The following is a 52920-nucleotide window of genomic DNA, read 5'->3' as shown; positions in this document are numbered from 1 at the left end:
GCCCCTGGACGGGAGGCCGCCCTCCGGCGGGCGGGGCACCGGGGCGGATCAGGTCCCGGCGAGCGGGAGGGAGGCGGCGACCACCTGGCCCAGTGCCACCGCCCGCTCCAGCGCCTGGCGCAGCAGGTCCTCGCGGGGCTGGCGGCCGACCATGCCGGCCGGGACGGCGTACATGGTCACCTCGGAGAGCTGGCTCGCGGCCATCCGCCAGGCGTCGGTGACCTGGAGCGGCTGGTGCGCCTGCCACCAGCCGGTGCTGCCGCCGGCCGCGGCGGGCTGGAGGACCGCGTGCAGTTTGCCCATCGCGACCAGGACCGACCAGCCGGGCAGCTGCTCCGGCGTCTCGTCCAGGTCGGTGACGGGCTGGAAGCCGGCGTCCTGGAGCAGGTCGAGGAACTCGTCCTCGCCCGAGGTGCTGCCGGGGCGGCCGACCGGACCGGTCGGCTCGACCACCAGTGAGGCGTGTCCGACCTTGCCGTGCAGGACCAGTCCGCAGGTGATGCCGAGGATGGCGGCCTGGCCGGGCGCGCTCTGCCGGCCCGGGTCCGGCACGGCGGGGGCGGCCGGGGCCGGCGCCGGGACGGGCTGCGCGGGGGCGGGGGCGGTGGGGACGGCGAGGTCCGGGGCGCCGGTGTGCGACTGGCTGATGCTGCGGACGGCGCCGGCCAGCTGCTCCTCGGAGACCGGGACGACCTGGGAGGGGATGCAGCGGGCGTGCGCGAAGGCGAGGACGGCGGTCTCCTCGCCGACGAACAGCACGGTGCTGGTGGGCTCCAGGTGCGTGTCGCCAGGGGTTCGGCAGGAGGTGCATTCGTAGCCGTCGGGGGCGCGGTCGCCGCCCAGCAGGCGGTCGGCCTCGTCGTCGCCGATCTCGGACCGGACCTCGTCGCTGACGTCGAGCATGCGCTGCACAGGGTCTCCTCGGATGGGTGTGGATGGGGTTCGGGGGCGGACACGGGGAGGTCGACATGTCCAACGGGCCCTTGTGTCAGGCGTCACGGGTGCCCGTCGAGGCTGACGGGAATTGCTCCGGATCCGACCGCGAGGCGTGTTCTCTTGGTCGCAATCTGTCGATGTCGGTGCAGGGACTGCCGGAACGTCCTGGTGAGGTGAGTCACGCCGCCCGGATGTTTGATCTAGGAATCGACGGTAAAAGCGGACATTCCGGGCGCGATTGTGCGGGTCTTACCGCCGGTAACCCTTGGCTGAGCTGGGCAGACCGTCGAATTTTTGATCTACCTGCCGACCGACTCGTAGCTTCTTGGGCGGCGCAACGAGCGCCACCCGGGTTCACCCCCGACGCACCGCCCCCCGGCCCGCCGGGAGCGGCAGGTGCCCGCCGACGCGACCGCTCGAACGGGTCGCCGGCGAGCGGCTGGGTGGCCGGGGCGGCAGCGGCACGTCCGACACGTGCACGGCCGTCCGACGGACGCGGCAAGCGAAAGCGGCCCTCTCCAGGGCCTGGTTCCGCATGCCCGCCCGGGGCTGTCGAGAGGAACCCCATGACCTTCCGTCACGAGACCGCCGCTGCCACCACCTCCGCCGCCACCAAGCGCAACCGCGTTCGGATGGCCGTCGTGGCGGGCGCCGCTGTCGCGGCCCTGCCGGTGGCCGGCCTCGTCACGGCCACCTCGGCCTCCGCCGCCTCCGTCTCCACCTGGGACGCCGTCGCCCAGTGCGAGAGCGGCGGCAACTGGGCCATCAACACCGGCAACGGTTTCTACGGCGGTCTGCAGTTCACCTCCAGCACCTGGGCCGCGTTCGGTGGCACCGCCTACGCCTCGCAGGCCAACCTGGCCACCAAGGCGCAGCAGATCGCCGTCGCCGAGAAGGTCCTCGCCTCGCAGGGCCCGGGTGCCTGGCCGGTCTGCTCCGTCAAGGCCGGTCTGACCAAGGGCGGCGCCCCGGCCGCCGTCGACACCTCGGCCGGCTCGACCGCCGCCAAGCCGGCGCAGACCCCGAAGGCCGCCGCCAAGCCGGCCGAGGCCCCGAAGGCCGCTCCCAAGGCCCAGGCCGCGCCGAAGAACGACGCCGCGCCGAAGGCTGCCGCGCCGAAGTCCGACGTCCGCAAGGCTGCGCCGAAGGCCGACCAGGGTGCCAAGTCCTGGAAGGGTTCGAACGCCGCCAAGCCGGCCGCCAAGGGCGACTACACCGTCAAGGCCGGTGACACCCTGAGCTCCATCGCCGCCGCGCAGGGCCTGGACTGGCACGACCTGTACAAGAACAACGCCCAGGTCATCGGTGGCAACGCGGACCTGATCTTCCCGGGTCAGACCCTCAGCATCTGAGGTTCCCCCTGGCGGTTCGGGCCGCTTGAGCGCCTCGAATCCCTTGAGAGCCCTGAACGCTCTGAGCCCCTTGGGCCTCTTGGATCCCTTGGATCCCTTGGATCCCTTGGGCCCCGGAGCATCGCGCGAGGCTGACAGCGGCCGCCCGGGCTCCGCCGCACAGCTGCCGCCCGATCGGGCGGCGACGCGCTCGGCTTCCTCCACGGCCGCTCTTCCGCCGCGCGGATCCCTCCGCCGGGTGGGGGAGCGGCCGTCGGTGTCGGTACGGGCGGGACCGCGACCGGGCCCGCGCGGGCCCGGTGCGGGAGGATGGCGGGGTGATCCAGGGCGAGCTGTTCGATGACCCGCGCGGTGGCCCGGGCGGGGACTCGGGCGGGGACTCGGGCACGCGTCGGCGCTCCGAGCCGGCCCCCGGCGCCGTCCTGCTCCCCGGCTGGCTGGACCTCGACGCCCAGCGCCGCCTGGTCGCCGCCTGCCGGGACTGGGCCCGCCCGCCCGCCGGTCTGCACACCGTGCGGATGCCCACCGGCGGGACGATGTCCGTGCGGATGGTGAGCCTCGGCCTGCACTGGTACCCGTACGGCTACCGGCGGGTCGCCGAGGACGGCGCACCGGTCAAGCCGTTCCCGTCGGTGCTCGGGGAGCTGGCGCGCAGGGCCGTCGTCGAGGCGTACGGGCCGGCGCTGGGGGAGATCGAGGGCGCCGCGTCGTACGAGCCGGACATCGCGATCGTCAACCACTACGCGCACGGCGCGAAGATGGGCCTCCACCAGGACCGCGACGAGCGCGCGGACGCGCCGGTGGTCTCGCTCTCGCTCGGCGACGGCTGCGTGTTCCGGCTCGGGAACACCGAGACCAGGACCCGGCCGTGGACCGACCTGGAGCTGTGCAGCGGCGACCTACTGGTCTTCGGTGGTCCGGCCCGGTTCGCGTACCACGGGGTGGTGCGGACGCTGCCGGGGACGGCCGATCCGGCGCTGGGGCTGACCGGGCGGCTCAACATCACGGTCCGGCAATCGGGGCTGGTGGTGTAGCCGTGGGTCCCCGCCGACGGGTTCGGTCGGACGGCGGTTTCGGGCGGGCGACGGGTTCGGGCGGGCGACGGTTTCGGTTACTCGTTCGAGTGAACTGGGGGCTCCGACCCGCTGCGCGGGAATGACCCGGGTCGCCAGAGGATTCGAGTGAGCTGGAGAATTCGTTCGGAGTCCCGAGAGGAAGCGTGAGCATGGGTACCCCCGTCGACGACCTTGTCGATCTGCTCGACCTTGAGCAGATCGAACTCAACATCTTCCGGGGGCGCAGCCCCGAGGAGGCGCTGCAACGGACGTTCGGCGGCCAGGTCGCCGGGCAGGCGCTGGTCGCGGCGGGGCGCACGGTGGACGACGAGCGCCCGGTCCATTCGTTGCACGCCTACTTCCTGCGCCCCGGACTGCCCGGCGTGCCGATCGTCTACCAGGTCGACCGGATCCGCGACGGCCGCTCCTTCACCACCCGCCGGGTGCTCGGCATCCAGGGCGGCCGGTCGATCTTCGCGCTCACCGCCGACTTCCACAGACCGGAGGAGGGCGGCATCGAGCACCAGTTCCCGATGCCGTCGGTGGCCGGCCCCGAGGAACTGCCCAGCGCCCTGGACGAGGTCGGCTCCCGGCTCGGCGAGCTGCCCCCGTTCATCAGCCGCCGCCAGCCCTTCGACATCCGTTACGTGGACCGACTGCGCTGGACGGAGGCGGAACTGGAGGGTGTCGAGGCACGCAGCGGCGTCTGGCTCCGCACCAACGGCCCGCTGCCGGACGACCCGCTGATCCACGTCTGCGCCCTCACCTACGCCAGTGACATGACGCTGCTGGACGCCGTCCGCGCCCCGGTCGAACCGCTGTGGGGCGAGCGGAACTTCGACATGGCCTCGCTCGACCACGCGATGTGGTTCCACCAGCCGTTCCGGACGGACGACTGGCTGCTGTACCAGCAGGAGTCCCCGATCGCGCACGGCGCGCGAGGCCTGGCGCGCGGGCAGATCTTCGACCGGAACGGGCAGCTGGTGGTGTCCGTGGTGCAGGAGGGGCTGTTCCGTCCGCTGAAGCGCCGTGACGGGTAGGTGATCGGTATGGTCCGTGCCATGCTCGGAGCCCTGTCCGGTGTCGCGCCTGGTGTCGTGCCCGGCGCCGTGCCGCGCGCTGCGCCCGGTGTTGCGGTGCCGTGTCGTGTCGTGTTCGGTGCCTTGCCCCGTGTTGTGCCGCGTGTCGGCGCGTTGCCGCCGTGTTGCGGTTTCGGCGGTCTCGGACCGACGGGAATGATCCGTCCGCGCGGACGGTGTTGTGGATGACCGAGACGGGCGGCCCGAACCGCGGGCCGTCCGCGGACCGATCGGGAGGGTGGACCGATGACGGCGACGGCCGCGGAGGACTGGAAGCACTGGAGTGACGGCCGGGCGGCGTCGGTGAGCGCGTTGCACGGCCCGCTGTCACTCACCGGCACGCACTGGCTGGAGCCGGAGCCCGCCGGGGTCCCCGGCCTGCCCGGGCTCTGGTGGGCCGACACCGAGGGCGTCCGGGTCCGGGCGGCGGCGGCCGACGGCATCACGGTCGACGGCGCGGCCGCCCCCGTGGACGGCGAGGTGCTGCTCCGCCCGGACAGCGACCCGGACGCCGACACCGCCAGGCTGGGCGACGCGCTGCTCGTCCCGATCGAGCGCGAGGGCGAACTGGCCCTGCGGGTCCTCGACCCGGCCGCGCCGCGCCGGACGGCCTTCGTGGGCATCTCGGCCTACCCGTACGCGCCCGAGTGGGCCGTGCCCGCCGTCTTCACCCCGTTCGCGGACGGCGACGCACGGTCGGTCGTGGTCCCGAACGCCGACGGCAAGGAACGTCCGCTGGCCGTCACCGGGCAGATCGCCTTCACGGTGGCGGGTGAGCACCGCACGCTGACCGTCAGCCGGGCGGGCAGGCGGCTCACCGGTGTGATCGCGGACGCGACCAGCGGCATCGACACCTACCGCTTCCGCTTCATCACCCTGCCGGCGCCGGACGCCGAGGGCCGCACCGTCCTCGACCTCAACCGGGCCTACCTGCCGCCGTGCGCCTTCTCGGACCACTTCATCTGCCCGTTCCCGCCGCCGGGCAACCGGCTGGACTTCGCGGTGGAGGCGGGGGAGAAGCAGGTGCTGAGCCGGTAGCGGACGGGGGCCCGGGGTCCCTCCGGCGCCGGGGTGCGCCAGAGGGGCGCCCGGGGTGTGTCCGGGGTGTGTCTGGGCCGTGCCGGGGCCGTGGCCGGGTGGGCCCCGGTGCCGGGGCGGCCGGGAGAGGGGCGGAGCATGGGGGACCATGCCGGACAATCAGCATCCCACTCCGTCCTCCTCGCCCTCCTCCGCCGAACCCGAACCCGACTCCGATCCCGAACCCGGTTCCGGGCCGGGGCCGACGGCGGCCGCCGCGTCACCCTGGTACCGGCGGGCGTTCGCCGACCTCAGCCCGCTGCGCGACAGTCCCGACTACCGCCGGGTCTGGGCCGGGCAGGCCGTCTCCTCCATAGGCCAGCAGATGACGGCCGTCGCCGTCTCCGTCCAGGTCTACGACCTGACCGGGTCCGCCTTCGCGACCGGCCTGGTCGGCATCTTCTCCCTCGTCCCGCTGGTCGCCTTCGGCCTCTACGGCGGAGCGATCGCCGACACCGTCGACCGGCGGCGGCTGGGCCTGATCGGCTCGGGCGGTCTGGCGGTCGTCTCCGCCGTCCTCGCCGCGCAGGCACTGGCAGGTCTCGGCCTGGTCGCCGTCCTGTACGTCGCCGTCGCCGTCCAGGCGGGCTTCTTCGCACTCAGCTCGCCCGCCCGCTCCGCGATGATCCCCCGCCTGGTGCCCAGCCACCAGCTCCCGGCGGCGAACGCCCTGAACACCGTCAGCATGAACCTCGGCCTCACCGTCGGCCCGATGCTCGGCGGCGTCCTCATCGGCGCGTACGGCGCCCAGGCCGCCTACCTGGTCGACACCGTCGCCTTCACCGCCACCCTGTACGCGATGTGGCGACTGCCCGCCATGCGGCCGCTCGGCGAGCGCAAGGGCCGCGCCTCCGTCCTCGACGGCCTCCGCTTCCTGCGCGAGCAGCCCAACCTGCGCACCAGCTTCCTCGCCGACCTGGCCGCGATGGTCTTCGGCATGCCGCGCGCCCTCTTCCCCGCCATCGCGGTCACCTTCTACGGCGGCGACGCCGGCACCGTCGGCCTGCTGGTCTCCGCCCCGGCCGTCGGCGCCCTGGTCGGCGCGCTCTTCTCCGGCTGGGTCGGCCGGGTGCACCGCCAGGGCGTCGCCATCCTCGTCTCGGTCGCCGCCTGGGGCCTGGCCATCGCGGCCTTCGGCGCCCTCCACAACCTCTGGCTCGGCCTCCTGCTGCTCGCGGTCGCGGGCTGCGCCGACACCGTCAGCATGATCTTCCGCAACACGATGATGCAGGTCGCGGCCCCCGACGAGATGCGCGGCCGCCTCCAGGGCATCTTCATCGTGGTCGTGGCCGGCGGCCCCCGCCTCGGCGACTTCGAGTCCGGCACCGTCGCCGCCCTCACCAACCCCACCACCTCCGTGATCACCGGCGGCCTCGCCTGCGTCGCCGCCGTCCTCCTCCTCGCCGCCCGCCGCCCCGCCTTCCTCGCCTACGACGCCCGCCACCCGACCCCCTGACCCACCCACCCCCGAACCTGGCAGCGAGCACCCCCCGACGTGCTGTATTGTTTTCCACGTCGCCGGGACAACCGGAGACAAGGTCGAGAAGCCCACAGCAGAGCCCCCCAGGCCCTTGCTACGGGATCCGAGACCACGGGACGTGGCGCAGCTTGGTAGCGCACTTGACTGGGGGTCAAGGGGTCGCAGGTTCAAATCCTGTCGTCCCGACTGTGAAGTCGCTTGTGAGAGCGGGTACTTGGGAAACCAAGGGCCCGCTCTTGCTGGTTTTCGGGGCTCGTTTTTTGGTCCCGGGTGGTCCCAAAATGGTCCCCGGGTATGGCCGCAGGTCCGCCGCCATTCGTTGCTCCAGTGGCTGGTGTGCGGATTGTTCTTCGATCTCAAGGTGAAGTGCGAGACCTCCTTGCCGTTTTGCTGGAGCGAGGCGTGGTGGCGCACTTGACCCTTGGTCAAGTGCGCCGGGTGCGGGTCAAGTGGGTCAAACTGGTTTATATCTGGGCATTTCTAAGGCCTTTCTGACGCTTACTGCTTGCCGTGGCGTGACTCGGGCGGCATCGGAGCGGCTCGTCAGCGGCCATTTCGAGGCGATGGCAGTTACGGCGTGTTACCAGCGGCGGGTGATCTGGCCGTCGCGTTGGAGCTTCTCGAGGTGATGGGTGAGGGCTTGGCCGGCTTCCAGGATCCGGAGCACGTCGGGTGGAAGTAGCGCTGGGTGGTGGTGATGAGCCGGTGGCCTGCGATTTCCTTGAGGATGTGCGGAAGGATGCCGGCGTCGGCCATCCAGGTCAGGCCGGTGTGGCGCAGGTCGTGGCGGCGCAGGTGTTCGTAGTCGAGGTCCCGGGTGACGTCGTCCCAGCGGGTGGCGTCACGCAGGACTGCGGTGCTGATGCGACCGCCGCGCGGGCCGGTGAAGAGGCGGCCGTCCGGGTCGCCTCGCGTCGCTTGGAGCCGCCTGATGATGAGCGGGCGCAAAGGTTCGATGATCGGGATGAGGCGGGCGACCCTACCCTTGGTGTGTTTGTCGACCAGCCCGCCGGGGGCGGGGGTGGTCTGTCGGCGGCAGGTCAGGAGCCACTTGTCGGTATCGACGTCGCGGGCCCGGACTCCGGAGACCTCGCCGATCCGAGTGGCAGTGCAGGCGCTGTGGACGACGACATCACCCCATCCGCGATTGTGGTTGTATGAGGCTGCGACCAGGGCATCGGCGAGTTCGGTGAGGGTGTCCCAGTCGCGCAGGGCGAGGGAGCGGGGGTCCCGCAGTTCGTCTTCGACCTGCTGGTATTCGCGCTGCCAGCCGGTGATGTGGGCGGGGTTGCGTTCGAGGATGCCGTCCACGATGGCCTGCTCGAAGATGAGGGGGAGCATGGCGAGGGTGTTCTTGATGGTGGAGCGGCTGCAGCCGTCGGCGATCCAGCCGAATACGGCCGCAGTGATGAGAGCGGTGGTGATCAGGCGGAGGGGGAGCCGCCCGAGCTCGGGCTCGATCCGCAGGTGCCAGCCGGCGAGGTAGGGGGCGTGTGGGTGGTTTCTGGCCGGGCGGGTGCCCGCCTTTCTCGCATACTGGCCTGCGCGATCCCCCGCTCGACCGCCCTGTGTCTGCTCATGCGCCAGGCGGTACCGCCGTGGCGTGTCCCGCGTGTGCTCGGCGTCGATGACTTCGCCCTCAAACGCCGACACCGCTACGCGACCGTGCTCATCGACGCCGAGACCGGCGAGCGGATCGACGTCCTGCCCGATCGAACCACCCAGACCCTGGTCGCGTGGCTGCGCGAGCATCCCGGGGCCGAGTACGTCTGCCGCGACGGCTCCGGCTCCTACGGCGAGGCGATCCGCCAGGCCCTGCCCGAAGCAGTGCAGGTCAGCGACGGGTGGCACTTGTGGAGCAACCTGTGCGGCAAAGTCCTGGCCGAGGTCCGCTCCCACGCCGCCTGCTGGGCGACCGCGGTGAACCCCGCCCGGCCCGGGGGCGTTCGCGAGCAGACCACCCGCGAGCGCTGGCAGTAGGTCCACGGCCTGCTCGGCCAGGGTGTCGGGTTGCTCGAATGCGCCCGGCGCCTCGACGTCGCGCTGAACACCGTCAAGCGGTACGCCCGCATGAAGGAACCCACCGCAGAGCGCCGCGCGCCCCGCTACAAGCCCACACTGGTCGATCCCTACCGCCATCACCTGCGCCGACGCCGAGTCGAGGACCCCGCGGTGCCCGTCACCCACCTCCTGCGCGAGATCAAGGAGCTCGGCTACATCGGCAGCGCCAACCTCCTGGTCCGCTGCATCACCCAGGGCCGCGCCGAGGGCGACAAGCCCGTCACCACCCCGCAGCGCTTCGCCCGCCTCATCCTCACCCGCCCAGAGAGCCTGCGCGACAGGGACAGCACCCTGCTGGGGGAACTCACCAAGGCATGCCCCGAGATGAACGAACTCGCCTGCCTGGCCGCAGAGTTCGCGCAACTACTGGCGCCGGCCGAGGGCAACGACACCAAGCTCACCGACTGGATCACGTCAGTTCGCTCCGTCGACCTACCCCACCTGCGAGCCTTCAGCAACGGCCTCGAACTCGACCGCGCCGCTGTCAACGCCGGACTCACCCTCTCGCACCACAACGGCCGCACCGAGGGCGCCAACACGCGAACCAAGCGGATCATGCGCCAGATGCGCGGCCGAGCCGGGTTCCCCCTACTCCGCCACCGCATCCTCCTCCAGTGATCATCACATAGCGCTACCGTCGATTACGAGACAGCGCCGTTCTTTTTGCAGACCCGGCCCGGACCATCGGGTCGGTGTGGCTCGACAGCGGCAGTCCGGGCGACCGCGCTGATCAGGGCGACCTGTCGGGCCCGGCCGTCAGCACCTCCGACGAGGTGAGGGGAAGCACGTACTCCTTCGCCAACTGCGCGAGGTGGAGCGGGAGGGGGTACGCCAGTGGCGGGTAGTCGTCGTGGTAGCGGAGTTGATGGGTCAGGGTGGCCAGGTCGAGCGGACGGTCGGCGGAGCTCTCGGAGGAGTGGCGGCCGAGCACGGTGATCTCCAGGAGCTTGGGGTTCCAGGCCGTCGTCCCGGGCGAGGTGCGGCCACCCGGGGCCGGGAGGAGCTTCATCAGGTTCTTGGGCCTCGCAGCGGTGGGCGGGGTGCCGGTGATGCTGGTGAACACGCGGCCGTGGGGATCCGGGGCGGGAGCCCAGACTCCCTCGGAGAAGCCGATCCTGCCGGACCCGTCGTGGGCGTACCACTCCGGCACCTCGCCCCGTCCGTTCCCGTCCCGCACCAGGACCATCCGGAGGTGCTCGCCGTAGAGCGCGATGCGCTGGGCCGGTCCGGTGCCGAAGGCGAGCAGGTCACGACTCAGTGCGCCGTTGCGCAGTGCCGGCCAGCACTGGCGGAGGTTTCCCGAGTTGGCCAGCAGTAGGGTGGGCCGGTCGCGCAGTTGGAAGAGGAGCGTACGGATCTGGCGTTCGAGTTCCGCCCGGGGGGCCGGGGCTGTCTCCAAGAGGGAGAGGAGCATCTTGGGGTAGGACACCCACTCGGCCCGGCCCGCGTCCCAGCCGGAGAACGTGCCCGGGTCCCCGTCGGCGCGGAACCGGACCGCGACCAGCCGGCGGTCCGGGGTCCGGGTGGGCCCGTTCTTGGTGCAGCGGACCAGCCAGAGAGCGGCGTACTGCAGGTCCGCCGGAACGGCGTCGCCCACCCGGTGAGGTGGCGGGCTGATGGCACCCAACTGTCGGAAGGCGTCCAACCAGGCCGATTTCGCCCGGTGGTCCAAGTCGGCGCTGCCGGGCTCCGGCAGGTTGATGAACTGGGTGAGCCTGCCCCGGCGTCCGTGTGCCACCCGCAGGGCGTGCTTGGGATCGGAATCGGGCACCGAGGCGAAGTGTTCCTTGCCCGCGATCTCGGCGATCACCAGACCGATCCCCTCGGACGTCCGGTGGTCCGCCGCCACCAAGGCGCAGCGCTGCTCGATGCCCTCCGCGAGACGGACCGCCGGTCGGCGCTTGCGGTCGGTGGCGATCCGCAGGGCGCTCGCCGACTCCCCCGCCGGCCGGGCCCGGACCACGATCCGGATACCGTCGGCCACCCAGCTCGTGCCACCGTCCTCGTCCGTCACGCGCCCCGGGGCGAGGCCGATGACCTTCGGAAGGGCGGTCAGGAGCGCGTCCCTCGTTTCCGGGGCCTGCCAGAGGATCTCCACGTCCAGTGGCCGCCCTCCGAGCGCTCGGCCGAGGAGGGCACGTCGGGCCAGCGCTTGTTGTGCCTCCCTGCTGCCCGGCGCGCTCTTCCTGGTCTGCCGGGGAAGCAGGGCAGGGGTGTTCCGCCGGGTAACCCGGCTCAGGTCTGCGCACCGGCGGAGGACCGGGCTCAGGGTCTGCCCGATCCACGTGTCCAGACCGGCCCGTTCCCTGGGCATCAGGCCCGCGCCGACCTCGTGCGGCCCGAGCACGGGGTGGTAGACGATTCCGGCCACGACGTCCTGACTCCCGTTCAGCCACTTCTCGGGCGCTGTGAAGAGCTCCTCCGCTTCGGGGAACCGGCGGGTGATGTCCAGCTCGGCGAGCAGCGGGGCGGGGCTGCGCCGCTTCCAGCCGATCTCCTTCGAACTCCATTCGTATCCGAGGGAGTTCACCATGAGTCGATAGCCGCGGTCCGGCCCTTCGGGCCACGGCAGCGGGGCGTCCAACAGTACGGTCGCCCCGCCCAGCTTCCATCGGGGGATCTCGATCCGGGTGGCCCAGCGACGCACCCCGGTGGCCACGTGCACGCGGAACTGCCGGGCGAAAGGCACGGTGTGGACGGTGACGGTCAGGTGCGCCGAGTAGTACCAGGTCCGGTTGCGGCGCTGGTACTGCAGGGGCGGCCACGAGACCAGGTCCACCCCGCTCGTGCCGGAACTGACGACCCGGAACCGGAGGACGCCGCCGTCCGTTCGAAATGGGGTGCCCGCCAAGCGGAAGGCCACGGCTTCTGGGAGCAGGTGGTAGAGCCGGCCGAGCGGCTCGGCGGTCCCCCCTGCGGACTCGACCGTCTCTGTGAGGTCGACCCGCTCGGCCTCCCAGTCGGGCAGGACCGGCGCCCCGGTCCCTTCCTCCGCTTTCAACTGCTGTTCGAGGTCGATCTCGTCGTCCTCACCGTCCGACAGGCCGGCCGCCCAGGTGCCGATCAGTGGTGCGAGGACCTGCTTCGGGACGGGTTCGCGTGCGTAGAGCCACGGCAGTCGGCCGTCGGATCCGGCGTTGCGGCCGGTGGCCAGCACCCCCGGAGCCCACGCCCGCAGCAGCGAATGGAGCCGGCCGAGGGCGAGGTAGGGCTGGTTACCGCCGCGCGGCTGTTCCTGGCGTAGCACCAGATCTTGCCGCAGGTCCTCCCCGAGCCGCAGGACGCGCAGGTCCTGCTCCCAGGGTCCGTATCCGGGGTCCGGTTCGTAGGCGAGGGTGCGGATGGATTGGTAGATGACGGTTCTCCTCTGTCGTGGGCTGTCGGAAGGAACGGAGGCGAGGGGGAGATGCCGCTAGCGCCACCTCAGGCGGCCAGCAGCGGCTGAGTCAGACAGCGGCCGAGCATGTGCCACAGCGGCCGGTAGAGCGCGCGCACGATGAACTCCTCGTCGGGAGGTGTCGCACCGTCGAGGAAGTACGGGTCGAGCACCTCCTGGATGCTGTGCAGCAGGCTGGACCTGACGGTGTCCTCGGTGGCCGGGGATGACGCGCGGTTCGGGGCGAAGGCCGCGTCGACGAAGACCACTCGGGCCGGGACTCCGCCGCGTACCAGTCGGCCGATGACCTGCCACATCAGCACGAGGATGTCCCAGGTGACCGGTACCCGGTCCTCGTTGAGATGGCTCCAGGCCATGGACCGTTGCAGCACCCGGTACCAGTACGACCTCGCCTCGCGGCGGACCGCCTCGACGCCGTCCTCCAGGCTGTCGCCACTACGGACCCACGCCTCGAACCGGTGGTCCTGCTGGGCCCGGACGATCCAGTCGTTGACCGCGTGGACCGCGAGGGAGAGGTCGTCCGGATGCGGGTTGGGACGGGCGAGGAAGTAGACCGAACCGATGGCGGCCTCGTCCTGGCAGTTGAGGATGTTATGCCCCCGCTCGACCGAGAGCAGGGGCGCCACCAGGATGTCCGCCTCCAGGTGACGGAGCCTCTCCACGTCACCGCGGCGCAGAGTCCGGGCTCGGTGCGCCGATGGGTTCTCGTCGCCCTCGTCGATCTCCTCGTCGTCCGAGACCAGGCAGAGCACCTTGTCCTTCCAACGGCCATTGAGATTGTGCAGGGTGTCCGCGACCAGACGTGCTTCCCGGTAACTGCCCACCAGCAGCAGGATCTGGTCCCGGCCCGGCGGAAGCGACATCAGCTCCGTCTCCAGCGGCCCGCCGGCCTCGACGTCGTCCGCGGCGGCCCCGAGCCAGGTCGCGATGCGGCGCAGCCTCTCGGGCCGTTCCTCCGGAGGGCTCCCCGACACACGCAGCTTCAGCGGACCGTCGTCGATGAACTCGAAGCGCATCTCGCTCTCCTCCGCGATGCGCTCCATCACCTCCGGCCGCGGCTGGATCACGACGCCGACGGGCACCTGGACGTGGTACCGACTGGACCTCCCCGCCCAACTACTGCCCGACATCAGCAGTACCTGGGCCCCGGGCCGTCCGTCGACCTCGGTCAATCCCGGGATGGCGCGGAGCAGTTCACGCCCCACACCACTGCACCGGAAGAACGTCAGCTCACCGCTGCGGACTCCTTCGCCGTCCTTGCCCTGCACCAGGAACTGGAAGCCGAGCACATTGCCCATCGGCGCCTCGGGCACCATAGGGGCGTAGTCGTTGGGCCGTCGATACATCTCGCTGAATCCGAGACCGAGCGCGGCCTCGACCCGCGGCCACATGGCGTTGATCAGAGCCAGCCTCGGTTCCAGCGCGCACAACAGCACGGTGAGCTCGAAACGGTCCGCCAGTTCTTCGCGCCACTCGCCCGGGGTCGGTGGCGGAGGGGTCTCCCGCCCGACCCGGCGGCCGCCGCGTTGCCGCTGCTGCCGGGCCGCCTCCTTCGACCGCCAGACGGCCAACGCCTCCCGGTGCTCCGCCTCCTTCTCGGCCATGAAGGTCCGGTCCAGCCCGAACACGGAGTCGACGTTGGCCAGCAGGCGGGCCCGGGTCTGCTCGGGATTGCCGGTGTGCAGAAGCTCGTTGAGCAGCACGGTGAGGTGCGAGAAGTCAGCCTCGCTCCGCCTCGCACGGTCCCCGAAGGGGTTTTCGCGGAACGCCTCCAGCAGGTGCTGCCGCCCCTCCAGCGGCGCTCGGTGCGGATGGTCCGGCGCCGCGTCTTGCGGCAGGGCGAAGCGTTCGTTGAGCAGGTCCGACTGGAGCGTCCAGGCACTGAAGTAGCCCCGCCCCACCCAACGGCGCAGCCGGTAATGGCCTACCAGCATTGCGTGCAGCCGGTCGGTCGCCGCCACTGCGGTGTTGAGCGCGGCAACGAAGACCGCCACGTCGCGCTCGGAGAGTTGGGTGCGACCGCTCACCGCGAGTTCACGGATCTTGTGACGGCTCAGCCAGTCGATCAGTCCTCGTTCCTCGTCCGCGGCCAGGAGGACCGCGGGGGCGAAGATCTGGTCGAGGTGCATCTGAACCCGGTCGGCCTCGTCGATGATCATCAGGTCGCCGCGGCGGCAAGCCAGTTCGAAGTAGCGGATGCGCTCGCCGTTCTGCGGGTACGGCGGGGCGGAGTCGATCAGACTCGGCAGGGTGGCGACCCAGATGGCCGCACCTACCAGAGCCCGGGAGCCATGGTGCCGGGGACAGGCGGACCAGTACGGGCATGTCTCGTTCTGCTTCTGCCACTCGGGAGGATGCGAACGGCCCTTGTAGCGCCGCGGGTCCGCGGGCGAACGCAGCCGGTTGCAGGGCGACTCGCCGTAGGTGAGCGGCTCGCTGGCCCCGTCGCGGAGCATGAGGTTCAGCACGCAGGACGTTCCCAGGTAGGCGAAGGCCGGATCGTCGTGCGCCAGTAGCCGGTGCTCACCCCGGCCAGCCAGTCGGCGGTGAAGGCGCTGGGCGTGCCGCTCGCGGCCGGAGGCCCCGAGCACGGGCGCCGCCGCTCCGGCGGTGTACCGGTTGTAGAGCTCGACCAGCTTCAGGACCTCGGCCACGTCGGGGACCACGACGGTGGTGCGCCTGCCCTTGTTCGCGAGGTGGACCGCGATGACGTCCCGGAGCGTGCTCTTGCCGGACCCGACGATGCCGAGCAGGTGCTGGATGCCGTCCACGGCGAACTCGTCCGACCGCCGGAAGGTCCCGCACTCGGCCGTGGACATCTCGAAGGCCCGCAACCGCCCGACCCATCCGGCGCCGATCACCCCGCCGCGGCCCCGGTCCACCGCGTCCATCGCGGCCGCGGTGTGGGTCAGGTCCTCCATCGAGAAGGACAGCGGTGCACCGCCACCAGCTGGAAGCAGGTCCACGTCATGGGCCACCACCGGGTCCTGGACGACCTCCGGCAGGTCGACCACTGCCAGCGACCTGCCGACCGGGAAGGCGTGCGGCCCCGGTCCGGCGACCGGCGGCCGCCGACCCGCCAACGGCGGTGCCACTGCGAGCAGCCGGTCGTACGCCTGCCACCGCTCCGGCCCCACCGAGACCTCGCGCCTGACCGCCGGGGAGTCGCCGGGCGTCACCTCGTAGCCGCGCAGCACCGTGTCCAGCCGCCGGTAGCGCTCCAACGCATCTCGCCACACCCTGCGCCGTGCCAGGGTCCAGAGCGAGTACCTGGCGACCCTGAGGGTCCGGTCCGCTCCGGCCGGCAGCGGCACCCGGTACGCACGGGCGAATCCGTACCCGCTGAACAGAACCCACGCCTGGTCCGCCGGAGCGTCCGGGGTCAATCGGTGCTGCAGGTACAGGCCGAGCTCGATCTGGCAGATGAACTCTGCGGTAGGCGTGGGTAGTTGTTCCCTAGCGTAGTGTTGGAGGTCCTGGACCGTGCTATGCAGAACCGGTGTCAGAGTGCGCACCGCGTCCTCCCATCGTCCGTGTTTCGTTGAGGACCCGCCCGTCGCGGATCCGGTGGATCAGCCCGCTCGGCCCGGTGAGTACGACCCGCTCCCCGCCGGACAGTGCCCGGGCGAAGGCCGCCTGGTAGCCCGCCGACCCGGCGAACTCCTCCGGCACGGCCACCACGACCGGTTCCGTGACGCTCCAGAACCGTTCGGCCAGCAGCGCGGGTTGGACCCGGACCTGAACGTGCAGCCGGCGAACAGGCAGCCCGTCACCCCGCAGCCGGTAGCCACCGAGGGCGCCCGGCAGGGCCTGGTGTCCGATGGCCGCCCCGTCCAGGGCTGCCAGGACCTTCTGCTCCAGGCGGAACGGCAGCGCCAGGAAAACCCTCAACGGCTTCCGCAACAGCAGCACACCAGCCGTATTCCGGACCAGTTCCATCGAGACCCCGTCCGGACAGGTCTCCCCCTCACACCAGGTGGCGGGCCCGGATACCGCCGAGAGAGAGTCGGGTGTCCTACGATCACTCAGCAGTGCGGGCAGGCCACAGGTGCCGCAGCGCAGCAAGGTGCCACCGACGATCAGCGAATCGGGTGGCGGTTGGTAGAGGTGACTGACTTGGGACCAAACCTCCCTGCTCCAGCCGCCCTTGTGCCGATCGTGCTGGTGCACCACCGGATTGAGGGCCAGGAATTGCCGGCACCGCTGGAACCGCTCCGACGGCCCGCACCGGTCGGCCAACTCGGCCAGGAGCGTCCCGGCAGCCTCCTCCGCTCCGGCCGAGGACAGCTCCAGGCAGGTGCGGGTGGGCATCAGTCCGACCGGATGGACCAGGGTCGACTCCGGGAGGACCGAGGCTGGGGGAACGTTGAAGAGGCGGTCCCCGGCGGACACCGAGCGGCACCACTCCAGCAGTTCGGGCAGGCTCATCGGAGGCGCCACGCCCAGGCCGGCGCAGTGCAGCACCATCCGGTCCAGCATCCGCTGGGCGGCGGCCGGGTACGGCAGCTGGTACGACCGCAGTCCCGTCTCCTCCGCCAACAGGGCGACGACTGTGGCGAGTTCGCGGAACAGTACGGGGCCTCCGGACGTCATCGACCCTCCTGTCGGTCCGGGCCGCTTGCGCACCAACGCGCCGTTTCGCACCGGGAACAGGCTGGCCCCGGACGGGCCGGGTAGTCTTCGTCCCAAAGCCACGGATCGACCAGCCGGTGGACCATCTCACCCGCGGCGGCCCGCGTCTCCGGTGCGAAGGGGTCGATGGCCTCCAAGTCCGCCCCGCCCGGCCGCAGGACCTCGAGTTCGATCCGAGCCCGGCCGGACCCGCCGCCCAGATCGCCCCGTGCCAGCAGCAGGACGGCCAGGGCCAGTTGTGGGTACTCCTCCAGCAGCGGGCGCCCGGACGGCCGGTCCCGTGTCGTCGTCTTGGTCTCGCGCCACACCCAGGCGTCGCCGTCCTGGTAGAGCAGGTCGGGCTTGGCCACCACCACCACCTCGGCGGCCGTGTCGTGGCGGACCACCCTGGGTTCGTTCCGGACGTCGACGGCGTTCCGGACCAGCCGGAGCGGGCAGACGGCGGCATGGCCACGCAGGAGGCGCGCCCCCATTTCACGCTCGCTCTCAGGCAGTTCGAATCCCTCGGGTACCCAGTGCTCGGGGACCTTCACGGTGCAGGGGCGCAGCGGCCCGCCGCCGTGGCGCTCGGCGAGGTACGCGTGCACGGCACGGCCGCGATCGACCGCAGCGGAGTGCTCCACCTCGTCGGCCGTCGGCAGGTGTAGTCGGCGCATCTGGTCGCGGGCCGGGCACACCTGGTGGTTCCGCCCGTTGGTGACCGACCACCATCGCCTGGTGCGCCCCGGTCGGTCGACTCCCAGCAGGCCCGGGGCCTGCCGCAGCACCGGGCAGACCGCGGTGTATGAACAGCTGGCGCAGACCGGACCGGGGCGGTACTCCTGGCCGTCCAGCAGTTCAACCAGTGCGGCGCGGCCGTGCGTCCGGTAGAGGGTCAGCGCTTCGTCCCGGCTGCCCTCGAACAGCAACCGGGCCTTCCCGTCCAGCAGGGCGAACTCGACGATCCGCACTCGTTCCGGCGCGGGCCCGGGCGCACCCTCGGCGAGCACTAGGGCCGCGGCGGCGACGAACCGATCAGGCGGCTGCTCCAGCCCCAACTTGTTCACCGGAAGCCGAAGTTCTCGCAGGCGGCCGTCCGGAGACTGCAGGCACCGTCCCCAGACCGTCAGCTGGTACTCCTCCGCGCCGCGGAGATCCGGTCCGGTCACCGCGTGGGTGTACCGCCAGGGCGCCTCCGCCTCCGACAGCGGACGGTCGGGGTGGCTCGGAAAGGCGGCGGCGTAGCTCGCCAGTGCGTGTTCAGTCCACTGCCTCAGCCCCTGGTGGACCGGCCTGGCCGGCCGGGACTCGCCACCCCGCTCAGCTTGGCTCCGGCCAAGGGCGTCGCAGGCGGCCATGAATGGACCGAAGGCAAACTGATCCAGTTTCTCCCGGGGTTGACGCATGATCGACACCGGCCGGTAGTCACGCGCCCTGAGCGCGTCGGCTGCCGGACAGCGGAGATCACCCCCCTTGAACGTGCCAACCGGAACCTTGATGCGGTGGGAGATCCGCTGCACCCCGTCCGGGGGAATCCATGAATCGGACACCACGACTCCGTCTCTCTGGCAGTGGGGAAGAAAAATGGCACGACAGATCAGGAACTTCGGCGACATCGAGGATCACTTCGAAGTGACCGAGTACATCGGCGGAGGCGCCCAGGCGGACCTCTGGCTCGCCCAGGACCTGGAGACCGGCGAACGGGTGGCTGTCAAGATGCAGCGGGAGCGGGAGTTCGAGTCCGTCCGGAGCTTCGCCGGCCTGGCGCGTGCCATCAGCCGGGAAGGCCGGTCCTACCAGCGGTTGCTCTCCACGACGCCCGGCGCGACGCTGCAGCTGTTCGGGGCCGGCGACTTCCGGGGCCGCCGCTGCATCGTCCTGGAGTACGTCGACGGTGTCCTGCTGTACGACGTGATGAACCGACACCGGCCGATCAGGGAGCAGAGCACGGTGGCTTCGCTCATCGGCCAACTCTGCGAAGCCCTGGCCGACATGCATGACCGGGACTTCGTCCACCGCGACCTGAAGCCCGAGAACATCATGCTGGCACGCGACGGGCGGGTGCGGCTGCTCGACCTCGGGCTGACCGTCCGCGCGCGCAGCCGCACCCGCCACGGGGCCGGGACGATCGGCTACGCGCCTCTCGAGCAGCTCGACGCGGCCCCCGAGGGTGTTACGGCCCAGGCCGACGTCTTCGCCCTCGGCTGCCTGCTGCTGGAGCTGACGGTTCTGGAACTCCCCTACGAAGGAAGCCGGGAGGGGATGACGGACGAGAACCCGGTGGTCCTCCCGCCCGAGAAGCTCCACCTGCTGCCCGCGCCGTTCGCGGCGCTCGCGCTCTCCATGGTGGAGCTCCGGCCGGAGAACCGCCCCAGCTCGGTGCGCGAGGTCTATGAACACCTCCGCCCGCATGTCCCGGAAGTCCGAGCGCCCCGCCCGCTGAAGCCGCTCCGGCCAGCCGATCCGACGGAGTACTACCGGACCCGCTCCCACCGGTGGTGACACCGGCATCACCGTAGTGACTCCAGTCGTTCCCGTGCCTCCGCGAGTTCGTTGCCGCCCATCAACTCGCGGAGCGCCAGCACCCGTTCCATAGCCGCCATCGCTTCGGCCGTCCGCCCCATCGCCACCAGGGAGTCGGTTTGGAGGCACAGGGCCCGGTCCTCGTCCGTCCACGATCCCAGCTCCCGGTAGATGCCGATCGCCCGCTCGAACAGCGGTAGGGCCGCCTCGCGCTCTCCCAAGGTTGCGCGGATGACGGCCAGCGTCCGCAGCACGTCGGCCGTACCGCTGCGGTCCACGGTCCTGCTGACCAACTCCATCGCCTCTGTGCAGAGTTCGATGGCCTGGGGCAGCTCGCCACGGTCGTGGTGAATGGTCCCCAGTCCGTTCAAAGCGGCTGCCGTCCCGGCGTCGTTGCCGAGTCGCCGGTAGAGCTGCAGGGCTGACCCGTGGTTCCGCTCGGCCTCCGCTTCGAGTCCCTGCTTGCGACGGGTGAGCGCCAGGGTGTGCAGCGACCGGGCCAGGCTCAGCAGCCCGTTGTCACTGCTGTCCTGCTCGCTCAGGCGAACGGCCCTCTCCAAGTGGTTGGCCGCGATGTGGAACTGACCCTGACGCCAGCGGGTTCCCGCCTGCATCCGGCAGATCATGGCCTGGTCGACCGGGGCCGCGTCGCAGCTTGCGGCGGCCTCGGCCGCCAGACCGAGGAAGCGCTGGGCGTCCTCGAACCGATGGCGGCGCCACTGGTAGGTGACCAGCACCATCGGCAGCAACCAGGTGTACCGCGGGCAGGAGCGTTCGACCGACAACTCGATGCACCGGATGAGGGTTTCGTACTCCTCCTCCAGAGACTCCAACGCCTCCCGCAGGTCCACGGGCCGGTCCACCAGGACGGGCTCGGGCTCGCCCACCGGCAGCCACCGCTGACCGTCGAGCCACTGGTCGCAGGCCCAGGAGCTCTGCAGCTGATGCTCCAGGATCTGTCGTACGGTGGCCTTCTCGAACCCGGAGCCCTGGACCACCGCCTGCGGGCGCACCCGCTGGCGCGCGAAGGTCCGCATCAGGCTGTGCAGGCGGTAGCGGCCAGACGACACCTCCAGCAGGTTCAGGTCCATCAATTCCTCCGCCGCGCGGTCGGGATGCACACCCTCCGCCACTCTGCCGAGGTCTAGCAGCGCGGCGCGGCTGATGGAGGGGCCGGGGTGCACGGCCAACTGCCAGAGCAGGCACCTGGCGGTCTCGGACAGATCGTTCACCGAGCAGGCGAAGGCGGCCCGTACGGACAGCTGCGACGGAAGATGCTCAAGGGCGTCCAAGCGCTCCTCCTCTTCCTTGAGTTGGCGGCGCAGATCACGGATCGCTCCGACCGGATGTCCCTTGACGCGCCGGACGGCGATGGTCAGCGCCAGCGGGTGTCCGCCGCAGAACTCGACGAGGTCCTTGACCTCCTGGCTAGCCTTCCCGTGATCACCCGTGGGGATGTACTCCTGGAGTAGGGCGGTGGAGTTCGCCTCGTCCAATGTGGTCAAGGTCCGGGTCACCACCTCGTTGCGGGCCTGGAGCACCTCCAGCCTCCGGTGGCTCGTGATCAGCACCGTGCTGGGGCCGGTGCCCGGCAGCAACGGCAGCACCTGGCTGTCGTCCCACACGTTGTCCAGGAGGATCAGCACCGACCTGTCCGCTAGTACGGAACGCAGCGCCGCGCTCTTCTCCACGAGTCCGACCGGCGAGGTGTGCAGCGGAAACTCGGCCAGGAACCGGTCGATGATGTACTCGGGATCGGCGCGCTGCTCCCCCTTCGCCTCCGGGCCGCCGAGATCGGCGTAGAGCGCTCCGTCCGGGTACTCCTCCCGCAGCCGGTGCGCGACCTGGTTACCGACCAAGCTCGTTCCGATACCCGGCATGCCGCTGATCAAGGCTACCGACGGCCTGCCCGGCTCCTGCGCCCGTACCCGCCCCACCACCTCGTCGATCACTCCTTCCCGACCGAGGGCCGTCCGTCCGCGCGCTGGCAGTTGGTTCGGGACGGGAGAGCGGACGGCCCGGGGACGGGTGGGCCTTCCCTGCAAGCGGTCGATGACGTCCTGCAGGTCCTCGTCGGGCTTCTTGAAGCGGCGCTTCCACTTACTGATCGCACTCTTCACTTTCGCCGCCGACAGCTCATCTCCACAGTGCTCTAGGTAGAACCGGAGCAACCAGGGCTCCTCGGGAAGTTCGTGGTACCGCCGGTCCGACTCGATCCGAAGCCAGTCCTCGGCGATGGCTCGACGTGCGGCTTCGAACTGGGCTCGCAGGGCTCGGAGCCACTCCGCCCGCAACTCCACCCGGCGCATTTCGGCCCATGCGCCGGTCAAACCAGCCAGCGGGTCCGTTCCCTCGGGCCACTCCCTCATTGCCGCAGACACGGTGTTGAACCGATCCTTCCCGAACTGACCCTGAGCACTGATCAGCAGATCACGAAAGCGATAGAGATCGATATCATTCCTCGCCGCGCGGATTGAGCAGACATTCGATCGCCCGGTCAGGATCTTTCTCCCTCCCACAGCCTTCCGAAGAACCGTCATGACCTGGTCCAAGTTGTCCCGCGAATGTTTCCCCTCGGGCCAGAGGCAGTCGTACACGTCATCGAATGAGCATCGACTGTCCGGGGACGTCACCAGCAGTGCGAACAGCGCGGCCGGCTTCGTCGTGCCCTTGACCGTCGGCCGCCCGGAAGAGGCCGGGGGCTTGACGATCACCTCCCCGAGCACACGTCCGTCCATGTTCGATTTCCTCCGCTCTTCAACGGCCATCCCGACCGCAGCTTGGACACAGGGATCAGTGCGTAGCGGCCCGACCGTTTACACACCCGCGCTCCTTCGCGCCCCTCAGATGCGCCTCAGAAATCCGTCAGTTCCGCCTTCGGCGCCTCCCTCCCAATCGGTGCACCATGGCGTCAGTCGCTCGCCGGACCGGCAGTGACGAGCCACCGAGGAATGCCAGAACCAGGAGGACAAAGACGTGAGCAACCGCATGCCCGCCCGCCGAGGGGGGCGCACCAAGCGGACCTCCGGCGGATTCCCGCCGCACGCCAAGCGCCGGATCCGCGAGAAGGACACGCCGCCGGCGCCCGCCATGCTGCCCGACCCGGCCCCCGACAACCCGGGGCTGCCCGAGGTCTAGCAGCGGGCCGAACGCGGAACGGGTGCCCACCGAAAGGTGGGCACCCTCGGGAAGGACGCCGTCCTTCTGCCGTACAGCTCTCCCGAGTTCACGGGATGGCACGTAATACCACTACGTGATACGCGACACCACTCCTCACCGACTCAGTGCCCGGACGGGTGCCAAGAGAGGACTGCACCTTGACCGTTGCCTCTATCAGCAGCGTGTTCAACGCCGTCGCACGACACTTCGACGACCCCAGGGCGGTGGACGCCCTGTGCCTGACTGTCTGCCCGGACGACCAGGCACCGGTTTTCCTGACGCCGACCCAGGCCTGGGACGCCCTCTACGGGCCGACCCCGGACCTCGACCTCGCCGCCTCCGTCTGGCGAGCCGTCCTGCTCGCCGCGCGGACCGCGCACGGGACCACCGAGAAGTGGCAGTTGCTCTTCGTCTGGTTGGCCACGCCTAGGCTGACCGGCACCGTCCTCCGGATCTGCCGGCGCCTGCGGGCCGACCGGACCGACATGGAAGCGGAGATGGTCCTGAGCCTGCTGGAGGGCCTCCACTCCGACGAGGTCGACTCGGTGGACGCCCTGCTCAGGACCGCACGCACGCGGGCCTGGAACCACGCTCGGGCCGGGGGCCGCGAGACCGCCTGCGCCACCGTCGAGGGCTTGGCGAACGACCGGGCGACGCCGGACCAGGAGTCCCCAGAGGTCGAGCCCGCCCGGCCCCTCCAGATCGAGGTCACCAGGTACGGACAGGCCGACTGTCTTCGGGCCGAAGTGCGCTTCACCATCTCGCCCGAGCGGGTGAGTCGGCACGCCCTGAGCGCCCTCAGGGGGGTGGCCGAGCAGCTGGGAGACCCCCGTCGTACGTGGGACAGCGGCCGTCGGCGCCACCTCGCCAAGGGGCACTCGCCCCGCGGAACGGCGCGCCGATGAGCGCCGGCCGCGGCACTCCACTGACCTTCATGGAGGCGTTCGACCTCCCGGTCGTGGTCAACGTCCCGACCGCTGCCCGGATCCTGGGCATCTGCCTGACCACCGCGTACCGGCACGTCCGCCAGAACACCTTCCCCTGCAAGGTCCTGCGGATCGGCAACAGGTACCGGGTGTCCACCGTCGAGCTGATGCGGTTCGTCGGTGTGGACGAGCGTGCCGTCTACACCTTCGACCTGGAGCCCGACGACGACTGAACACACCAGAGGGGCCTGCAGAGACTTTCACCTCCGCAGGCCCCTCGTTTCGTTCAGTGGGCTTGATCCGCGCCCGTCACCCTGCATACCGCCGGAGCCCCTCCGGCGAATCCGTCGCGCGACCGCACCGCCGGACACGGCCAGCCTCGGCCGCTGTGCCTGAGTGCGGACCAGCGCCCTCCCCACCACTGTCGCCAGCACCGCGAGCCTTGCCACAGCTCGCGCGTCCCTTACATGGGGCTGATCGCCCGCTTCGGGCAGTCCACCAGTGGATCGTCGCAGGCAGTGACCGCGGCCAGCTCGCGACCTTGGGACCGGTTTGGGACCACGCCCTTGGGCGCGGATTCCGCACGGCTGAGTCGACCTGGATAAACCCGGGACGATGTAATAGGTGAGCCTCCGTCAGTCACCATAATGAGCAGCCGACGTGCCGAACGATTAATTCTGCTGCCTGCAACGCAAGGCCGTCATCAACCGGTCCAAGGACCCGGAGGACAAGCTGCAGCTACTCATCGTCAACAACATGCTGCTGACCGGCTTCGACGCACCACCTGTGCACACCATGTACTTGGACCGGCCGCTCAAGGGCGCTGGTCTTATGCAGGCCCTGGCCCGTGTCAACCGCCGTTTCCGGGGCAAGGAGGACGGCCTTCTCGTAGGGTACGCGCCGCTCACCGAGAACCTCCAGCGGGCGATCGCCGAGTACACGGACGCCGACCAGCAAGACCGCACGCTCGGCCAGGACCTCGACCGGGCGCTGGACGAGGTACGCAACGAGTACGACATCCTCAACGACCTCCTGCGCGGGTTCGACTGGCGGGCCCGGCTGGACATGCCCTCCAAGACGGCGTTCATCGACGCCGCAATCCGGGCCGCGAACTACCTTCTCGACCCGGCCACAGCAGGGAACAACCCGGAGACCCTCGACGACCCCCGCCAGACGCTCGGCCGGCGCTACCGCGAGCACGCCCACCGCCTGGAGCGCTTCTACGCGCTCTGCGGCAGCTCCACCGACATCGGCGAGCGCTTCCCGGACCACCCGGCCTGGCGGCGGGACATCCAGTTCTTCGTGGAGGTCCGCGCCTACATGGCGAAGATCGACGCGATGAACCGCGAGGCTCGCGGCCTTCCTGTCGCCCGCGACGTCGAGCTGTACCTCGCACAGCTGACGTCCTCGGTCGTCGAGACCGGCGGCGTGACCGATCTGCTCGCCGAGGCCGGCCTGGAGACCGCCGACCTGACCCACCTCAACGACGCGCTCGTCGCGAAGCTGCAGGGCAGCGAGACCCCGCACCTGGCGGCGGAAGCCCTGCGGCGGCTCATCGAGCGGAAGATGCGCGAGGTAACCCGGCACAACATCGTCCGGCGGACGACCTTCTCCGAGCGGCTGCAGGACCTCATGGTCCGGTACATGCGGCAGCAGTGCACGAGTGCGGAGCTCATCGCCAAGCTCGTGGAGATGGCCAAGGAGGTCATGGAGGACGCGCGGCGCGGCGAGAAGTTCGAGCCGCCACTGGATTGGCGCGAGCTCGCCTTCTACGACGCGGTCGCCGACCACGGCACGGCCCGCTCCGTCATGGGCGACGAGGTCCTGGCCGGCATCGCCCGCGAACTGGTCGCAGAGGTCCGCAGCAAGCTCAAGCCGGACTGGATCGCCCGCGAGCCGGTCCGCGCCCGCCTGCGTAGCGCCATCAAGCGTCTCCTGGCCCGCCGCAACTACCCGCCGGAGGAGGCCCCGGAGGCCATCGACCTGGTCCTAAAGCAGATGGAGCACTTCGCCAACGAGTGGTCCACGAACGGGGATTAGTAGGGTCGGGGACTGGAAACGGAGCATCAGCCACCGCGCTAGTCCCCGACGCTACTCATACGTGGGTACATGGCGTGGGGGCGGCGTGGGGACCACACGTCGCACATCAGCTTGCGCAGGGCTTGGTCTTCTGCACCGACAACGCGTTACGTTTCAGCGCACGGCAGGCTGAGATCCATATCGCCGGGCGACTGGGGGCGAGGGGTCGCAAGTTCAAATCCTGTCGTCCCGACTTGCATAATCGCAGGTCATAGGCCGTTTCCGCTTCTGGCGGGAACGGCCTTTTTGATGTTCCGTCGGCCGATGGTCGCAAGGCGGTCGCAGCGGTCTGGTGGCCGGGGTCTCGGTGGGGTGGTGTCGAGACACCCGGCCACCGCGGGGTCATTCCCTGTGGGCGCTGAAGAGGAGGTTCGGCGGGTTCTTCACCAGGCGGTCGAGGGTTGTGGTGTCCGTGTCCGTGTCGGGGGAGACGGGGGAGCGCGTCGACTCCTCCCAGTGGAACCGGGTGAATCCGGCGGATTCCGCGACCTGTGCGAGGGTCGCCGGGGGCCAGTAGTGCACCTTGACCGGTGCGGGGGGAGTCGCGGCGATCGTGATGGTGAAGGGGTCTCCTTCGTGGGGGTCGGCCGGGAGGTCGAGCAGGAAGCCGAAGTCCCGGGCCGCTTCCGCGTCACAGTTCACGTTTCCGGCGTAGGCCAGCAGCCTGCCGCCGGGGGCGAGGTGGGAGTGGATCTGCCGGTACATGCCGTCCAGCGTCGCCCGGCTGTCCGCGTAGTGCAGCACGTTGACGGCGATGACCAGGTCGAACGAGCCCAGTGCCGGCATCGTGGCCATGTCGTGCACGTGGTACCGGATGCCCAGTGGCTGCTTCGCCTCGGCGGCTTCGGCCAGTCGGATCATCTCGCTGGAGGAGTCGGTTCCCACCACGTGCTCGGCACCTCGCCGCGCGACCATCCGCGCGTAGAGGCCGTCGCCGCAGCCCACGTCCAGCACCCGCTTTCCCCGCACCGGCCCCAGGGCGCGGAGGAACGAGGGGAACTCCAGGTTCTCGCGGTAGAACTGGATGGCCTTGTCCACGTCGGCGAGCCGTGCGGCGAGGGCGTCGTACTGTGCCATGGTCTTCCCTTCACTGGCCCGGGCGGATGGTGGCGTACGCCTGCCGAGTCGACGTCCGGAGCCGCGACTTCCCGGAGAACACGAGTTCTGCCAGGGGCAGCGGCCGGTGGTAGAAGTTCAGCGACGAGGGGGCGCCGAAGATGTCGCTCGACGCCAGGAAGAAGGGCAGTTCGGCGGTCAGGTACCGGGTGGCCCGCTCGATCTGGTCGGTGGTGAGCGGTCCGTCGTGCCCTCTGGCGGCGAGTACCTCGCGGCTCATCTCCGCGCAGGTCTGCCGGAGGAGGGCGTCCTCGTGCAGTGCGTGCTCGCACTCCGTCAGCTTCTCGCGGTAGACGGTGCCGGACGCCAGGTCCGACATGCGGTGCAGACCGTCCACCGCTCTCGGTCCGCCGGCGTTCTGCCAGGCTCGGGCCACCCTGTTGTAGAGGACGTTGATCTCGCCGCGCGTCTTCTTCGCCGCGCGTTTCGGGTCGTAGCCGAGGGCGCTGTACGTGTGCTCCAGCGCGGAATCCGGAATGACGACGTCGACCTGGTCGAACTCCGAGCAGAGCCAGCCGAGGAGTTCGGTCATCAGTTCGACCCGGAAGTACCCGTTTCCGGGGCTGATCCCGCAGACCACGTGCTGCCGCTTCTCCCATATCACGCGGGACGCCTCGTCGAACGGCTCGACGGTGAACGGCTGCCGGGCGAGCAGGTTCAGATCCGCGTCGCCGACCCCCGTGGTCGTCATGTCCACCGGCCCGTGCCGGGGTGGTCGGCTCCCGCCAGATACCGTTGGCGGAGCTCCTCGCGGAGGATCTTTCCGGTGCCCGTGCGGGGCATGTCCTTGAGCTCGATGACGATCGGCTCGGCCAGTTCGGGCAGCCCGCGGGTTATTCGTCCCCACAGCTGCCGGTCCGACTGTCCGTCAGGCGTGGCGACGATGGGGACGGGAGGGCCGTCGGGCACCGGGAGCAGCACGACCTCGTGCCGCTCGGGCAGCTTGTCGACGATCACGTCCTCCAGCTCCAGGCAGCTCGCCCCAGGGGTGTAGTTGACCTCGCGGTCGAGCAGCTTGAGGGCACCCGTCCTGGTCTTGACGCCGATGTCGCCGGTGTTCCACCAGTCGCCGATGACCTTCTCGCGCCAGCGGTCCGGTTCCTGGTAGTAGCCCACGCACCGGGCCTTCGTCCGCGCGAGCACGAGTCCGGGCCGACCGTTCGGCACCGGGCTGAACGTTTCCGGATCCACGACCTTGAGCTGGACGAACCCGGGCATCGGCCGGCCCACCGTGCGGGGCCCCGGCATCTGGTCCCGCCGCTTGTTCGCCCGGTACCGCGTGATGGCGGTCATTCCCATGCCGCCGGTCTCCGACTGCCCGTACCCCTCCCGCCAGAGGGGGAAGGGATGCTTCGACGCGTTCAGGAACGTCCGGATCGTCGACCAGCGCATCGCGTCGAAGTTCCCCACGAACATGCGGACCGAGGAGAAGGCGTCGCCCTGGTTCTCCCGGGCGAGCCCCTCCATCTGGAGGAAGTCGATCGGCAGCGCCTCGATCACCGTGGGGCGGTGCTGCCGGAACATCGGGCCGACCACCTCGGAGTCGTTCTCGCTCATCAGAAGGATCTTCGAGGGCGACAGGGTCAGCGTCGAGTAGATCCAGGTGAACGCGCGGGCATGCACCCACGGCAGGAACATCGCCACGGTGTCGTTTCGGCGGTCGGTGAGCGGCGGCAGATGCCGGCATTCCAGCCGGGCCATCCGCTTCTGGAGTTTGGCCGGGGTGTACATGATGAGCTTCGGAATGCCCGTCGTGCCCGACGTGTGGGTGAGCATCATCAGCTCGTTGTCGCCGCGGAGGACGGTGGGCGCTTCGGCGTCCCCGAGGACGTCGTCGAGGGCCGTCGTGTCCGGCACGTCCCCGTCGAGGCACAGGGTCCGTGCCGCGAACGACGGGAGCGGGCTCCCGTCGCTTCCCTTCTCCTCCAGCAGCAGCCGATTGCTCACCAGGAGCTTCGGTTCCACCCGCTTGAGCAGCGGGCGCACCGTGTCTGGAGGCAGCGATCCCGACAGCATGACGGGAATCGCGCCGATCCTGGTCGCCGCCGAGGCGAGCAGCAGGCAGTCGAAGTGGTTCTTCTTGTACACGGCGACCCGGTCGCCGGGCCGGACCCCCGCCGCGTACAGGGCTCCGGCGGTGTTCCTCACGCATTCGGCGAGCGCCGCGATGTCGAGGATCTTCTGACCGGCCGGGTCGATGTCCATCGGCCGGCTGAGGCGGAAGAGCATGGACTTCCCGTGTTCCGCCCTGCGGTCGAAGAGGAGTCCGAGGCCGAATTTCCATAACTGGCTTCCAGGCACTGCTTCCCCCAAGTTGCAACCAGGTTGCCTGACGATCGATCAAAGTGTGCGGGCCGATGGCACTCCGGTGCCGGATGTCGTCATCGGTGTCCTAGGCCCGGAAGGGTCGTCCGTCCAAGGCTCGGAGAGCCGAGTCCGGTGCCACGCACGACGGCCGTGTCACGGCTCGATCATGTCGTGGGTGGTCTTGACCGACTGCACGGTGCGGGCGCCACGACGCCCTTCCTCGGAACGGGCGGAGCCCGTTGCACCAGCCGTTGGCGGCTGCCCGTGGGCCGGGCCGCGGCGGCGGACGCGATCGGAGCCGTGAACCCCGTCGGCACCGTCGTGGGCATGGTGACGCCGAACGTGCTCGAGACCGCTCAGCACTTGCGATTCATTCGAATTCCTTCAGAGGAGGTCGATGTCGCTTCCGTGTCAGTAGGCAGATCCTGGCCCTGGCGCCCCTTGGGTGTCCAGGGTTCCGCGCGTGTTCGGGCCATCCCCGCTCTCCCCACCGTCACCACCCGCACCTCGCGACGAGGGTCCGGGGTCCGCGGAACGACGTAGGCGCAGGTGACCGTTCCCGCCGGCGCGGAGCGCTCGCGGCGGGAGGTGTCGCCGCCGCCATCGGAAACCTGTCCGAAACCGGGCTCCGCCCGTCCTCCGGCGGGGCCGCACCGGTCCTCGTGGAGTCCTTGAGGCCCGGGTCGAGGTCTGATCGAGGCCCGGGTCGAGGCCCGGGTCGAGGCCCGGGTCGGGCTTCCCCGCGAGGTGGGCGGCCGGATGCCCGAATTCGACCGGGCGGCCGGATTGCGGGCTCGAAGCCTTTCGGCCAATTGTTCGACAGCATGGCGATAAGGGAATACCTGATCATTCCCGGTGGGTTACGCTCCGTCGAAACGAGTCCCATTTCGGGAGATACAGGTGGATGATCGGTACGATGGGCACGCCCAGGTTCGCGGGGTAGGCGATGAGAGGCTGAAACATGCTTTTCGGTCGGGTTCCCCGTTTTCGTTGCACGATATTCTCGCCGCCGCCCGGCAGCAGGAATCCGAGAGTACAGCGCCGGTTCCCCGCTTCGTTCCCGCCTTCCGTGCGCTCGCCGAATCGCTGATGGAGGAGGCGGCCCTGACACCCACCGGGGTGGCGGTCGCCCGGCAGCGGCTCGCGCTTTCGCTCGCCAACCAGCTCAGGGTGCGGCGGCTGGTCGAGAGCGGCCGGGTCGATCCCGAGCTCTACGGGAACGACGCCGTCTTCGTCGTGGGGCTGCCGGGCACCGGGCTCCAGTGGCTCCAGCGGTTGCTCAGCCGGCACCCGGGGCTGAACATCCCCTCCGTGTGGGAGGTCGCCCGCCCGAGCACGGAGTGGGCGCCCTGGCGGCGCGATCCCTCGCTCGTCGACCCGTTCGCCGACCGGCTGTGGGAGCGGCCGGGCGGCACCGCCGGTCATCCGCCGGATCCGGGCGCACCGTGCGAGGACCACCTGTTGCTCTCGTACGCGTTCCACGCCCTGTCCGCGCCCGTGGAGTACTGCGTTCCGGGGTACGCGGACTGGCTGGAGTCGCAGGACGCGACCGCCGCCTACGCCTTCCACCGCTGCGCGCTGGCGGTCATCCTGGAGCGGGTCCACGGCGGGAGGCCGGTACTGGTCAGCGAGTTCCACTCGCTGCGGCTCGACGGGCTGCTCTCGGTGTACCCGGGCGCCCGCATCATCAGGGTGCACCGGGATCCGATGGCGTCGCTGGCCAACGTCGCGGAGATCAGCACGCAGCGTCGCCGTGCCTGGTCCGGCCGGGTGGATCCGCGGGCGGTGAAGGCCGAGTGGGCGCGGCGGCTCGGCCGGGCGCTGGCGGGTCCGCAGTGGTACGACGCGTCGGTCGGGTCCAGGGTGCTGGATATCGCGTACGCGGAGCTGGTGGAGGTGCCGCTGCTCACCGTCCGGCGCATCTGCGAGTTCATGGACACACCGCTGCCCAGCAGTGTCGAGCACCGCATGCTGGCGGAGGGCGACCGCTTCGCGGAGGATTTCCCGGGAGACCTTTCCGGGGATTACTTCGGGACCGCCGACGCGCGGCTTCCCGATATCTTCCACGACTATCGAGAGAGCTACTGCCGGCATTGGGGAGTGGGTATGGCGATCCAATGACCGGTCCGGAGTTCCGGAGGTAGAATTCAAATCGGCCAATGAATCCTCTGTTCGTGTTATGATCCGCGCCGGGGGTTGGTTTCGAAATGGAGTCTCCCTCGCCAATGAGGGCGGGTGGGACTGGAAGGTTGGGCCGTGACGACAGTGTCCCGTGACCGCGAAAGTGACATCGAGCTCTGGTGGCAGTTGTCCCGGCTGTCGACGTACATGTCGCAGCTGCTCGAACGCAGACTCATGCGTTCCCACGGCATCGGTCTGACGGACTTCATCGCACTCAGCACCATCCAGCAGTCCGAACCGAGGGTGATGCAGATGCAGGAGCTGGCGGAGGAGATGGGCGTCAACCAGTCGACCCTCAGCCGGGTGGCCGTCCGCCTGGAGCGCAGTGGGCTGGTGAAGCGCACCAACAGCGAGCACGACCGGCGTTTCGTCGTCATCCGCCTCACCGACGTCGGCCGTCGGGAGCTGGAGCTCTACTCGGCCACCTTCACCCAGGAGCTCCACACCGCGTTCGAGATGGCCGCGCTCACCCCGTCGCTCTCCAAGTTCCTCACCCGGATCCGGCCCGGGCAGTAGGACCCCGGGCCACGGAGTCCTCGGGCCTGGAGTCCTCGGGCCTGGAGTCTTCGGGCCTGGAGTCTTCGGACCCCGGAGTCTCCGGGCGTCCGATCCGCCGAGCGTCCGGTCCTCCGGGCGTCCGTTCCGGTGGTCCCGCCCCGCGGGAGTCGGGACCACCGGACCGGAACGTGCGTGCCGTCAGGAGCGCGGTGCCGCCCCGGTCGCGTCAGCCCGCCGTCGTGGCCGGCACGGTCCCGACCGCGACGGTGTTGCCCTCGCTGATGTAGGCGTGCGGGTCGCGGAGCGGGTTGAGTCCGCCGTCCGGGTCGAGGAACGGCTCCCAGTCCCCGTCGAGGCGCGCGGCGACGGCCTGGCCGGCGATCCGCGCGCAGGCCAGCGCGTAGAAGCGCAGCGCGGCCGGCGCCAGCGGCGCGTGGTGTTCGATCAGCACGGTCCGCTGGCGCACCGAGACCAGCCCGGCCCGGTCGAGGTGGCGGTAGAGCTCGCGGGTGCGCACCAGTTGCCGGGCGTACCCAGGGGTGCCGGCCGCCCGGCGGAAGAAGTCGGTGAAGAGGAACGGATCCGCCGGGCGCACCGTGACGAGCGTCGCGTCGAGGTCCTTGACCGCCACGACGCCGCCGGGGCGTACGACCCGGCGCAGCTCCGCGAGCGCCCGCGGCAGCTCCTCCTCGGAGAGGTACTGGGTGGTGTTGGCGCACCAGACGGCGTCGAAGGTGTCGTCCTCGTACGGCAGGGCGAGCAGGTCGCCCCGGCGGGCGTCGACGGGGGGCCGGTCCCCGTGGGCGCGCATCCGGTCGGCGGCGAGCGCGGCGTTCTCCTCCGCGAGGTCGATCGCGGAGATCCTCCCGTCCGGGCCGACCAGTTCGGCCAGCCACGGCAGGAAGGCGCCGGTGCCGCAGCCGGCGTCCAGCACGTGCCAGCCGGGGCGGATGCCGGCCTGGTCGAGCGCGGCCCGGTACTGCGGCGCGCACGCCGCGAAGTGGGCGTCGACGATCTCCTCGTTGGTGAAGCCCAGGCCGGTCGACGCGGCGTAGCCCCAGGACCGGTGGTCCTCGGTCAGCATGTGCCGTCCCCTTCCTCCGTCGTCGCGGTGGATTCGAGCAGTTCGATGAGCAGCCGGGTGGTCAGTTCCGGTGCCTCCAGGGGCTGGAGGTGGCCGACCCCGGGCACGGTGACCAGCCGCCCCTGCGGCAGGGCGCCGGCCATCAGCGCCGCCTCGTCGGCGGTGACCAGTTCGTCCTCCGCTCCGGTGATCACCACGGCGGGTACGTCGGTGGCCCGCAGCACCTCCACGGAGTCCGGGCGCGCGGCGATGGCCTCCTGGGCCCAGGCCACGGCGCGCGGGTCGGCGGCCCTGGACCAGGCCAGGACGTCGGCGAGGGCGCCGGGGCGTTCGGCCCTGGTGGTGGCCCCGAGGAGCAGCGGTGAGGACTGTGCCACCAGGTGGTCCCGCTTGTCGTCGTCGAGGACGAGGCCGGCGAAGGCCCGGCGCCCGGCGGCCTGGTCGGGGGTGTCGGCGGTGGCCCTGGTGGCGAGCAGCGCCAGGGCGCCGACCCGGTGGCGGTGCCGGCGCAGGAAGGCCATCGCCGCGTAGCCGCCCATCGAGCAGCCGACCAGGGCGACGGTCTCGTGGCCCAGGGCGTCGAGCCGCGCGGCCAGGTCGTCGGCGACGGTGTCGAGCGAGGGCGGCCGCTCGCCGAGCGGCTCGGTGCCGAAGCCGCGCTGGTCGGGCACGACGACGGTGTGTCCGCGCTCGCGCAGCGCCGCCGCCTGGGTCTGCCACATGGCGGAGCTCAGCGGCAGCGCGTGCAGCAGCACCACGGGCAGGTGCCGGGCCCCGGTCACGGTTTCGCGCTCCGCTCGGCGGCGGCGACGAAGGCGGCGGCCTCCGGGGAGAGCTCGGTGCCGCGCAGCCAGGCGAGGGTCACCGGGGCGGCCGGGAGGTCGTGGATCGGTACCACCCTGATGTGCGGCGGCACGATGTCCTCGAGCGACTGGACCGACAGGTGCACGGCCAGTGTCTCGGCGAGGATGGCGGCCATCCCCTCCACCGTGGTCATCGGGTGGACCCGGCGGATCGGCGTGCCGGCGGGTGTGCGCGGCGGCACCATCAGGTCCCAGACGTACGGGGGGAAGTCGCCGGGGCAGCTGAAGGCGTCGTAGTCGGTGGTCTCCTCGACGGACACCGCGGGGCGCCCGGCCAGCGGGTGGTGGGCTCCGACGATCACCGCCCGGGCGTCGTGGGCCACGGTGGCGCTGGCGGCGATGTCCGGCTCGTACAGGTCGTACTTGACGATCATGAGGTCCATCGCCCCCTCGCGAAGCGGGCGGAACGGCTCCCGGACGTCGTACGGGACGAGCTCGATCGTCGCGGGGTCGGTACCGGCCGCGGCGATGATGCTCTCGGCCAGGTGCGGGGAGCCGTGGATGCCGAAGCGGACGGGACGGGTGGCGGCGGGCGCGGTGGCCGGCGGGGACTCGGACATGTCAGTTTTCCTCGGTCAGTCCGGCGTATGCCTGGAGCTTGTGGGGGTGGTGGGCGTCGGCGTCGATGCGCAGGGCGGCGAAGGGGACGGTCATGCCGGTCAGGCGCGGCACCGAGTGCAGGGTCAGCCGGTCTCCGGGGCCGATCAGTCCGTCCAGCACCGCCTCGACCAGGAGGTGGTTGAGCTGGACGAGGGCGTGGGAGACGGTGACCCCCGCGGTGGCGACGTACAGCTCGCGCTCGCCCGGGCGGTGCGCCCCGGCGGCCGGGCCGGCCGTGGCGACGGCGGGGACCTCGACGGTGGTCGGCGGCCAGGGGGTGAGCCGGCGCGTGCCGTTGAAGGTCTTCAGCAGGCGCCGCAGGGCCGCGGTGGTCTCGTCCGTGCCGGGCCCGACCCAGGCCGCCGAGCCGTCGGGGGCGATGTGGTCGAAGGCGAACCGCTCGCGCAGGTTCTCGGGCCGCCCGGCCAGGAAGACGGTCCGGGTGAAGGCCCGGCGCCAGGGCCGCGCGCGCTCCTCGGGCACGCGCAGCGCGAAGCGGCAGGTCTCCCGCACCCAGTCCGCGAGCGAGAAGTGCCCGATGACGGCGACCACGACGGCGCCGTCCGCGGTTTCGCCCCGGGCGGTGATCTCGGCCTTGGCCGCCCGCAGGGACTGGGGGGTGGACAGGTCCAGCTGCTCGGAGAGTTCCGGCAGGGTCGCGCGGAGCCGGTCGGCGGCGACGGAGAGCAGGAGTTCCGGTGAGATCGTCATGTGAACACCGTGGTCAGGAGGGAGCGGTCCGGGGGCGTCCGGCCCCGGCGGAGCAGGGAGGAGGTGAGCCGGTAGGGATCGACGTGGGTGTGGTCGCGCCGGTGCGGGGTGAGGGCGGCGAGCAGCGCGTCCCGGTCGGGCAGCGGGGGTGTCTGCGCCCTGCTCAGCAACTGCTCGGCCCGGGCCAGGCTCTTGCGCAGCAGGTCGTGTCGGAAGGACTGCTGCTGGCCGGGGCCGAGGGTGGCGATGAAGTAGAGCCGCAGCCCGAGCAGGCGGGCCTCGGGCGGGTGGTCGTCGCCGACGGCGTGCAGCAGGGCGTCCACCGTGTAGCCGTGCCAGCCGCCGTGCCGGGCCGAGGTGATCCTCCCCTCGATGGGCGTGCGGCCGATGGGCACCCGGTGCACGGTCGGCCCCCGGTCCGACAGCACCCGTTCCAGCAGCTGGTAGTCGGGGTCGAGGTCGCGGTCGTACAGCATCACGATCTCGTCGTACCGGGGCGCGAGCGGCAGCAGCTCGCGCAGCGCGCAGGCGAGGTAGTTGGGGCGCCCGTCGGCGTCGACGATCTGCCGCAGCGGCAGGCCGAACGGGGTGGCGTCGAGGTACACCGGGCCGCCGCAGTCCCGGTGGTCGAGGCCCATCCCGGTGGCGACCAGGTGCTCGATCACCTCTTCGAGGCCGAACTCCGGCGGCTGGTGGGCCAGCAGACCGGGGTCGTGCAGGCCGAGCCGCCGGTAGTGGCCGGACCACAGTTCGAGCACCCGGGTGCTGGCGGGGTGCACGAAGCCGGTGCGTTCGATCGCCTCCTCGTACGGCCGCAGGGCCGCGGCGGCGGGACGGGTGTCCTCCTTCCGGTACCCGACGTAGAGCTCCCCGATCTCCTCCTCCGACAGCGAGCCGTAGTCGGTGTCGCCCCGGGTGCGGTCGAGGAACTCCCAGAAGCCGACGACCTGTTCGGTGCGGTGGTAGGTGGTGTGGCTGTAGCGGAAGGTCACCTCGGCCAGCTGCGCCGTGGCACGGAACATCACGTCCGCCCAGAGCAGGCCCTTGAGGTGGCTGGGGGTCAGCGGTTTCGACGGGGTGATGGTGATCGGCGCCAGCAGTACCCGGCTGGTCGGTGCCATCAGGCTCCCCCTCCGCCGGCGAGGGCGCGCAGCAGTTCCCCGCGGGTCGGTGGCCGCGGGTCCGTCGGGGCGGTGGTGGCGGCGGTGGTTGTGGCGGCGGTTGTGGCGGCGGTGGCGGCGGCGCGCACGCGTGCGCGGAAGGCATCGTCGTCGAGGACCTCGGCCGGGGTGCTCAGGGTCATCAGCATCCGGACCAGTCCGCGCCACACGGTGGCGTCGGTCGCGGCGGCCGCCGCCACCTCGCCCATCGCGGGACGGCCGGGGACGGCGGGCACCGGCGGTGTCGGCGTGCTCCCCTCGGCCCGGGCCTGCCAGAGCCGGCCGCGGGCCAGGCTGTCGTGGACGGCCTGGTCGAACCAGGGGCGCAGCAGCGTGTCGGCGAGGCGGGCCGCGGCCTCGCTCCGGTCGGCCTCCGTCGCCGGACCGTCGTCGAGCAGGTCGGCGGTCCGGAAGGCGTGCGCGAGGGCGAGCGACATGCCGCGCCCGTAGAGCGGGTCGGTGACGCAGACCGCGTCGCCGATCGGGAACAGCCCGAGGACCGGCCGGCCGTCCACCGTGGCCGTGCTCCGCAGGAGGTTGGGCGGCGTGGTCATGGCCCGCACCGGTGTCAGCGGCGTCGCGACCCGCTCGTCGGCCCACGCCCCGACGTGCGGGGAGAGCCGGGCGGCGGCGGTGAGCGCGGCGGGCTCGCGCAGGGCGTCGGTGGGCGGATCGGAGGTCGGCGCCCCGATGCTGATCGCGAAGACGCCGTTGTCTGCCGGGTGCACCACCGCCGCGTAGTGGTCCCAGATCCCGCCGGCCGCGTTGCCCCGGTTGAGCGGTCCCGGCAGGGCGCCGTCCGCCGCGTTCAGCCGGTAGTACCGGGTGAAGGCCCGCAGCCGGGTGGGCGAGCTCAGGCCCTCCGCGACCGTCACCCCGGCGTCGGCCAGCCAGTCGCGGGACCGCGCCCGGCGTCCGGTGGCGTCCACCACGAAGGCCGCGGGCACGTGTTCGCCGCGGTCGGTCACCACGCCGGTCACCCTGGCCCGCCCGGCGTCCAGGAGCAGGCCCCGGACGGAGGTGCCGTGGCTGATCGTCACGCCCGGCAGCGACCGTACGGCGCGGTGGAGCAGCAGCTCCAGGAACGGGCGGCGGGCGGCGAGTGCCACCAGCTGCTCGTCGCCGTCCTGCCTCCGGCGCGCCGTCGTGGGCTCCGCCGCCGTGAGGTCGAGCAGCCGGGCGCCCTCCTCCAGTGCCGTGTCGAGCAGCCGGGGGGCCCGCTCGCGCAGCACCCGCACCCCGAGCGAGGTGAGGATGTGGGAGTGGTCGCCCTGCGGGACGGTCGGCCGGTGCCACAGGCCGGCCGCCTTGCCGGCCGGCCCCTCCGGCGGGGGAGCGGAGCGCTCCAGGATCCGCACCGGGCGGCCCCGTTCGGCGAGGGCGAGCGCGGTGGCGAGGCCCGAGAGGCTCCCGCCGACGATGACGGCGGTCGCGGTCAACGGCGTCGTCCGTGGACGAAGAAGACCCGGCGCACGTCCTTGACGTCACGGGGCGGGACCGGGTCGGGCCAGCGGCCGTAGTCCGCGGTCGCGTCGCCGGGCTGGACGGCCTCGACCTCGAAGCCGTACTGGTCGAACAGGGCCTCCGGCTCGTCGCTGCCGAACAGCCAGGGGCAGCCCCAGCCCGCGAAGACGTCCAGCAGCCCCCGCATGTCCGGCAGGGTCAGGGCCGCGGAGTTGACGAGGTCGGCGGCGATCCGGCTGCCCGGCGCGGAGATCGCGGCCACGCGCTCCAGCATCCGGCGGGTGTCCGCCTCGGGGATGTAGTACAGCAGCCCTTCGAGCAGCCAGGTGGAGGGCAGCTCGGGGTCGTACCCGGCCGCGACCAGCTCGTCCTCCCAGTCGTCCGCGGTGAGGTCGACGGCGACGGTCCGGTGGGCGACCCGCGGTGCGATGCCGGCCAGCCGCTCCTCCTTGAACCGCAGCACCGCCTCCCGGTCGACCTCGAAGTAGCGGATGTGGTCGGGCCACGGCATCCGGTAGGCGCGCGAGTCCATGCCCGAGGGGGCCAGCACGATCTGGGGCATCCGCGGGTCCGCGGCCGCCGTGGTCAGGAAGTCGTCGAAGAACCGGGTCCGGATCGCGTTGTAGTCGGGGGTGCTGGGCAGCGACCGCAGCCGGTCGGGCGGGAAGGTCGCGGTGCGGACCTCGGCCAGCAGCTCGGGGCCGATGTCGCCGGCGAGCAGCGCGGCGTGGGGGTCCTCGTAGAGGCGGTCGGGGCGTCGGGTCTCCGCGGCGCGCAGGGCGGCGGTGAGGAGAGCGGTCCGCTCCACCGGATTCAGCAGGTCCGTCATCTCGTTGCTCCTCGTGGTCGGTCCGGTTCAGACGGCGGGGGTGCCGGTCAGGCGCTGCCAGAGCAGGTCGTCCTGCCGGAACAGGCGGTCCTTGACCTGGGTGGGGCGGACGCCGCCGCCCACGGCGGTGTGCCAGTCGCGGTGGAACGCCTCGGGGGCGAGCGTCAGCAGGGCCGGCGGGGCCAGCCGGTGCTCGGCCCGCGCCCGCTGGTAGCCCGCCGACTCCCGGCGCAGGGCAGCGTCCAGCAGCGCGGTGAAGCGTGCCTTCTCGGCCTCCTGCCAGCGGAGGGTGGGAGCCACCGCGAAGACGTAGCGCAGGGCGGCTTCGTCGGCCGGCTCGACCCGGCAGGCGACGTTGCGCAGACCCAGGCCGGTGCTCTCCAGGGCGGTCCGCAGCGCACGGACCACCTGCGACTCGCGCAGCCGCTCGCCCGCCGCGTCGGAGCGGCCCGCCCGGCCCGCGTACCGCACCCGGGGCGCGCCGTCCGTCACGTCGACCACCTGGACGACGTCGCCGACGGCGTAGCGGTAGAGCCCGCCGACGTGGCTGAAGACGACGTGGTACTCGCGCCCCGGCTCCAGCTCGTGCGGCAGCAGGGTCCCGACGTCCGGGGTGAGGTCGGCGTCGGCGTCCACGAACTCGTACACCGAGGCGGTGGCCACCAGGCTGCCGGCCGAGCCGTGCCGGTCGAGCGGGACGCCCACCGGTCCCTCGGAGGCGGCCACCGGTGCGGGCAGCGCGCTGACCCCGGTGCCGAAGTCCTCGCGCAGCGCGGGCAGGTAGAGCGAGGCCACCCCGGTGGTCCAGCAGAACAGGGCCTGGATCCGGGGCCACACCAGGGCGGGGGTGACGGTGCCGAAGTACTCGGCGAGCCGCTCCAGTTCGGCCGCCCGCGCGGGGTCGGGGCTGCCGTGCCGGACACCGCCCAGGGTGCCGTCGCGCACCTCCCGGACGATCCGTTCCCACCAGAGGTTCAGCTGGTACGGCACCGCCGCGATCATCGCCGGGTTGATGCCGATCAGGCAGCGCAGGTCGCTCTGGACCGCCAGCCGCAGCCGCAGGTACATCTTCTCCAGGTGGTCGCCGGGCGCGACCTCCACCGGGAGGGTGGCCCAGGGGGCCGCCGTGCCCGGCTCGGCCGAGAGGGGCTCGCCGAACTTCTCCCCGAAGTCGACCTGGCTGGCGCCGACGTGCGGGTGGCCGTCGGCGGTGGTGGGGGGAGCGGAGAGCGGGTCGTGCTTGAGGTTGAGCACCGCGTCGGGCCGGTGCGCGACCTCGGGAAAGCTCTCGATCAGGGGTGCCCAGGCCGCGTAGTAGAAGGGGAAGAAGGTGGTGCTCATGAAGCGCCGGGTGATCGGGATCTTCTTGTGCGCGCCGGTGCTGCCGCTGCTGGTGAAGTAGACGACGGGATCGTCGGCCGAGAGCAGGTTCCGCTCCCCGGCGGCCGTCCGCTCGATCAGTGGCGCGTGGGCGGCGTAGTCCTGGACCGGGACGGCCTTGCGGAAGTCGTCCAGGTCGCGGATCCGCCCGAAGTCGTGCTTCCGTCCGAACTCCGTGCCCGCGTTGAACTCCAGGAGGTCGGTGAGCACGTGCCGTTGCCGCTCCCGCAGGTCGGCGAGGGCGGCGCCCAGGCCGTCGCGCTCGGCCAGCACCCGGGCCCGGTAGCGGTCGGCGTGGCCGGGGGAGCCCCAGCCCTGGTCGGTGGTCACGGGGCGAGCACCTCCAGCACGGCGTCCGTCGCGTCCGCGACCGTGGGCTGCTCGTCGATCATCGTCACCGGCACGTGCCGCACCTCTTCCAGCATCAGTTTGCGAAGACTCGTCTGATAGCTCTCGAACCCGTCCCAGTCGGGCAGTTCGCCGAAGTGCTCCAGCGGGTTGAGCCCGGATCCGCCGCCGAGCCGCTGCCACGCGGACGCGGGGGAGACGTCCAGGTAGACCACCGCGCGGGGCTGGGCGAAGGAGCGCCACCAGGAGTACATGGGGTTCTCGTGGACGCCGGCCAGTCGGCACTTGGCGAGGATCTTGTAGTAGTACGAGTCGACCAGGAGCGGCGTCCGCGGGTCCTGCCGCCGCACCTCGTCCCACAGGTGGACCACGGCGGTCTGCAGCAGGCTGGCCAGGAACTCCGGGGAGTAGGAGCTCCCGAGGCCCGGCAGTACGTCCTCGACCACGCCGCGGCGCAGCCGGCCGATCAGGGCGTGCTCGGGCCGGACCAGGTCGCCGTCGGTGGACAGGGTGCGCCAGCCGGGGAGCCGTTCCCCGAGCCCGGACATGACCGAGGACTTGCCGGCGCCGTCCGGGCCCAGCAGGACGAAGAGCGGACGGTCAGTCATCGGCGCCGCCCGTCGTCGGGAGATCGGTGTGGCTCGGGTCGAACACGTCGGCCGCGGGACCGGATCCCGCGGCCGACCGGTGCGGGGCCTCCTCCGGTGGGGGACCCGGAGGGGGCAGGACGTCGGAAGTGGTCATGGAAGAGCACACCTCGTACGTGGAAGGGCTGTTGGGTGGGGGCGCGTCAAGGGGGACGGTTGCTGAGCGTGAGGCGATAGAGGAACTTTCATGCAGAAGGCATGACTAGTCAAGTACTTTCAAATGCATGCGCCTCACGTTATGGTGGCCCGCGGGTGGCGAATGTGGCCGCCCGCGGGAGCTCCGTCGTCAAGCCGCCGGTGAGACAGTCGACCTGACGAGTGATCAGATGTGGTGCGGACTGGTCGGACGGCTCGGCAGTGGACCGGGAGCGGACCGGGAGCGGACCGGGAGGGACAGCGCGCCGCGGATGATCCCGGGGCCGATCCAGCGGAGCGAGCCGAGCGAGTCGAGCGGGACGGCCGGCTCCAACTCCGGTACACGGGAGGGCAGGACGCGCAGCGCGACGACCGCCTCCAGCCGGGCGAGCGGGGCACCCGGACAGCGGTGGACGCCGTGGCCGAAGGCCGGGTGGCGGGGCGGCATCGCGTCGATCAGCCCGTGGGCGATCCGCTCGATCCGCGGAGCCGGCGCGGCCGTCCGGCGGCCGCGGCTCCCCCCTCGGCCCGGCGGCGGATCTCCGCATCGGTCATCTGACGGTCGACGCCCGCCGGAGCGGGCCGGTCCTGCCCGGGACCGCCGGGTGCCCGGCCGGGGCGAGGCCGTCGGCGGCGGGCCGGGACGGGAACGTGACGGAGGACCGTGCCCGGCCCGGCGTTTGACTGAACCCGGTTGTTGAGCCATCTGACTGATGCTCCGGTCGGTGCCCGCGCCGCAGAGTTGCACCAGTGAGGAGCGCGGCCGGAGTCGCGGCCGAGCGCCGGGCCCGATCCCCTTCCCGGCCTTCCCGGCCTTCCCTGCCTTCCCGGCCCTCCCCGCATCCCGCATTCCCGCACGACGGACACGAGGAGTCCTCGATGGCAGTGAACGAGAACCCGAACCGCTCCGGCACCGGCCGACGCCGCTTCCTCGGCCTCGCCGCGGCCGGCGTCGTCGCCGGCCAGGCCGCCCTGTCCGCCCCGGCCCGGGCGGACACCGGTCAGGGAGCCGCGCCGGCCGCCGGCGGGACGGCATCCGGCTGGGCGCCGCGGCCGGGATCCGGCATCCGCCCGTTCCGCATCAAGGTGGCGCAGGGGGACCTCGACGACCTGCGGCGGCGCATCCGGGCGACCCGGTGGCCCGACCGCGAGACGGTCGACGACCGCGGCCAGGGCGCGCAGTTGGCGAGGATGCGGCCGCTGATGGAGTACTGGGGCACCCGGTACGACTGGCGCAAGCTGGAGCGGCGCCTCAACGAACTGCCGCAGTACGTCACGGAGATCGACGGGCTGGACATCCAGTTCGCCCACATCCGCTCCCCGCACGCCGGCGCCATGCCGATGCTGATGACCCACGGCTGGCCCGGATCGATCGTCGAACTGCTGAAGGTCATCGACCCGTTGACCAACCCCACCGCGCACGGCGGTCGCGCCGAGGACGCCTTCCACCTGGTGCTGCCGACCCTGCCCGGCTACGGCTTCTCGGGCAAGCCGACCAGGCCCGGGTGGAACTTCGCCCGCATCGCGCCCGCCTTCCACGAGCTGATGACGCGCCTCGGGTACCCGGAGTACGTCTCGCAGGGCGGCGACCACGGCGCGATCCTCTCCGAGGTGCTCGCCGTCCAGCAGCCGAAGGGGCTGCTCGGCATCCACGTCAACATGCCGGGGACCGTGCCGGACGACATCCTGCGCCGGCTGCGCAACTTCGACCCGACCCCCGCCGGCCTGTCGGTGGAGGAGAAGCGGGCGTACGAGCGGCTGCTGCACTTCTACCGCGACGGCTTCGGCTACGCGGCGATGATGAACCGGAGCCCGCAGACGATCGCCTACTCCCTCACCGACTCCCCGGTGGGCATGGCGTCCTACTACTACGACAAGTTCGCGGAGTGGACGGACTCGGCCGGCGTGCCCGAGAAGGTCCTCGGCTACGACGAGATGCTCGACGCGATCTCGATGTACTGGCTGACCGGCACCGGCGCGTCCTCCTGCCGGCTGTACTGGGAGGGCGCCCAGGCCGGCGGCGGACCGTTCAACGCGGTCCCCATCCCGAAGCTGCCGGTCGCGGTGACGGTCTTCCCCGCCGAGATCTACCCCGCGCCGCGCAGCTGGGGCGAGCGGACCTTCGGCAACATCATCCACTGGAACGAGGTCGACCGGGGCGGGCACTTCGCCGCCTGGGAGCAGCCGCAGCTGCTGGCCGAAGAACTCCGCACCGCCTTCCGGTCGCTGCGGTAGCACGGACCGCCCGCGGCCGCCGCGTCCGGCGGACCCCACCACCCCCCTCTCCCGAAAGCGAGAACACCCCCGTGGAGCTGAAGCTCGAAGTCATCGTCCTGCCCGTCTCCGACGTCGAGATCGCCAAGGAGTTCTACGTCGACACGCTCGGCTTCCGCCTCGACGCGGACTTCCCGATCGAGGAGGGCTACCGGATCGTCCAGGCCACCCCGCCCGGCTCCGCCTGCTCGGTCGTCTTCGGGGAGGGACTGACCGCGCTCCCCGTGGGCTTCGCCCGGGGACTGCACCTGGTCGTGACCGACATCGAGCGGGCGGTCGGGGAACTGGCCCGGCGCGGAGTCGACATCGACGGCCCCTTCCACGACACGACCGGTGTCTTCCACCACGCCGGCGGGACCCACCGGGTGCCCGGCGTCGCCCCGGGACGGCCCAGCTACGGCACCTTCGCCCGCTTTGCCGACCCCGACGGCAACGAGTGGTTCCTCCAGGAGGTCACCCTCCGGGCCCCCGGACGCTGACCACCCATGCCACCGGCCCGGGGCGACCGCCCCGGGCCGGTGGCACCGGCGGTTCGGCGCGGGGTCGGCGGGGGTGGCCGGGGGATGATCGAATCCGTGCAGCTCAGCAGGCCCCGGTGTTCGTAGGATGGGTGGAGCTCCTCCGGGAGGAACCCGTCCCGGAGGTGCCATGCCGCAGCCCGCGAACCACCAGCTGCTCGGGCGTGCCCGGGAGTCGGAGGCACTGGACCGCCTGCTGCGCGAGGTGCGCGACGGGCGCAGCCGGGTGCTGGTGCTGCGCGGGGAGGCCGGTGTCGGCAAGTCGGCGCTGCTCGACCACCTGGCCGGGCGGGCGGGGCAGTGGCAGACCATCCGCGCCGCCGGCGTCGAAGCCGAGTCCGAGTTCGCCTACTCCGCCCTGCAGCAGCTGTGCGCCCCGCTGCTGCCGCGGCTCGACCGGCTGCCGCCGGTGCAACAGGACGCGCTGCGGGTCGCGTTCGGCCTGAGCGCGGGGACCCCGCCCGAGATGCTGCTGGTCGGGATGGCGGTGCTCGGTCTCTTCGCCGAGGCGGCCGCCCGGTCGCCGCTGGTGTGCCTGGTCGACGACGTGCAGTGGCTGGACCTGATGTCCCAGCGGATCCTGGCGTTCGTCGGGCGCCGGCTGGACGCCGAGTCGGTGGCGCTGGTGTTCGCCGAGCGGGTCGCCGACGGCAAGGGCGACGAGGGCCTCTCGGGCCTGCCGGAACTGGTGCTGGGCGGGCTGGCCGACGCCGAGGCCCGGGCGCTGCTCGACAGCGCGCTGCCGGGGCCGGTCGACGCCCGGGTGCGGGACCGGATCGTCGCCGAGACCGGCGGGAACCCGCTCGCCCTGCTGGAGTTGCCCCGGGACCTGTCCCCGGTGGAGCTGGCCTTCGGCTTCGGAGGGCCCGGCGCCGGGCCGCTGGCGACCAGGGTCGAGGACGGCTTCCGCCGGCGCGTCGACGCGCTGCCGGCCGACACCCGCGCCCTGCTGCTGGTCGCGGCGGTCGAACCGGTCGGCGACGGGCCGCTGTTGTGGCGGGCCCTGCGCCTGCTGGGCATCGGCCCCGAGGCCGCGACGCCGGCCGAGGTCGCGGACCTGGTCGCGCTGGGAGCCGCGGTGCGGTTCCGGCACCCGCTGGTGCGTTCGGCCGTCTGGCGCGGCGCGGACGCCGCCACGCTGCGCGCGGCACACCGCGCCCTGGCCGAGGCCACCGACGCCGACCGCGACCCCGACCGGCGGGCCTGGCACCAGGCCCACGCCGCGGTCGGGCCGGACGAACAGGTCGCGGCCGCACTGGCGAGCTCCGCCGACCGGGCCCTGGCGCGCGGCGGCCGGGCGGCCGCCGCCTCCTTCCTGGAACGTGCCACCGCGCTCACCCCCTGCCCGGAGGCGCGGGCGCGGCGGGCGCTGGCGGCCGCGGCGGCCCACGTCGCCGCGGGCGTGCCGGACCGGGTCCCCGACCTGCTCGCCGCGGCCGAACTGGGGCCGCTGGACCGGCTGCAGCAGGCCCAGGCCGGCCGGCTGCGGGCCAGGGCCTCGTCCATGACCGACTCGGGGAGGGGCGCGGTGCGTCCGCTGCTCGACGCGGCGGGCAGGTTCAGGGACCTCGACCCGGTCCTCGCGCGGGAGACCTGCCTCGCGGCGTTCGACGCGGCCGTCTGGGCCGGCCGGTACGACGAGGGCGCGCTGCGGCGGGTCGCCGAGGCCGCCCGCGACCTGCCGCCCGGTGAGGAGGCGGCGGGTGTCCTCCTCGGAGCCCTCGTCGTCTGGACCGTGGACGGCCCGGTCGCCGCCTTCCCGCTGCTGGCGCGGGCGCTGCGCTCCCTCACCGGCGAGGAGGACCCGTCCGTCCTGTGGGCGGCCGGGAACGCCGCCGCGGCGCTGGGGGACCTCCAGGGCTGGCTGGACATCGGCGACCGGGCGATCCGCTCCGCCCGGCGGACGGGAACACTGTCGGTCCTCTCGACGGCGCTGCCCTTCCAGGCGTCCGGGCTGGGCTTCGCGGGGCGTTTCTCCCAGGGCGGCGAACTGCTGGCCGAGGCCGAGGCCCTGGAGAGGGCCACCACCGGCGCGGTGACGCGCACCGCCACGGAGGCGCTGATCAGCGCGTACCGGGGACGGGAACGGCCGGCCCTGGAAGCGATCGAGGCGATGGAACGCGAGGGCGAGCGGCGCGGCCTGGGCCGGCTCGTCGGGGTGGCGGCGTGCGCCCGGGCCGTGCTCCACAACGGTCTGGGCAACTACGCGCTCGCCCTGGAGGCGGCGCTGCGGGGCGTGGAACACCAGGACCCGGTCGTGCACCTGTGGACCTGCGGCGAACTGGTCGAGGCCGCGACCCGGACCGGGGACCAGGCCACGGCGGCCCGGGCGTGCGAGCGGCTCGCCGACTGGAGCCGGGCCGGCACACCGTGGGCCCTGGGCGCGCACGCGGTCGCCGCCGCCCTGACCGGAGCACCCGAGCGGGCCGAGGACCGCTACCGCGAGGCCGTCGACCACTTCGGCCGGGGCGGGCTCGGCGTGTTCGAGGTCCGGGCCCGGCTGCTGCTCGGGGAGTGGCTGCGCCGCCGGAACCGGCGCGCGCAGGCCCGGACCGAGCTGAGGGCGGCGCACGGGGCGGCGGTGGAGACGGGCATGGAGGCGTTCGCCGAGCGGGCCAGGCGGGAGCTGCTCGCCACCGGCGAGACCGTCCGCAAGCGGGCCCTCGACGCACCGGTCCTGACGCCGCAGGAGGCACAGATCGCCCGCCTCGCGGCGTCCGGGCACCCGAACGCGGAGATCGGCGCGCAGCTGTTCCTCAGCCCCCGCACGGTCGAGTGGCACCTGCGGAAGGTCTTCACCAAGCTGGGCATCTCCTCCCGCCGCGAGATCGAGGGTGCCTTCTCCGGCCGGTGAGGCGGGCCCGGCCGGGGGAGGGGGAGCCGGGAGGGCGACGGGGGCGTGACCGCCCTCCCGGCGGTCCCCACTCTCGCCCTCGGCCGGGACCGGCGGCATCGGTCAACTGACGTCGAACGTCCGGACGTTCAGGCGGTCCGAACGGCTCTCCGACTGAGCGTCAGGTGACTGATGCGGCGGCGCCGGTGCGGCGGCCACAGTGATGGCGCCATCCCCGATTCCCCTGATTCCGAGGAGAGATCATGAAACGACGGCTTCCGGCCATCGTCGCGGCCTGCGTCCCGCTGGTCGCCGCGACCGCCGTCCACACGTCGGCGGCGAGCGCGTCGGGGGAGCTCACGCTCACCGCGAGCGCCGCCCCGGTGTCCTTCACCTGTGCCCCGTCCGCGTTCGCGGCCCCGGAGGGCACCGCGGTGGAGTCGGTGACCGCGACCGCCGTCCCGGCCGGCACCTTCCAGGTGCCCGGAGTCCCGCCGCTCGGCGGCGGCTCGGTGCCCGACGTCCCGGCGCACTGCGAGGTGACGGTCACCCTGACCCACCCCGGCGCGAACGACCACGCCAAGGTGAACGTCTGGCTGCCGCAGGCCGGTTGGAACGGCCGCTTCCAGGGCGTCGGCGGCAGCGCCTACTCCGCCGCGGACAGCGGCGCCGGGCTCGCCGCGGCCGTCAAGCAGGGCTACGCCGCCGCCACGACCGACGCCGGTGTCGGCGGGGCGCTGGACACCAGCTGGGCCCTGGACTCCTCCGGGCGCGTCAACACCGCGCTCGTGGACAACTTCGCCTCCCGCTCCGCCCACGAGATGGCGGTGGTCGGCAAGCAGGTGGTGGCCGACGTCTACGGCAGGCCGGCGGCCTACTCCTACTGGAACGGCTGCTCCACCGGCGGCCGCCAGGGCTACATGGAGGCCCAGCGGTACCCGAAGGACTTCAACGGCATCAACGCCTCGGCGCCGGGCATCAACTGGAACCAGTTCGAGATCGCCACCCTGTGGCCGCAGGTGGTGATGAACGAGGCGCACACCTACCCGACCGGGTGCGAGTTCGACGCCTTCGACCAGGCGGCCCTCAAGGCCTGCGACAAGCTCGACGGCATCGCCGACGGCCTGATCGGCGACCCGGGGCGGTGCGACTTCAACCCGCGCCGCCTGGTCGGCACGAAGGTCCTGTGCGAGGGCAAGCAGGTCACCATCACCGAGGCGGACGCCGAGGTGGTCCGCAGGATCTGGGACGGTCCGCGCGACGTGAGCGGCAAGCGGCTCTGGTACGGCCTGCCGGTCGGCGCCGACTTCCGCTACCTGGCGGCCAGCAGGACCGAGAACGGGGTCACCACGGGCGCGCCGTTCTTCGTGCCGTCCGTGTGGGCCGCCACCTTCGTCCGGAAGCAGCCCGGGTTCGACACCTCGAAGCTGACCCGCGCCCAGTTCGACGAGATCTTCCGCAGGGCCCGCGCCGAGTACGACCCGTCCATGGGCACCCGTGACGCGGACCTCTCCGCGTTCCGCGACGCCGGCGGCAAGCTGATCAGCTGGCACGGCGCGGCCGATCCGATCATCCCCACCGGGGGAACGGTCGACTACCGCGAGCGCGTGGACGAGAGGATGGGCGGGACGAGGAAGGTCGACGACTTCTACCGGCTGTTCCTGGCCCCGGGCGTCTCGCACTGCGGCCTGGACGGCGGCAGGAGCGACGACCTGGCCGCGCTGACCGCCTGGGTCGAGCGGGGCAAGGCGCCCGCGGTGCTGCACGCCACCCTGACCACCGCCACCGGTCAGGACGTCGCCCGCGACGTGTGCCGCTACCCGATGGTGTCCCGCTACACCGGCCACGGTGACCCGGCGGCCGCGAGCAGCTTCCGCTGCGTCGACGGCTCGCGCGACTGACCGGCCCGGGGCCGGGCGGCCTGGTGGAGGTACGCCTGTCGATCAGGTCCGATCCCTCCCGGAGGCTCACCGGTGCCGCCACTGTTCCGCGGCCACCGGCCGGACACATCAGTCACATGACGCCGGGACGGCCGGGGGCGCGCGAAAGGCCTTCAGTCATCCGACTGTTCCCGCGCCGCCACCGCTCGGTGATCCTCGAGAGGACCGCCGCGACGCCGGCGGACCGTCGTGCGCGAGCGGAAGGCCTGGCCGTGAAGCAAACCCCCGTCGTCCTGATCCACGGTGCCTGGTTCCACAGGTCCTCCTGGGAGGGCTGGGCCGAACGGTTCACCGCGCACGGCTACGCGGTGTGCGTCCCGGGCTGGCCGGGCGAGGCCCCCAGCGCCGAGCAGGTCCGCCGCGATCCCGGCCCGCTGCGCGACCTCGGCCTCGCCGCGCTCACCGCCCACTACGAGACGGTCGTGCGCTCCTTCGACGACCCGCCGGTCCTCATCGGGCACTCGGCGGGCGGCCTGATCGCCCAGCACCTGCTCGGCGCCGACCTGGGGCGCGCCGCCGTGGCCCTGGCGCCGCTGCCGGCCGGCCCGTCCCGGCATCCGGGCTTCGAGCCGGTGCCGGCCGGCGCGGCCCGGCACCCGGGCTTCGAGGCGCTGTCGCGGGCCCGGTTCCGGCACCTCGTCGCCAACGCGGTCGGCGAGCAGGAGGCCGCGCGGCTGTTCGACCGGTACGCCGTCCCGGCCCCGCTGCGGCTGCTCGCGGACCTCGGGCTCGACCGCGCCGCCGCGGGGACGGCCGCCGCCGTGGTGGACCCGGCCGACACGGGCCGCGGACCGCTCCTGCTGGTGTCCGGCCAGGAGGACCGGATGGTCCCGGACGCCGTGACCCGCTCGGTCTACAAGCTCTACGGGGACTCCCGCGCGGTGACCGATCTGAAGCAGTTCGTCGACCGGGGGCACTCCCTGGTGTTCGACGGCGGCTGGCGCTCGGTCGCGGACCACGTGCTCGGCTGGCTGGCCGGCAACGGCGCCGCGGTCCCGGCCGCACCGCGCTGAGCGCCCGGCCGCACCGCGCTGAGCGCCCGGCCGCACCGCGCTGAGCGCCCGGCCGCACCGCGCTGAGCGCCGGCCCGTCAGACCCGCGGGGCCTCCTCCGCCCGGCTCAGCGCGTCGCGCAGCGCCGCCCGGGCCGTGATGCCCAGCTTGGGGAAGACGCGGTACAGGTGCGAGCTGACAGTGCGCGGCGACAGGTGCATCCGCTCGCCGATCTCCTTGTTCGTCAGACCGCCGGCGGCCAGGTCGGCGATGCGGCGTTCCTGCCAGGTCAGTGAGGCCAGGCTCAGCGCCGAGACCCGGGGCGGGGCGCCGGTGGCGCGCAGTTCGGCCCGGGCCCGCTCGCTCCAGCCGGCCGCGCCGAGCCGCTCGAACGCCTCGGCCGCAGGGACGAGGTACCGCCGTGCCGCCGCCCGGTCCTGGACGTGGCGCACCCGGATGCCGTGCGCCAGCCGGATCCGGGCCAGTTCGAACGGGAAGCGGGCGGCGTCCGGGTGGGACTCGGCCAGCGCGAACATCTCGGCGGCCTCCCGCTCGTCCTCGGCGGTCATCGCCAGCGCGCCGTGGGTGATCAGCGCCAGGCGGGGCGACACCCGCGGCAGTCCGGCGTCGCGGGCGGCGAGGGCGTGCGCCCGGGCCTGCTCGGCGCGTCCGGTGTGCCGGGCGGCCTCGACCAGGTCGAGCAGGGTCCGCGAGGCCTGGTACGCGTAGGGCCGGAAGGTGCCCGGCTGGGTGATGCCGATGGCGTAGAGGTACGCGCTCTCGTAGTCGCCGGAGCCCAGTGCGGCGGTCGCGCCGGCCGAGTCGGCGACCTGGGTGAGGAAGCCCACGCCGCGCGGGCGGGCCCAGGCGTCCACCTCGGCCTGGAGGTCCCGGGCCCGTGCGACCTGCCCGCGCAGCGCGGCGAGCTGGGCCAGGTACGCGCGGCTCTGGGCCGCGAACAGGTGGTGGCCGTGCTCGGTCGCCAGGTGCAGGCCGCGCTGCCCGGTCCCCTCGGCCTCGGCCCACTCGCCGACCGTCATCTGGTCGAGCATGATCTGGTGCAGCATGACCATGCCGGTGGCCATGGCGCCGGTCTCCAGCTCGCGGTCCACCACCCGCTGGAGGTGGGGGCGGTAGTGGCTCAGGACGTCGAGGTGGTACGCGGCCGTGGCGTGCCGGCTGATGTCCCAGGGGTCCAGGTCCGACAGGTCCGCGGCGGTCCGGCGCAGCGGCTCGGCCCAGCCCGCTCCGTGCCTGGTCACGTCGCTCCAGGTGCCGCCGAAGAGGCGGACGCGTTCGGTGACCCGGTCGCCGAGCGAGTCGAGGAGCCCGAGGGTGCTCTCCCAGGCCGCGCGGTCCCCGCTGAACTGACTGATCGCCAGGAGCAGGATCACCAGCCGGGTGAGGACCTCCTGCGGCTCGGCGGAGCCGCCGGCGGCCGCCCCGGCGTCCCGCAGCTTCTCGATCGCGGCGGAGACCTGCCGGTGGGTGGAGCGGACGTCCCCGTCCTGGTAGAGCGCCTGGTAGGCGGCCGCCAGCACCGAGGCCGGCGACGTCGTCGAACCGGGCGCGAGGTTCGCCCGGACCAGCCGGTGCGCCTGGCCGAGGCGGGCGGCGTGGGCGGCGACGAAGGCCGCGTCGGCCAGCCGCCGGGAGCGGCCGGTGTGGTCCTCGCTGAGCTCGGCGGCCCGGGTCAGCCAGGCCACGGCGGCCAGCGCGCCGCCGCGCCGGGTCGCCGACTCGGCCGCGGCCTCCAGGACGCCGGCGACGTCCTCGTCCGGATCGACCGTGGCCGCCGCCAGGTGCGTCGCCCGGCGTTCGAGGTTCTCCCGGTGGACCCGCGCCAGCGCCAGGTGTGCGGCGCGGCGCTGGTTGGGGGTGGCCATCCGCACGACGGCGGAGCGCACCAGCGGGTGGCGGAAGACGAGGTCGCCGGTGACCACCTCGATGTCCAGCAGCCCGGCGGCCACCGCCGGGTCGGCGTCGCGCATCCGGTAGCGGGTGCCGGGGGCGGCGTCGGTGCCGCTCGGGGTACCGGCGCCGTCGAGCGCGCCCTTCAGCAGTTCGGAGCGGACGGGCTCGTCGAGGGCGGCGATGCGGGTGCCGTACAGCTGTTGCAGCCGCCGGGGCAGCGGCACGCCGCGCCGGCCGATCAGCTCCTCGACCGGGAGGTCGCCCGTCCGGCCGGAGAAGTGGGCGGGCAGCTCCAGCAGGGCCAGCGGGTTGCCCTGGGCCTGCTCCAGCACGGCCCGGCGGACCGGCCGGCTCAGCTCCGGGTACCGGTGGTCCAGCAGGCGGGCCGCGTCCTCGTCGGAGAGGGCGGCGACCGGCAGTTCGGGCAGTGCGGCGGTGTCGAACCGTGAGGCGAGGTCGGTGCGGACCGCGACCAGCAGTCTCACCGGGCCGCCCGCCAGGCGCCGGCCGACGAAGCCGCAGACGTCGGCGCTGGCGTCGTCCAGCCACTGGCCGTCGTCGAGGACCAGTGACAGCGGCCGCTGGGCGGCGGAGCGCGACAGCAGGCCGAGCACGGCGATGCCGAGCGTCATGACCGAGGGCGGATCGTCCTGGACCCCGCCGAACACGGCGTCGAACACGGCCCGGGTCCCGTCCTCCAGCCCGGCGGCGTCGGCGAGCAGCGGGTGGAGGAACTGGTGCAGCCCGGCGTAGGGCAGTTCGGACTCCGCCTCGACGCCGGCGGCCCGGACGACGAGGTGGCCCTCCCGCTCCGCCAGCGCGACGGCGTGGCCCAGCAGCGAGCTCTTGCCGACTCCGGCCTCCCCCCGCAGGACGAGGGCCTGGCCGGCGGCGGATCTCACGAACGCCACGAGCTCCGCCTGCTCGTCCTCGCGGCCCACCATCGTCGTGGTGACGGACTTCATGGCCCCCCTGCCCCTTTCTGGTATCGCTCCCGCCGCGCGGCGGCCCCGCCGCAGCGGGGGCCGGTCGGCGTCCACCGGCCACGATCCCGGGACCACGGGCCCGTCGAACCCGTGTCGGACCCTGGTCCGTACCCGGGCCGGGGGCCAGGGGCCGGCTCATTCCCGCTCCGGGTCGTACGGGACCGGTGTGCTTCGTGTACGTCGGCGGGCCGAACTGCCGGTCGGTGTGCGGGGGATGGCCGAGGGCGGCGGGGGTGCGGCGGGTGGCGGGGCGGCGTGCCGGGGTGAATCCCGCGCCGGGACGGGCCAGTTGATCATGAAGGCCCGGGCCGATCCTTGGGTTCAAGGGGTCGTCGCAACACCGCTTGGTTTCAGACGGTGAGTAGATCACGTAGACGCTCGGCTGGGGTTTGCCAGCCGAGCGTG

38 protein-coding genes, 1 tRNA gene and 1 pseudogene are annotated in these 52920 nt (G+C 72.1%); 19 read left to right on the top strand and 21 right to left on the bottom strand.

The annotated features are described in order from the left end of the window. Positions 1-48 precede the first annotated feature (48 nt). The gene (locus tag ACFRAR_RS22305) at positions 49-903 is read right to left on the bottom strand and encodes a hypothetical protein (RefSeq protein WP_380699877.1); all 855 of its coding nucleotides are present in this window, start codon (positions 901-903) and stop codon (positions 49-51) included. 599 nt (positions 904-1502) lie between these two features. Between ACFRAR_RS22305 and ACFRAR_RS22300 the strand changes: the two genes are divergently transcribed. From ACFRAR_RS22300 to ACFRAR_RS22275, 6 genes are all read left to right on the top strand, one after another. Further along, on the top strand, positions 1503-2288 hold the full coding sequence (locus ACFRAR_RS22300) for a transglycosylase family protein (RefSeq protein ID WP_380699872.1): 786 nt from the start codon (positions 1503-1505) through the stop codon (positions 2286-2288). 422 nt (positions 2289-2710) lie between these two features. After that, complete coding sequence (locus ACFRAR_RS22295) at positions 2711-3322, top strand: alpha-ketoglutarate-dependent dioxygenase AlkB family protein (protein ID WP_380699876.1); 612 nt, start codon at positions 2711-2713, stop codon at positions 3320-3322. A 191-nt stretch (positions 3323-3513) separates the two neighbouring features. Beyond that, positions 3514-4383 (top strand): acyl-CoA thioesterase, encoded by an 870-nt coding sequence (locus ACFRAR_RS22290; RefSeq protein WP_380699871.1) that lies wholly within the window; start codon positions 3514-3516, stop codon positions 4381-4383. A gap of 285 nt (positions 4384-4668) precedes the next feature. Then, entirely contained in the window at positions 4669-5460 is a 792-nt protein-coding gene (locus ACFRAR_RS22285) for a DUF1684 domain-containing protein (protein WP_380699870.1), read from the top strand. Between the two features lie 148 nt (positions 5461-5608). Beyond that, positions 5609-6955, top strand: coding sequence for an MFS transporter (locus ACFRAR_RS22280; protein ID WP_380699869.1), 1347 nt, complete (start codon positions 5609-5611; stop codon positions 6953-6955). A gap of 136 nt (positions 6956-7091) precedes the next feature. Then, positions 7092-7165 (top strand) — tRNA-Pro (locus tag ACFRAR_RS22275). A gap of 384 nt (positions 7166-7549) precedes the next feature. On the opposite strand, the gene ACFRAR_RS22270 is transcribed toward ACFRAR_RS22275, so the two are convergent. Next, positions 7550-8320: a tyrosine-type recombinase/integrase gene (locus ACFRAR_RS22270; protein WP_380699868.1), complete on the bottom strand. Its 771-nt coding sequence runs from the start codon at positions 8318-8320 to the stop codon at positions 7550-7552. Between the two features lie 165 nt (positions 8321-8485). On the opposite strand from ACFRAR_RS22270, the pseudogene ACFRAR_RS22265 reads away from it, so the two are divergent. After that, positions 8486-9658, top strand: a pseudogene (locus ACFRAR_RS22265) (ISL3 family transposase); the annotation flags it as partial. A gap of 112 nt (positions 9659-9770) precedes the next feature. Here ACFRAR_RS22265 and ACFRAR_RS22260 read toward each other — a convergent pair. The 4 genes from ACFRAR_RS22260 to ACFRAR_RS22245 form a co-directional block, all read right to left on the bottom strand. Further along, positions 9771-12383 carry a pPIWI_RE module domain-containing protein gene (locus ACFRAR_RS22260; protein WP_380699875.1) on the bottom strand — a complete coding sequence of 871 codons (2613 nt, stop codon included), beginning with the start codon at positions 12381-12383 and terminating at the stop codon, positions 9771-9773. Positions 12384-12463: 80 nt separating this feature from the next. Next, positions 12464-15931 (bottom strand): hypothetical protein, encoded by a 3468-nt coding sequence (locus ACFRAR_RS22255; protein ID WP_380699874.1) that lies wholly within the window; start codon positions 15929-15931, stop codon positions 12464-12466. Then, on the bottom strand, positions 15924-17030 hold the full coding sequence (locus ACFRAR_RS22250; protein WP_380699867.1) for a hypothetical protein: 1107 nt from the start codon (positions 17028-17030) through the stop codon (positions 15924-15926). Before ACFRAR_RS22250 ends, ACFRAR_RS22255 begins: the two co-directional genes overlap by 8 nt. Beyond that, positions 17027-18598 (bottom strand): PD-(D/E)XK nuclease family protein, encoded by a 1572-nt coding sequence (locus tag ACFRAR_RS22245; protein ID WP_380699866.1) that lies wholly within the window; start codon positions 18596-18598, stop codon positions 17027-17029. The genes ACFRAR_RS22250 and ACFRAR_RS22245 overlap by 4 nt, the downstream gene beginning before the upstream one ends. 34 nt (positions 18599-18632) lie before the next feature. Between ACFRAR_RS22245 and ACFRAR_RS22240 the strand changes: the two genes are divergently transcribed. Then, positions 18633-19550 carry a serine/threonine-protein kinase gene (locus tag ACFRAR_RS22240; protein ID WP_380699865.1) on the top strand — a complete coding sequence of 306 codons (918 nt, stop codon included), beginning with the start codon at positions 18633-18635 and terminating at the stop codon, positions 19548-19550. Positions 19551-19558: 8 nt separating this feature from the next. On the opposite strand, the gene ACFRAR_RS22235 is transcribed toward ACFRAR_RS22240, so the two are convergent. Beyond that, positions 19559-22309, bottom strand: a complete 2751-nt coding sequence (locus ACFRAR_RS22235; RefSeq protein WP_380699864.1) for a tetratricopeptide repeat protein — start codon at positions 22307-22309, stop codon at positions 19559-19561. Between the two features lie 238 nt (positions 22310-22547). Between ACFRAR_RS22235 and ACFRAR_RS22230 the strand changes: the two genes are divergently transcribed. From ACFRAR_RS22230 to ACFRAR_RS22215, 4 genes are all read left to right on the top strand, one after another. After that, a complete protein-coding gene (locus ACFRAR_RS22230; RefSeq protein ID WP_380699863.1) occupies positions 22548-22709 on the top strand; it encodes a hypothetical protein in 162 nt (53 codons plus the stop codon). A 179-nt stretch (positions 22710-22888) separates the two neighbouring features. Continuing rightward, positions 22889-23635, top strand: coding sequence for a hypothetical protein (locus ACFRAR_RS22225; protein WP_380699862.1), 747 nt, complete (start codon positions 22889-22891; stop codon positions 23633-23635). Further along, positions 23632-23889, top strand: a complete 258-nt coding sequence (locus ACFRAR_RS22220; protein WP_380699861.1) for a helix-turn-helix domain-containing protein — start codon at positions 23632-23634, stop codon at positions 23887-23889. Before ACFRAR_RS22225 ends, ACFRAR_RS22220 begins: the two co-directional genes overlap by 4 nt. A 451-nt stretch (positions 23890-24340) precedes the next feature. Continuing rightward, a complete protein-coding gene (locus ACFRAR_RS22215; RefSeq protein WP_380699873.1) occupies positions 24341-25696 on the top strand; it encodes a type I restriction enzyme endonuclease domain-containing protein in 1356 nt (451 codons plus the stop codon). Between the two features lie 381 nt (positions 25697-26077). Here the strand turns inward: ACFRAR_RS22215 and ACFRAR_RS22210 are convergent, their stop codons facing one another. From ACFRAR_RS22210 to ACFRAR_RS22200, 3 genes are read right to left on the bottom strand one after another with little or no spacing between them, the layout of a single operon-like run. Next, entirely contained in the window at positions 26078-26812 is a 735-nt protein-coding gene (locus tag ACFRAR_RS22210) for a class I SAM-dependent methyltransferase (protein ID WP_380699860.1), read from the bottom strand. Positions 26813-26822: 10 nt separating this feature from the next. Then, a complete protein-coding gene (locus ACFRAR_RS22205) occupies positions 26823-27542 on the bottom strand; it encodes a tRNA-dependent cyclodipeptide synthase (RefSeq protein WP_380699859.1) in 720 nt (239 codons plus the stop codon). After that, positions 27539-29080, bottom strand: a complete 1542-nt coding sequence (locus ACFRAR_RS22200) for a class I adenylate-forming enzyme family protein (protein WP_380699858.1) — start codon at positions 29078-29080, stop codon at positions 27539-27541. The genes ACFRAR_RS22205 and ACFRAR_RS22200 overlap by 4 nt, the downstream gene beginning before the upstream one ends. Positions 29081-30058: 978 nt before the next feature. On the opposite strand from ACFRAR_RS22200, the gene ACFRAR_RS22195 reads away from it, so the two are divergent. Continuing rightward, the gene (locus tag ACFRAR_RS22195) at positions 30059-31279 is read left to right on the top strand and encodes a sulfotransferase family protein (protein ID WP_380699857.1); all 1221 of its coding nucleotides are present in this window, start codon (positions 30059-30061) and stop codon (positions 31277-31279) included. A gap of 135 nt (positions 31280-31414) precedes the next feature. Continuing rightward, positions 31415-31855 carry a MarR family winged helix-turn-helix transcriptional regulator gene (locus tag ACFRAR_RS22190; RefSeq protein ID WP_380699856.1) on the top strand — a complete coding sequence of 147 codons (441 nt, stop codon included), beginning with the start codon at positions 31415-31417 and terminating at the stop codon, positions 31853-31855. 208 nt (positions 31856-32063) lie between these two features. Here ACFRAR_RS22190 and ACFRAR_RS22185 read toward each other — a convergent pair whose 3' ends face one another. From ACFRAR_RS22185 to ACFRAR_RS22140, 10 genes are all read right to left on the bottom strand, one after another. Continuing rightward, positions 32064-32921: a class I SAM-dependent methyltransferase gene (locus tag ACFRAR_RS22185; protein ID WP_380699855.1), complete on the bottom strand. Its 858-nt coding sequence runs from the start codon at positions 32919-32921 to the stop codon at positions 32064-32066. Further along, positions 32915-33703, bottom strand: coding sequence for an alpha/beta fold hydrolase (locus ACFRAR_RS22180; RefSeq protein WP_380699854.1), 789 nt, complete (start codon positions 33701-33703; stop codon positions 32915-32917). Before ACFRAR_RS22180 ends, ACFRAR_RS22185 begins: the two co-directional genes overlap by 7 nt. Then, complete coding sequence (locus tag ACFRAR_RS22175; protein ID WP_380699853.1) at positions 33700-34344, bottom strand: LysR substrate-binding domain-containing protein; 645 nt, start codon at positions 34342-34344, stop codon at positions 33700-33702. The genes ACFRAR_RS22180 and ACFRAR_RS22175 overlap by 4 nt, the downstream gene beginning before the upstream one ends. Position 34345: 1 nt before the next feature. Next, the gene (locus ACFRAR_RS22170; protein ID WP_380699852.1) at positions 34346-35095 is read right to left on the bottom strand and encodes a DUF6182 family protein; all 750 of its coding nucleotides are present in this window, start codon (positions 35093-35095) and stop codon (positions 34346-34348) included. Further along, the gene (locus ACFRAR_RS22165) at positions 35092-36216 is read right to left on the bottom strand and encodes a hypothetical protein (protein ID WP_380699851.1); all 1125 of its coding nucleotides are present in this window, start codon (positions 36214-36216) and stop codon (positions 35092-35094) included. The genes ACFRAR_RS22170 and ACFRAR_RS22165 overlap by 4 nt, the downstream gene beginning before the upstream one ends. Continuing rightward, entirely contained in the window at positions 36216-37694 is a 1479-nt protein-coding gene (locus ACFRAR_RS22160) for an FAD-dependent oxidoreductase (RefSeq protein ID WP_380699850.1), read from the bottom strand. Before ACFRAR_RS22160 ends, ACFRAR_RS22165 begins: the two co-directional genes overlap by 1 nt. Then, entirely contained in the window at positions 37691-38548 is an 858-nt protein-coding gene (locus ACFRAR_RS22155; RefSeq protein ID WP_380699849.1) for a class I SAM-dependent methyltransferase, read from the bottom strand. The genes ACFRAR_RS22160 and ACFRAR_RS22155 overlap by 4 nt, the downstream gene beginning before the upstream one ends. A gap of 27 nt (positions 38549-38575) precedes the next feature. Further along, complete coding sequence (locus ACFRAR_RS22150; RefSeq protein ID WP_380699848.1) at positions 38576-40258, bottom strand: GH3 auxin-responsive promoter family protein; 1683 nt, start codon at positions 40256-40258, stop codon at positions 38576-38578. After that, positions 40255-40884, bottom strand: a complete 630-nt coding sequence (locus ACFRAR_RS22145) for a hypothetical protein (RefSeq protein ID WP_380699847.1) — start codon at positions 40882-40884, stop codon at positions 40255-40257. Before ACFRAR_RS22145 ends, ACFRAR_RS22150 begins: the two co-directional genes overlap by 4 nt. 361 nt (positions 40885-41245) lie before the next feature. Continuing rightward, a complete protein-coding gene (locus ACFRAR_RS22140; RefSeq protein ID WP_380699846.1) occupies positions 41246-41506 on the bottom strand; it encodes a hypothetical protein in 261 nt (86 codons plus the stop codon). Positions 41507-41937: 431 nt separating this feature from the next. Here ACFRAR_RS22140 and ACFRAR_RS22135 point away from each other — a divergent pair, with 431 nt between their 5' ends. From ACFRAR_RS22135 to ACFRAR_RS22115, 5 genes are all read left to right on the top strand, one after another. Continuing rightward, positions 41938-43293: an epoxide hydrolase family protein gene (locus tag ACFRAR_RS22135; protein ID WP_380699845.1), complete on the top strand. Its 1356-nt coding sequence runs from the start codon at positions 41938-41940 to the stop codon at positions 43291-43293. Positions 43294-43364: 71 nt separating this feature from the next. Continuing rightward, entirely contained in the window at positions 43365-43811 is a 447-nt protein-coding gene (locus ACFRAR_RS22130) for a VOC family protein (RefSeq protein WP_380699844.1), read from the top strand. Positions 43812-43980: 169 nt separating this feature from the next. Continuing rightward, a complete protein-coding gene (locus tag ACFRAR_RS22125) occupies positions 43981-46704 on the top strand; it encodes an ATP-binding protein (RefSeq protein ID WP_380699843.1) in 2724 nt (907 codons plus the stop codon). Positions 46705-46946: 242 nt separating this feature from the next. Beyond that, the gene (locus tag ACFRAR_RS22120; protein WP_380699842.1) at positions 46947-48584 is read left to right on the top strand and encodes a tannase/feruloyl esterase family alpha/beta hydrolase; all 1638 of its coding nucleotides are present in this window, start codon (positions 46947-46949) and stop codon (positions 48582-48584) included. A 251-nt stretch (positions 48585-48835) separates the two neighbouring features. Next, on the top strand, positions 48836-49636 hold the full coding sequence (locus ACFRAR_RS22115) for an alpha/beta hydrolase (protein WP_380699841.1): 801 nt from the start codon (positions 48836-48838) through the stop codon (positions 49634-49636). Between the two features lie 77 nt (positions 49637-49713). On the opposite strand, the gene ACFRAR_RS22110 is transcribed toward ACFRAR_RS22115, so the two are convergent. Continuing rightward, entirely contained in the window at positions 49714-52494 is a 2781-nt protein-coding gene (locus ACFRAR_RS22110) for an AAA family ATPase (protein WP_380699840.1), read from the bottom strand. Between the last annotated feature and the right edge of the window lie 426 nt (positions 52495-52920).

The organism is Kitasatospora sp. NPDC056651 (assembly GCF_042792155.1).
Lineage (GTDB): Bacteria > Actinomycetota > Actinomycetes > Streptomycetales > Streptomycetaceae > Kitasatospora.
Note: the sequence above shows the minus strand (reverse complement) of the source record. Positions and strands in the feature narration are given on the sequence as shown.

Coding starts and splice junctions, on each gene's coding strand:
- ACFRAR_RS22175 (WP_380699853.1), bottom strand. CDS start 34,344: ATGTCCGAGTCCCCGCCGGCCACCGCGCCCGCCGCCACCCGTCCCGTC.
- ACFRAR_RS22220 (WP_380699861.1), top strand. CDS start 23,632: ATGAGCGCCGGCCGCGGCACTCCACTGACCTTCATGGAGGCGTTCGAC.
- ACFRAR_RS22110 (WP_380699840.1), bottom strand. CDS start 52,494: ATGAAGTCCGTCACCACGACGATGGTGGGCCGCGAGGACGAGCAGGCG.
- ACFRAR_RS22135 (WP_380699845.1), top strand. CDS start 41,938: ATGGCAGTGAACGAGAACCCGAACCGCTCCGGCACCGGCCGACGCCGC.
- ACFRAR_RS22145 (WP_380699847.1), bottom strand. CDS start 40,884: ATGACTGACCGTCCGCTCTTCGTCCTGCTGGGCCCGGACGGCGCCGGC.
- ACFRAR_RS22300 (WP_380699872.1), top strand. CDS start 1,503: ATGACCTTCCGTCACGAGACCGCCGCTGCCACCACCTCCGCCGCCACC.
- ACFRAR_RS22125 (WP_380699843.1), top strand. CDS start 43,981: ATGCCGCAGCCCGCGAACCACCAGCTGCTCGGGCGTGCCCGGGAGTCG.
- ACFRAR_RS22155 (WP_380699849.1), bottom strand. CDS start 38,548: ATGACGGACCTGCTGAATCCGGTGGAGCGGACCGCTCTCCTCACCGCC.
- ACFRAR_RS22240 (WP_380699865.1), top strand. CDS start 18,633: ATGGCACGACAGATCAGGAACTTCGGCGACATCGAGGATCACTTCGAA.
- ACFRAR_RS22280 (WP_380699869.1), top strand. CDS start 5,609: ATGCCGGACAATCAGCATCCCACTCCGTCCTCCTCGCCCTCCTCCGCC.
- ACFRAR_RS22200 (WP_380699858.1), bottom strand. CDS start 29,080: ATGCTCTTCCGCCTCAGCCGGCCGATGGACATCGACCCGGCCGGTCAG.
- ACFRAR_RS22170 (WP_380699852.1), bottom strand. CDS start 35,095: ATGACGATCTCACCGGAACTCCTGCTCTCCGTCGCCGCCGACCGGCTC.
- ACFRAR_RS22250 (WP_380699867.1), bottom strand. CDS start 17,030: ATGACGTCCGGAGGCCCCGTACTGTTCCGCGAACTCGCCACAGTCGTC.
- ACFRAR_RS22270 (WP_380699868.1), bottom strand. CDS start 8,320: ATGCTCCCCCTCATCTTCGAGCAGGCCATCGTGGACGGCATCCTCGAA.
- ACFRAR_RS22120 (WP_380699842.1), top strand. CDS start 46,947: ATGAAACGACGGCTTCCGGCCATCGTCGCGGCCTGCGTCCCGCTGGTC.
- ACFRAR_RS22205 (WP_380699859.1), bottom strand. CDS start 27,542: ATGACGACCACGGGGGTCGGCGACGCGGATCTGAACCTGCTCGCCCGG.
- ACFRAR_RS22235 (WP_380699864.1), bottom strand. CDS start 22,309: ATGGACGGACGTGTGCTCGGGGAGGTGATCGTCAAGCCCCCGGCCTCT.
- ACFRAR_RS22305 (WP_380699877.1), bottom strand. CDS start 903: ATGCTCGACGTCAGCGACGAGGTCCGGTCCGAGATCGGCGACGACGAG.
- ACFRAR_RS22140 (WP_380699846.1), bottom strand. CDS start 41,506: ATGCCGCCCCGCCACCCGGCCTTCGGCCACGGCGTCCACCGCTGTCCG.
- ACFRAR_RS22290 (WP_380699871.1), top strand. CDS start 3,514: ATGGGTACCCCCGTCGACGACCTTGTCGATCTGCTCGACCTTGAGCAG.
- ACFRAR_RS22285 (WP_380699870.1), top strand. CDS start 4,669: ATGACGGCGACGGCCGCGGAGGACTGGAAGCACTGGAGTGACGGCCGG.
- ACFRAR_RS22185 (WP_380699855.1), bottom strand. CDS start 32,921: ATGCTGACCGAGGACCACCGGTCCTGGGGCTACGCCGCGTCGACCGGC.
- ACFRAR_RS22165 (WP_380699851.1), bottom strand. CDS start 36,216: ATGGCACCGACCAGCCGGGTACTGCTGGCGCCGATCACCATCACCCCG.
- ACFRAR_RS22210 (WP_380699860.1), bottom strand. CDS start 26,812: ATGGCACAGTACGACGCCCTCGCCGCACGGCTCGCCGACGTGGACAAG.